This window comes from Sphingomonas sp. P4_G2 (genome assembly GCF_056401155.1).
Map to the genome: position 1 here is coordinate 57672 of NZ_JBFUJY010000007.1, position 57671 is coordinate 115342.

Below are 57671 nucleotides of genomic sequence, written 5' to 3' on the forward strand. Positions count from 1 at the left end.
CCTTAAAGGGAGGGGGTTGGGGGTGGGTGCACGCGTCTGCGCGCCGTAAAGACTCATTGGCCGATCGCTAGAGAGCGCCGGACGAGGCATCGAGCCTCGCCCGACGCTACACCCACCCCTTGATCCCCTCCCTTTCAGGGAGGGGAGAATGTCGTCGCCGAGATCCCTACAACCCCACCTTCTTCTCCAGCCACCGCGCCGCCGCGTCTGGGCTCTCCTTCCCCGCATCGCGATCGACCATGTAATTGGCCTCGCGCATCGCCTCGACCGGCACGCGCCCGATCAGCGGCTTCAGCGCCGCGATCATCCGCGCATCCTTCGCGTGGCGCGGAGCGATGGTCAGGATCGCATCGTAATTGGGGATCGCCCCCTTTGGATCGCTCAGCACGGTCAGCTTGTCAGCGGCGATCCGTCCGTCGGACGAGAAGGCCGAGATGACGTCCGCCTGCCCGCTTTCGAGCGCGCGATACATGAAGGTCGGATTATAGGCATGGGCCGACCCGAACCGGATCGGATAGGCGGCGCGCACCGCCTTCCATTCGGGGCGTTCGAGGAATTCGAGATCGGCGCCGAATTGCAGGTCTGGCGCCTTGGCGACCAGATCGTCGAGACTGGTAATACCCAGCGCCTCGGCGCGATCGCCGCGCATCGCGAAGGCATAGGCGTTTTCGAACCCCATTCGTCCGAGCAGATTGAGACCCTGTTTCGCTTGCCAGCTGCGGATCGCCGCCAGCATCGCATCGCGCGGCGGCGTGTCGGTCCGCTTCATCTCGTTGGTCCAGATCGTGCCGGTATAATCGACCGCGACATCGACATCGCTCGACGTCAGCGCCGCGAACATCACGCCCGATCCCAGCCCTTCCTTGTAGCGCACGCGATAGCCCGCCGCCTCGAGCCGGTGGCCGATCATCCGCGCCAGGATATATTGTTCGGAGAAGCCCTTGGCGCCGATCGTCACCGTCTCCTGCCGCACCGGCAGCGCCGGGAGTAACGCGACCATGACGCCGAGCGCGAGCAGACCGAACGCGATCCACGCGCCGAGCCGCTTGCGCCGTGCGATGCCGTGCTCGATCACGCCGAGCAACCCATCGACCGCGAGCGCCAGTCCCGCCGCCGCGGTGCACCCCGCCAGCACCAACGCCCAATTCTGCGTCTGCAGCCCGGCGAAGATCATATCGCCCAGGCTCGGCTGACCGACCGTGGTCGACAGTGTCGCCGCGCCGATCGTCCACACCGCCGCCGTGCGGATGCCGGCCATCAGCACCGGCGCGACCAATGGCGCCTCCACCAGCCGCAATTTCTGCCACGCGGTCATGCCGACACCATCGGCCGCCTCGATCACCGCCGGATCGATCCCGGCGAGCCCGGTCACGCCGTTCCTGAGGATCGGCAGCAAGGCGTAGAGCGTCAGCGCGAGGAGCGAGGGAAGGAAGCCCAATGCAGGAATTCCGCCGCCGACCAGCGTCGAGAGCGACAACAGGATCGGATAGAACAGAGCGAGCAATGCCAGGCTCGGGATCGTCTGGACCAGGCTCGCGAAGCCGAGCACGATCCGACCGACCGAAGGAACCCGCGCCGACCACACCGCGAGCGGCAGGCTGAGGATGATCCCCAGCACCAATGCGCTCATCGCCAGCAACAGATGCTGGGCGAGGAGATCGGGGACCCGTGCTAGGGCGTCGAGGAAGTCGACCACTAAAACTCCTCCCCGGCACGGGGAGGGGGACCGCCGGGCGCAGCCCGGTGGTGGAGGGGGTAGGCCTCCAGGGATGTAGCCGGTGGCGCCCCCCCTCCACCAGCCTCCGGCTGGTTCCCCTCCCCGCAAGCGGGGAGGATTTGGGGGGAAACCATCACGCGCTCGCCTCCAGCGCGCCGAGCCGTTTCATCTGTTCGCGCGGCACCGCGACCAGCGCCTGCGCCGCTGCGCCGCCTTCACCGGCCAACAGCGCCCGAGGCACCGCATCAGCGACGATCCGACCCTTGTCCATGACCAGCACGCGGTCGGCGAGCAGCAGCGCCTCGGCCATGTCGTGCGTGACCATGATCGTGGTCAGCCCGAGCCGATCATGCAGCGCGCGGATGGCGTTGCCCAATTGATCGCGCGTGACCGGGTCGAGCGCGCCGAACGGCTCGTCCATCAGCAACAATCTGGGTTCGGTCGCTAAGGCGCGCGCGACACCTACGCGCTGGCGCTGCCCGCCTGACAAGGCATCGGGCATGCGCGTCGCGAAGTCCGCCGGCAAATCGACCAGCCCGAGCAGTTCCGCAACGCGGGCGTGCGGGTCCTTCTCTCCCTCCAGCCTGAGCCCGATCGCGACATTCTCGGCGACGGTCAAATGCGGGAACAGCCCGATATTCTGGAAGACATAGCCGATCCGCCGCCGCAGTCGGAACCGGTCCTCGGTATCGATCTGTTGCCCGTCGATCGCGATGCTGCCCGCGCTCGGCTCGATCAGCCGGTTGATCGTTTTGAGCAGAGTCGACTTGCCCGACCCCGAGCTGCCGACCAGCGCGACGAAGCTTCCCCCGGCGATCTCGACCGTCACGTCGTCGACCGCGACGGTGCCGCCGGGGTAGCTCTTGGTCACGCCGGAAAGGGCGACGGATGGGCCTGGCAGACTCACGCGGACGTTGTGCGGAACGATTGCCACAGGGTCAAACGCTCGAATTCGTCACCCCGGGCTTGTCCCGGGATCCACTGTGCCGCAATCCTGGGCCAAGAGGCTCCGTGGATGCCGGGACAAGCCCGGCATGACGACGGTACGAAAAGGGCGGGGAATGACGACCAAAGCAATCTTCATCACCGGCGGCGGATCGGGCATCGGCCGCGCGGTGGCACAGCGGTTCGCGCGGGAGGGCTGGCGGGTCGGCCTCGCCGACGTCAACGCCAAGGGACTGACCGAGACCGCCGCGTTGCTGCCTACGGGGATAAGCGACACCTATATCATGGACGTGCGCGATCGCGATTCGTGGAAGAACGATCTCGACGATTTCACGTCCAAGACCGGCGGCCGGCTCGACGTGCTGTTCAACAATGCCGGGATCGGCACCGGCGGGCGGATCACCGAGATGAGCTTCGAGGATCTCGACCGGGTCGTCCAGATCAACCTGGTCGGCGTGCTCAACGGCGCCAAGATCGGCCATGCCTATCTGGCCAAGACGCCGGGATCGTGCCTGCTCAACACCGCCTCAGCCTCGGCGATCTATGGCACGTCCGGCCTGTCGGTCTATTCGGCGACCAAGTTCGCCGTGCGTTCGCTGACCGAGGCGCTCGATGGCGAATGGTATGGCGACGGCATCAAGGTGCGCGCCCTCATTCCCGCCTTTATCGACACGCCTTTGCTCCAAGTGCCGGTCGACGGCAGCAACCGCAATATCCGCGAATCGGTGACCGCGGCCGGACTCGAATTGAGCAGCGCCGCCGACGTCGCCGATGCCGCGTGGAATGCGGTTCATGGCGACGCCGTCCACACTTATGTCGGCAAGACCGCGTTCCGGATGAAATTCGCCGCCCGCTGGATGCCAGGCCAGCTCAGGAAGATGATGCGGCGCGGGATCGGCAGCAAGGATTAGGTGGATCGACATTCAGACCTCCCCATTCTGTCCGCCGGGAGGGATTGTTGACTCAGTCATGATTCTATAGTGTTGATTCGATCAACATAATGGATTGTTGCGACATGACGGTTCGACACGAGCGGGACGTGGCCGCGCTGCGCGGCTTCAACCGCGTATATACCATGCAGTTGGGACTGCTCGACGCCCATCTCGACGACAGCCCGTTCACCCTGAGTGAAGCGCGGATTCTCTACGAACTGGCCAACCGGACCGATCCAACCGCGGCGGAAATCGCCCGCGTGCTCCGGCTCGACCCGGCGCAGATCAGTCGCACGATCAAGCGGTTCGCCAATCGCGGCCTGGTCACGATGCGTGACGATCCATCGCATGGCCGCCACCAATTGCTGTCGCTCACCGGGCCGGGCCGAGCCGCCTTTGCCGCGCTGGAAGGCAATACGCAGCGCGCGGTCGGCGCGCTGTTGGACGGATTGCCGCCCTTCCGGCGCGCGGCGATGCTCTCCGCGGCGAGGACGATAACCCGGATATTCGAACAGGATACCACGCCCCGGCCCGTGCTGCGCGGACTCAGGCCCGGCGACCTCGGCATGGTGACCGCGCGACAGGCGATCCTCTACGCGGAGGAATATGGCTGGAACGGCGACTATGAAGCGCTGGTCGCGCGCATCCTCGCCGACTTCCATCAGTCCTTCGATCCCGACCGCGACGCGGCCTGGATCGCGGAGATGGACGGGCGGATGGCGGGCTCGATCTTCCTGGTTCATGGCGACGAGCCGGACGTGGGCAAATTGCGCCTGCTTTATGTCGAGCGCGATGCGCGCGGCACGGGGGTCGGCAAGATGCTGGTCGCGGCGTGCATCGACCGTGCGCGGGCGGTCGGATACAAACGGCTCGACCTGTGGACCAACAGCGTCCTGTCCGCCGCGCGCGCGATCTACGAGCGAGCCGGTTTCGTGCTGGTCGACGAAACGCCGCACCATTCCTTCGGCAAGGACCTGGTCGGCCAGACGTGGTCGCTGGCGCTTTGACGACGCACCGGGCGCGGCCTATGGCGCTCGTCGCGAGATCGATTGGTGCGGGATCGGGAACGGGAATCGGCCCGGTGAACATCCCCGACTTCGGTGCGTTCGCTCTTGCTCTGGCCAGGAAGCGGATATTGCGGCACTAGCGAATTTATGCCCGGCGTGACCCAAGAGCGAAGGCCGACGATCAGCCTCATCATCCCCGCTTATAACGAGGAGGAATATCTTCCCGCCTGTCTCGATGCGGTGATGCGCAACGTCGCGGGCAAGGTGACCGAAATCATCGTCGTCGACAACAACAGCACCGACGGCACGCGGCAAGTGATCGAGCGCTATCCCGGCGTCACCTATGTGTTCGAGCCCGAAAAGGGCATCACCCGGGCGCGCCAGCGCGGCTTCCTCGAGGCGACCGGCGATATCCTGGCCTATGTCGATGCCGATACGCACCCGCCGGCGGGCTGGATCGAGCAGATCTGGGAACAGTTCGGCAAGCGCAAGAATCTGGCCTGCCTGTCCGGGCCGTACAGCTTTTACGACCTCAGCGGGCTGCGTAACAAGATTTCGAGCGGATGGTTCGTCGCGGCGCGGCCGTTGTACGGGATTACCGGCTATATGATGGTCGGCGGCAATTTCGCCATTCCGCGCGACGTGCTCGAGCGGATGGGCGGGTTCGACAGCTCGATCGAATTCTATGGCGAGGATGTCGACATCGCCAAGCGCGCCAAGCAACAGGGCAAAGTGCTGTTCTCGCCGCGGTTCGTCATGCCCACCTCGGGACGGCGGATGAAGAAACAGGGCTTCGCCAAGATCGCCGGTATCTATTTCCTCAATTATTTCTCGATCGTCTTCCGCGGCAAGCCCGCCACCAAGGGCTATGAGGACATCCGCTAAGCGGAACGGCCACGCAATGGCGGCGGAATCCCATCGCTAGTCGACTAACAGATCGATCGCCTCCGCCATCGCGATGTCGCGGTGCGACAATCCGCCGGCGTCGTGCGTGGTCAGCGTGATGTCGACGCGGTTCCACACGTTCGACCATTCCGGATGGTGGTCGTGCTTTTCGGCCAACAGCGCGACGCGTGTCATGAACGCGAACGCCTCGCTGAAATCGCCGAAGGTGATGCTGCGGCTGATCGCGTCGCGGCCCTCGTCATAATCCCATTCGTCGAGTTCATCGAGCGCTTCGCCGCGTTCCTCGTCGCTCAGTTGTTCGACCATCGCTTTCTCCCTTGCTTGCCGCCGCGATGGATAACGGCCTATGCCGCTCGTCATGAGCGGGCAAGAGGGCGCACATGTCGCGCCAAGCGCACAGGAGATCGAGGCGATCGCGCGCCGAACGCTCGCGGCGTTGCCCGACGCGTTTCGCCGCCATCTCGGCGAGATCGTGCTGATCGTCGAGGATTTCGCCGATGACGAGACGCTGAAGGCGCTCGATATCGAAAGTCCGTTCGACCTCACGGGCGTCTATCATGGCCGCCCGATCGGCGAGAAATCATCGATGGAGTCGGGCGCGGTACCCGACCGCATCCATCTCTATCGCCGCGCGATCCTCGACGAATGGATCGAGGACGGCGAGGATCTGACGACGCTCGTCCGCCACATCGTGATCCACGAAGTCGGGCATCATTTCGGCCTGAGCGACGACGATATGCACCGGCTCGAGGACGACGCGTGACCCTGATCGCGTTCGACGCCGTCACCTGCATTCGCGGCGGACGGGCACTGTTCCAGCGCCTGTCTTTCACGCTGGAGCAGGGTGGAGCGGCGCTGGTCACCGGCCCGAACGGCATCGGCAAGTCGAGCCTGATCCGTCTCGCCGCCGGGCTGCTCGCCCCCGCCGCCGGTCGCATCACCGGTGACGCGGCGCGTGCCCTCCTGACCGACCAGCCCTCGCTCGACGAGGAATTGCCGCTGGCCCGCGCACTCACTTTTTGGGCGCTGCTCGATCGAGCAGCGGACAATGTCGCGGCCGCACTGGACGCTCTTGCGCTGAGCGATCTCGCCGACATCCCCGTCCGCTTGCTCTCGACTGGCCAGCGCCGCCGGGCCGCGATTGCGCGCGTCATCGCTAGCGGCGCACCGCTCTGGCTGCTCGACGAGCCGGCCAACGGGTTGGATAAGGCCGCGCTCGGTCTGCTCGAAACGGCGCTCGCCAAGCATCGCGCGTCGGGCGGCGCGGTTCTGGTGGCGAGCCACACGCCGATCACGCTGCCTGACGCCCTCGCGATCGATCTTTCGCAGCACCTACCTCAGTTGGAGCCGGCGGCATGAGTTCGGCTCTCGTCCTCCTCATCGCCCGCGACCTGCGCCGCGCCTGGATCGGCGGCGGCGCGTTGCTGCCGGTGGCGTTCTTCCTGCTCGTCGCGATCCTGTTTCCGTTCGCGATCGGCCCCGACGCCAAGCTGCTCGTGCGTGTCGGCGGCGGCGTGTTGTGGGCGGCAGCGCTTCTCGCCGCGCTGATCCCGATCGAACGCCTCGTCGCGCCGGATCTGGCCAGCGGGGTGATCGACCAACTGCTGACGCGCGGCCAATCCGCCGCGACCATCGCCTTCGCCAAGCTGATCGCGCACTGGCTCGCCTTCGCCCCGCCGATCCTGCTCGCCGCGCTCCCCGCGGCGGCCCTGCTCAACCTATCCACCGAGACGCTGCTCCGGGTCGAGATCGGGCTGCTGATCGGCACCCCAGGCCTCGCCGCGCTCGCGCTGGCAACCGGGGCGCTGGTCGCGGGGCTGCGCGGCGCCGGCGCGATCGCCGGGCTGCTACTGCTGCCGCTCGCGGTGCCGTTGCTGATCTTCGGCGCGGGCAGCCTCGACGGCGGCGTCGGCGCGCTCAAGCTGCTGGCGGCGGTCAGCCTTGTGCTGGTCGCGGGAGCGCCGTTCGTCGCCGGTGCGGCGATCCGCGCCGGGCTGGATTGAACAATATTCTCGAATTACCCTCCATCGTGGAGCGGGACCGTCATTGCAAGCGAACGAACTGGCGCCATCTTCGCTGGCCGAGCCGGTACCGAGCCGTTAGCATCCAGGCATGCGCCTCGCTTCCCTCGCTTCAAAGATCGCGATCATGGTCTTTGGCATAGTGGTCGGAGCGGTCACGACATGGGCATTCGTATCCCGTCCCGCCCCGCCTGCATCGATTTCGGTATCGATGTCCGCAGAAACCCCGATACCCGAGCCGACGTCACCGCCGCCAAAGGGCAGCAGCGCCGAACTCGGCGCGAAGCTGTTGCAGCGTGTCGGACGCAACCTGATCGCCGACGACCGGGCCAGGGGCTGGCAGGACGGCCCGATCGAATTCTACGGGGCGCCCAGGCCCTATGGTGACACGCTCTGCAGGGTCGCCGTGTACACTGTCGCGCCGAAGATCATCCGTGGCGCGATTCTCGAGAAGGAAAAGTGGGACGACGATCTCAAGGTCGAAACAAGATACGGGCTGTGGAAGCGGCCATCCGCCGCCGGAGGCGACCGGGACAAAGCCTGCGTGGCATTTCGCGACTTCCGGCATCTGATCACGGAGGGCAGCCTGCTCTCGGTCGGCCGCGCTACATACGCGATGGACACGATCCTCGATCAGGCGAAGTCGGGCAAAGCCGGGTTCAAGATGTCCTGCACCATAATGTCACTGAGCTTGGGCAAACCGGTATCGTGCGATCCGCTGGCTATCCTGCGGGCATTGTCGCTTCAGGATATCTATCATGCCGAAACGACGTCCGAGGCCAAAAATGACCGATCTTCAGTGTTCCGCGATCAGGTTCTGGTCGCAGGCGACAAGATAACGAAGATATTGAAGATGAAGACTTTCATGACGACGATCAACATCGAGGACGAACAGCATTTCGGCAAGCAGAGCGTGGACGAAGCCGATGTGCGATCGGTGGAGATCGTGATCGAGGAGCTGTGCTGAGGGATCCGGCCTAGGTCGCTCGTATCGCGCTGGTCGCGGGCAGCCCAGTCGGCGTCGCGGCGATCCGGCCCCGGGGCTCCGCAGGCGCTCAGAACGACCCGCAATTGCTCGGCGCCCGCCCTCCCGCGAAGCGCGCATCGATCCAGCCGAGCGTCGCTTCCGCCTCGGTACGGGCGACAGTGCCATGCTCGCCGCCCGGCACCGAGATGAAGCGCACCGTCTTGCCCGAGGCGCAGGCGGCGCGCGCGAAATCGCGCACCACGGCCGGGGCGACAATGGTGTCGCCGGTCCCGGTGGCGATCAGCGCCGGCACCTTGATGGCAGCAGCCGACGGACTGTTCTCGCGCATCAACCGTCCCCAGGGCTGTTTCGTGCCGAGGTCGAGATTGCGGATCGCGCGCTGGGCGATGACGATGCCGATGATCGTGCCGAGCTTGGGCTTAGCGTCGAAGTTGACGCAATTGTTGTCGGCCAACCGCGTCATCACGTTCTGGACCGAGCGCGGTCCCAGGATCGACATCGACGCGCCGTAATAGCGCGACCAGCTCGTCGCGGTATAGGCAGTGAGCAGGGCGCGGACACGGGCGTCGCTGCCTTCCTTGAAATTCCGGTGCAGGTCGGTCGGCGGCACGATCGCCGCGATCCCGACGAGTTGCAGATCGGGGGCGTAGCTCGACCATAGTTGTCCGGTCCACAGCGCGGCATGACCGCCTTGCGATTCGCCCCAGACGGCGAAGCGCGATCCGGCTTCGGCTTCGGGAATGCCCCGCGCCGCACGGACCGCGTCGAGCGTCGACTTACCTTCGCTGGTGCCGACCAGCACGGGATGGACCATGTCGGAACCGAGTCCGGGATAATCGGGCGCGACGATGGTATAGCCGCGGCGGACGACGTCATCGAGCGCCGGGATCAGCGTGAAGTTGGTATTGCCCAGGGACGGCGCGCAGCGCTTCGAAATGCCGATCAGGCCATGCGTCCAGGCAATTACCCGTCGCGGGCCGGCACTGGAGCGATCGCGAGGGGCGATGACCATGCCCGTCACCTGGATCGGCTGGTTGCGATCCCCGCTGGTCCAATATTCGATCCGCCAGGCTCGCACATTGGCGGGAGCGTCCTCGACCGGTTGTGCGGCGATGAGCGTGCCGGCGCGCTGGGCGACGGCGGTGCGGGGTAGGACAGCCAATGTCGCTGCCAACAGGATGGTCAAGGTGCTCAGAAACCGATGCATTGGACCGCTCCCCGCAATGTCGGCGGAGAATAGCATGTTCGTCGGGCAGTGGAAAACCGGCCCCTTTCGGCTGTCAAGGCACGGGTGCGACGGATCGCGAAAGCGGGCCGACAGGCGTCTACCAGCTACGGCCGTTCACCGGCTCCAGCGCGCCCAGATCGCGGTCGGCAGTAACAGCCCGCGCGCTTCCTCGCGCACCGCGAGCTCGCCTGCCTCGACCGTGCCGGGCAGACCGGCAAAGGCCTGGCTGACGAGTTCGCCGATCGCCAGTGCCGACATGCGCACGGCATAGACGGTCAGGAACAGGAAGCGCGAGCGGTCGTCGAGCAATTGCCGGCAATCCTGGATCAACCCTGGCAGCCCTTCCTCGAGCCGCCATACCTCGCCTTCGGGGCCGCGACCGAATTTGGGCGGATCGAGCAGGATGCCGTCGTACCGCCGACCACGGCGCACTTCGCGCGCGGCGAACTTGGTCGCGTCGTCGACCATCCAGCGCACCGGTTTGTCGTCGAGTCCCGCCAGCCGCGCGTTCGATCGCGCGCCTTCGACCGATTTCTTGGAGGCGTCGACATGGACCATCTTCACGCCCTTGGACGCCAACGCGAGCGTGCCGACGCCGGTATAGCCGAACAGGTTGAGCGCCTCGGCTTCGTCGACTCCCGCGAGCCGCTCGCGCATCCAGCTCCATACCGGCGCCATGTCGGGGAAGAACCCGAGGTGACGGAACGGCGTGGTCTGCGCGGTGAAGCCGACATCGTCCCATTTCATCGGCCAGCCGTCGCATGGCACCTGGCCGCTATATTGCCAGCGCCCGCCGCCTTCCTCGTCCGATCCGGGGATGAACTCGGCGTCGGCCTTCCAGTCGGGGCTTGCTGGCGCCCACATTGCCTGGGCTTCGGGGCGGATGAAGCGGAAGCGGCCATAGCGTTCGAGCTTTCGGCCATGACCGGAGTCGACCAGGCCGTAATCGGCCCAGGGCTCGCCGATCATCGTGTCGAGTTTCATGCGGCAGCGCTCGACGACAGACCCTCACCCTTCCGCGCCTGCGGCGCTCCCTCCCTCTCCCGCATGCGGGAGAGGGAAGGGGCCCGCCCGGCGCAGCCGGGTGGGAAGGGTGAGGGTCTGTTGATCATGCCGCGACCCTAGCGATGTACTCCGTCACCGCCTCGAACGTCGCTGGCAGCGTCTCGTACCGTTCCTCGCGCTCGAACAAATCGCCCACCCGCGCCGGCAGGACCGGGCGTACGCCGGTGGCACGCTCGACCGCATCGCCGAACTTGGCCGGGTGCGCGGTCGCCAAGGTCACGATCGGAGCGTCCACGTCGACCTGCCGCGCCGCGCCGAGACCGATCGCGGTATGCGGGTCGATCACTTGCCCGGCGCGCTCGCACGCCCAGCGCATCGCCAACGCCATGTCGTCGAGGTCGATCCGCGCACTCGACAACAGATCCGCCGCGCCTTCGCGCTGTTGGTTGGTCAGCCGCATCGCCTTCGACGCCTCGAACCCCGCCATCTGCGCCGCCATCGCCGCGCCGTCGCGTCCGCCAACGTCGAACAGCAGCCGCTCGAAATTCGAGCTCACCTGAATATCCATCGACGGGGTCGGCGTCGCCACCACCCCGGCGGCCGAATAGTCGCCACTCGACAGCGCGCGGTGGAGGATGTCGTTGACGTTGGTCGCGACGATCAACTTCGCGACCGGCAGCCCCATCTTAGCCGCGACATAGCCGGCGAACACGTCGCCGAAATTGCCGGTCGGCACCGAAAAGGCGATTGCGCGCTCGGGTGCGCCGAGCCGCACACCCGCATAGAAATAATAGACCACCTGCGCCATCAGCCGCGCCCAGTTGATCGAATTGACCGCCGACAGGGTCAGATGCCCGAGCGGGCCAGTCCCGGCGGCATTGGCGTTGAACATCGCCTTCACCATCGCCTGGGCGTCGTCGAAGCTGCCCTCGATCGCGATATTGTGGACGTTGGGCGCGAACACCGTAGTCATCTGGCGGCGCTGGACGTCGGACACCCGCCCTTTCGGGTGGAGCATGAAGATTTCGACCCCGGTCCGCCCGGCGACCGCGTCGATCGCCGCCGATCCGGTATCGCCGCTGGTCGCGCCGACGATCGTCAGTTTCTGGTCGGTCCCCTGGAGGAAGCGCTCGAACAGCAGGCCGAGCAATTGCAGCGCGACGTCCTTGAACGCCAGGGTCGGCCCATGAAACAGTTCGAGCAGCCAGTGGCGGTGATCGAGCTGGACCAGCGGCGTCACCGCGTCGTGCGAGAAACGGCCGTAAGCCTGGGCGCACAGATCGCGCAGCTCGTTCTCGCTCAGCGCGTCGCCGACGAACGGCGCCATCACCCGGACCGCGGTCTCGACATAGGATAGACCAGCCAGCCCGGCGATCTCATCGCGGCTCAGCGTCGGCCACGCCTCGGGAAGGTACAATCCGCCGTCATTCGCCAGTCCGGCCAGCGTGACCTCACGAAAACCGAGCGCAGGCGCTGCCCCACGCGTACTCACATATTGCATGCTTACCCCTTACGAGCGCGGCGGCGCAGCGCCAGCAGATAGATGATCACCGCGATCCCGGCGAACAGGAACCATTGCACCGCATAGGCGAGATGGTTGTTGGGGATCGACTCGATGCTGGGCATCTCGTTCGCCGCCAGTCCCGGCGCCGGCGTATTGGCCACCAACAGCAATTCCTTGGGCGCGGCCCTGCCGAACAATGTCGCGATCAGCGGGGTGCTCGACGGCGCGTGGCTGATCATTCCGTCGACCTTGCCGCCGGTCCATTTGGGCTTGAACTCGGGATTGTGCGTCGTGCCGAGCTGGACCGAAAAGCCCGGCCCTTCGGCCCCCGTGGCGCATCGCGCGATGACACGGAACCCGGCCTTGCCCGCGCCGTCGAGCGCGAAGCTGACCGGTTTCAGGCAGAAGGTGCCGGCGCGGCGGAACAGCAAATCGTCGCCGATCGCCGGGATCGGGAAGGCGATCGGCGGCTTCGACGGGTTGGCGGCGAGCACGGCCAATTCGGCGAGCTTCTGCCCGCGCCGCTGCAATTGCCAGAACCCCAGCGCAATCATCGCGGTCACGGCCAAGGCCACCAGCACGGTCGCCACAATCGGGAAGCGCTTCATCGCGGGCCCTCGCTGCGGAATTCGCGCGCCTTGTTGCGATATTCGAGCGCGAGCAATCCTGCCTTCGACACTCGTAACGCCAGCAGCACGGCGGCCGCGCTCAGCGGAATCCAGAGCAGCACATGAACCCAGAAGGGTGGCGACAGCGACAATTCGAGCGTGATTGCCGCGGCGACGATCGCCCCGCCCAGGATCAGGATCAGGAACGCCGCCGGACCGTCGCCGACATTGAATGCCGAGATGTCGAGCGCGCAGGCAGAACAGCGATCGGCAAAGCGCACCCAACCGGAGAACAAGGTCGGCGCGCCGCAGCGCGGGCAAAGTCCACGCAGCGCGACCTGGACCGGCGCGACCGCGGCGGGCGCAGAGCCCCCGTCGGGTCGCGCCTCAGTCATCAGCCGGCGTGGACGGGCGCGCCCCAGCCACCCCAGACGTAGATCGTGATGAACAGAAACAGCCACACCACGTCGACGAAATGCCAGTACCAAGCGGCGGCCTCGAAGCCGAAATGCTGCTTCGGGGTGAAGTCGCCCTTGTACGCGCGGATCAGGTTGATGGTCAGGAAGATCGTGCCGATTAGCACGTGGAAGCCGTGGAAGCCCGTCGCCATGAAGAACGACGCGCCATAGTTGAGACCCTTGAACGGGAACGGCGCTTCCGAATACTCATACGCCTGGATCGAGCTGAACAGCACGCCGAGCACGATCGTCAGCCACAGGCCCTTCTTGACGCCGTCATTCTCGCCGACGCCCAGCAGACCCCATAGGCCCTTCATCGCGCCGCCGCGCTGATTGTGGATCAGCGCATGGTGCGCCCAGGTCACCGTCGTGCCCGACAGCAGCAGAATGATCGTGTTGAGCAACGGGAATTGGAAGGCGTTGATGACCTCGATGCCCTTGGGCGGCCAGACCGAGGCGGCGGCGATATTCTCGGTCGCCAGGCTCGCCGTCTTGCTCGCGGCGTCCCACACGACCGGCGCGGGGAACAGCGAAAAATCGAAGAACGCCCAGAACCAGCCGACGAAGAACATCACTTCGGAGGCGATGAACAGCACCATGCCGTAGCGCAGGTGGAGCTGCACGACCGGGGTGTGATCGCCCTGATGCGCTTCCTTGATGACGTTGGACCACCAGGAGAACATCGTGAACAGCACGCAAATCAGGCCGAAGCCGAACAACAGCGAACCGTAATGCGCGCCCTTCATCCACATGATACCGCCCGACGCCAGCGCCAGCGCGGACATCGCGCCGATCAGCGGCCAGGGATCGGGTTGCAGGATATGGTAATCGTGGTTCTTGGCGCCGGCCATGTCGGTCCCCGTTAGACTGGTTTGATTAAGCCTCTAGCTTGGCGTTTTCGCGGAATCTACCGGGTAAAACGTATAGCTGAGCGTGATGGTCTGGATATCGCGCGCGTCCGGGTCCTTGAGGATCGCCGGATCGACGAAGAAGATCACCGGCATGCGCTGGGTCTCGCCGGGCTTGAGCGTCTGCTGGGTGAAGCAGAAGCACTGGATTTTCTTGAAATATATCCCCGCCTGCGCCGGGGTGACGTTGAAAGTCGCGGTACCGGTCAGCGTCTGGCTGGACGTGTTGGTCGCATCGAAGAACGCCATGTCGCGCGCGCCGATATCGATCGTTTCCGACTCGTTCTCGGGCTTGAAATTCCATTTGAAGCCGGGCGCGACATTGGTGTCGAACGCGACCGTGACCTTGCCATCGACCGCGCCGGGAGCGCGCAGCGCCCGTCCGGTGGTGCCGTTGAGCCCCGTCGCCTGGCAGAACATGCGATAGAGCGGCACGCTGGCCCAGGCGAGGCCGGTCGAGCAGCATACGCCGATCACGGCCAGAAGCGCTGTACGTGTGGTCCGCTGCATCGCCATCACTCGTGCGACCAACCCAGCCCGATCTTGGCGATGGCGAGCGCGAAGATCAGGATCACCAGCACGCCGAGCACCAGCGCCAGCGCGCGCGCATTGCGGCGTTGCGCCGCGAGTCTCTGTTGGTCGGGAGTCATGCCAGCCACCGATCGGCGACAACCGCGCCAAACAGGATGAAGAGATAGGCGATCGAATAAGCGAACAGGCGCTTTTCCGGGCGCATGCGATCCTCGGCACCGGTCGTACGGAATGTGATCTGCGCCGCGAGCAGTGCGAACCAGGCTGTTGCCGCTACCGCGACCCAGCCATAGATCGCGCCGGTCAGCCCAAGCGGCCAGGGCGCCACCGCGGCAACCGCCATCGGGATGGTGTAGAGCCCGATCTGCGTCCGCGTGGCGCGCTCGCCCGCGACTACCGGCAGCATCGGGATGCCGGCATTGGCGTAATCGGTCTTCACGAACAAAGCGAGCGCCCAGAAATGCGGCGGGGTCCACAGGAATACCAGCGCGAAGAGCAGCAGCGGCAAGGGCGCGAGGCTGCCGGTCGCCGCCGCCCAGCCGATCAGCGGCGGGAAGGCACCGGCGGCACCGCCAATGACGATATTCTGCGGCGTGCGCGGCTTGAGCCAGATCGTGTAGATGAAGACGTAGAACAGGATCGACGCCGTCAGGATGCCCGCCGCGAGCAAATTGGTCGCGAGGCCCATCAGCAGCACCGAAAAGACGCCGAGCCCGACACCGAATTGCAGCGCCGAGTCGCGGCTCATCCGCCCAGCCGGCAGCGGCCGCCCACGCGTGCGCTTCATCTTGGCGTCGATATCGGCTTCATACCATTGATTGAGCGCCCCCGCCGCGCCCGCGCCGAGCGCGATGCACAGGATCGCGGTGAAGCCGATCACCGGGTGGATCGCGACCGGAGCCGCGAGCATGCCGCACAGACCGGTAAAGACGACAAGCGTCATCACCCGGGGCTTGGTCAGCGCCAGGAAATCGCGCCAGTCGGCAGGAAGGGCGATGGTCTCAGTGGTCATGGGTTGAGGGGCCTATAAGCGGCTCGCGGCGGCATGCAAAGCGGTTGCGCCGAAACGAAAACGCCCCGGAAAACTTCCGGGGCGCTTCGTTGCCGGATCAGTACCGATCAATGATGATGGGAATCACCCCCGTCTATGACGGGCAACGTCTCGAACTGGTGGAACGGCGGCGGGCTCGACAAGGTCCACTCGAGCGTCGTCGCACCTTCGCCCCAGGGATTGTCGGGCGCCTTCTTGCCCGCGAACAGCGACCAGATCAGGTTGATGAAGAAGATGGCCATGCCCGCGGCCATGATCATATAGCCGATCGTCGCGAATTTGTTGAAATATTCGAACGCGTTGGGATAGTCCGGATAGCGCCGCGGCATGCCCTGCAGGCCCAGGAAGTGCATCGGGAAGAACAGCACGTTCACGCCGATGAAGAACACCCAGAAGTGCACATGGCCGAGCAGCTCGTTGTACATCCGGCCGGACATTTTCGGGAACCAGTAATAGAAGCCCGCGAACAGCGAGAACACCGCGCCGAGGCTGAGCACGTAGTGGAAGTGCGCCACCACGTAGTACGTGTCCTGCATGTAGTCGTCGACGCCGCCATTGGCGAGCACGACGCCGGTCACGCCGCCGACGGTGAACATGAAGATGAAGCCCATCGCCCAGACCATCGGGGTCTTGAAGCTGAGCGAGCCGCCCCACATCGTCGCGATCCACGAGAAGATCTTGATGCCGGTCGGCACCGCGATCACCATCGTCGCGGCGGTGAAGTACATCTTGGTGTTCACGCTGAGGCCGGTGGTGAACATGTGGTGCGCCCACACGATGAATCCGACCACGCCGATCGCGACCATCGCGTACGCCATGCCCAGGTACCCGAACACAGGTTTCTTCGAGAAGGTGGCGATGATCTGGCTGATCATGCCGAAGCCCGGCAGGATCATGATGTACACTTCGGGGTGGCCGAAGAACCAGAACAGATGCTGGTAGAGGATCGGGTCACCGCCGCCTTCGGCCTGGAAGAAGGTCGTGCCGAAATTGCGGTCGGTCAGCAGCATGGTGATCGCCGCGGCGAGCACCGGCAGCGCCAGCAGCAGCAGGAACGCGGTGACCAGCACCGACCACACGAACAGCGGCATCTTGTGCAGGGTCATGCCCGGCGCGCGCATGTTGAAGATGGTAGTGATGAAGTTGATCGCGCCCAGGATCGAGCTCGCGCCCGCCAGGTGCAACGACAGGATCGCCATGTCGACCGATGGCCCCGCCTCCTGCGTCGATAGCGGCGCATAGACCGTCCAGCCGGTGCCCGCGCCGCCATCCGCGCCACCGAAGAAGGGCGAGGCGAGCAGCAGGGTGAAGCTGGGGATCAGCAGCCAGAACGAGATGTTGTTCATGCGCGGGAACGCCATGTCCGGCGCGCCGATCATCAGCGGCACGAACCAGTTGCCGAACCCGCCGATCATCGCCGGCATGACCATGAAGAACACCATGATCAGACCATGGGCCGTCACCAGCACGTTCCATAGATGGCGCGCCTGGTCCATGTTGACGTCGCCGCCGCCACGGATGTGGTTGAGCGTATTGGCCCATTCGCCGAGGAACTGGATGCCCGGATGCATCAATTCGGCACGCATCAGGCCCGAAATCGCACCGCCGATGATCCCCGCGGTGATCGCGAAGATCAGGTACAGCGTCCCGATATCCTTGTGGTTGGTCGACATGAACCAGCGGGCGAAGAAGCCCGGTTTGTGATCCGCGTCATGATGATGCTCGTGGCCGCCGTGATGCGCCTCGAAGGCGTTGGGCGTGAGGGCGATATCGCTCATTGTCTTACTGTCCAGTCGAATTGCCGGCAGCGGCATTGTCGGAGGCGGTCATATTGTCCGCGGGTGCGGCGGTGTTGGCATCCGCCGGAGCCGACGCATTGGCAGCAGCCGGCGCCGCGCCGGGTTCGGCCGCACCGGCGACCTTGCCGCCCTTGGCGACAACCCATTTGTTGTAGACGTCGAGCGGAACCGCTTCGACCGCGATCGGCATGTACGCATGCTTGGGACCGCACAATTCCGAGCACTGGCCGAAATAGAGGCCCTGCTTCTCGATCGTGAAGCTGGTCTCGTTGAGGCGGCCGGGGACGGCGTCGAGCTTGATCCAGAATGCCGGCATTGCCCAGCTGTGGATGACGTCGGCCGAGGTGGTGATCAGGCGGATCGGCACGCCGACCGGCAGCACGACGCGATTGTCGACCGCCAGCAGGCGGGGACCGTCGTCGTCGGTGCGCGCGCGCTCGCCCGGGCCGACCTCGTCCTTTTCCTTGAGCAGGTTGGCGGTGATTTCGAACCCGCCATTGTCCGGATAGCTATAGGTCCAATACCATTGGTTGCCGGTGACCTTGAGCGTGATGGCATTCTTCGGCGGCGGCGCGAATTGCGCCTGGAGCAGGCCGATCGACGGGATCGCCAGCAGCACGAGGATGACCACCGGGAGCAAGGTCCACACGACCTCGATCATCGTGTTGTGCGCGGTCTTCGACGGCACCGGGTTGGACCGGCGGTTATAGCGGAAGATCACCCAGAGCAGCAGGAGCAGCACGAACACCGAGATGATCGTGATCGTCCAGAGCAGCGGGCCGTTGTGGAACCAGGCGGCACGCTCGCCATTCTTGGTCACCTGCGGCTGGAGACCGATCTCACCATCGACCGGCTGGCCGATCCCTGCGACGGGCTTCATCGGTGGCGCGCCGTCCATCGACAGCAACGGATCGTTAGCCGCGGGCGCCGCCTTGGCATCCGGCGTCCCTTTGGGCACCGCCGTGACAACGATGGCCCCGGCAGGAGCGGCAGTCGTCGCCGCCGGAGTCGCGGCGGTGGCGGGCGGCGGCGCCGTGGGCGCCTGTGGCGCGGCCTGGCCGGCGCCGGCGAGCATCAGCCCCGCCGCCAGCATCGCTGTTTTCACAACCGTAAAGCGCATATTGTCGCGTCACCCTGTTCAAGCATTTGAGCCGCGGCAGCGGCCCCATAAGTCGCGGATTTGGCCCGTCTGGCCCGGGCCTATACGCCGCCCGCGTCGCAATCTTCAAGCGCGGGAGTCGATTTTCGCAGAGACATGACGTTGCGCGCCTCGAACCGGGCCCGTATCTGGGGCGTCAGATGAGCGGCTCCCCTTCCGAACGCCTGCGCCTGGGCGTCAATATCGACCATGTCGCGACCGTCCGCAACGCGCGCGGCTCCGGCTATCCCGATCCCGTGCGCGCCGCCTTGCTCGCGGCCGAGGCGGGTGCCGACGGGATCACCGCGCATCTGCGCGAGGACCGCCGCCACATCACCGACCACGATATCGCGCGGCTGTCGGCCGAGCTCCCGATCCCGCTCAACCTCGAAATGGCGGCGACCGACGAGATGCTCGAGATCGCGCTGCGTCATCGACCGCACGCGGCGTGCATCGTTCCCGAAAAGCGCGAGGAGCGCACCACCGAAGGCGGCCTCGACGCCGCGGGCCAGCACAATCACCTGGCGCCGATGGTCCGCGCGCTGGGCGCGGCCAATATCCGCGTCTCCTTGTTCATCGAGCCCGACCCGCGCCAGATCGAGGCGGCGCTGAGCCTCGGCGCGCCGGTGGTCGAGATCCATACCGGCCGCTATTGCGAGCTGGACGGTGAAGACCGCGCCGTCGAACTCCGCCGAATCGCCGATGCCGCAGCGCTCGCCGCCAAGAACGGGATCGAAGCGCATGCCGGCCACGGCCTGACCTTCGACAATGTCGTACCGATCGCGGCGATCGCGCAGATCCGCGAACTCAATATCGGGCATTTCCTGATTGGGGAGGCGATCTTCGACGGCTTGGCGCCGGTGGTGCGGCGGATGCGTGCTCTGATGGATGAGGCTAGGTGAGCCTAGCTCGATCCCGTCATCCCAGCGAAAGCTGGGATCTCAGGCCTTCGGAGCGCGCGCTTGCGGCACGAGACCCCAGCTTTCGCTGGGGCGACGGCCTGATGGGCGCGCTGATGTGCGTAGAGGCGCGCGGTGCCGGGCCGCGCGCCCACCCGGCCGCCCAGTCATGGTATCTTATGGGCGGCCGGATGGGGGTGCGGGCCGGCACCGCTTCCGCGGCAGCGGACAAAGAGTCGTGATCATCGGTCTCGGCTCAGACCTGTGCAATATCGAGCGGATCCAGAATTCGCTCGACCGTTTTGGCGAGCGATTCGAGACTCGCGTGTTCACCGAGGTCGAGCGTGCCAAGGCGAATCGCCGCCCGTTCACCAAGGCCGGCACGCTGGCCAAGCGCTTCGCCGCCAAGGAAGCCTTTTCCAAGGCGGTCGGCACCGGGTTCAAGGCCGGCGTCTTCATGCGCGATATCGGTGTGGTCAATGCGCGATCGGGCGCGCCGACCCTGGCGCTGACCGGCGGCGCGAAAGCACGGCTCGACGCGATCACACCGGCTGGCCACGTGTCTTATATACATGTAACACTAACCGACGATCATCCCTGGGCGCAGGCCTTCGTGGTGATCGAGGCGCGGCCGGCCCCGGATGATGCTATCGGGTCGAGACATGGTATCGGGAATGACGAATGAGTGACGAGTTGGCGTTGAACGACGGAAAATTCGACCCCGTGGCACCGGCCGAAACCGCCAAGCCCGCGCCCGCGGACAAGTGGCGTGCGGGCGCACACGCCGTCTGGAAAGAGATTGCCGGCATCTTCTGGCTGATCCTCGCCGTGCTCGGCTTTCACAGCTTCATCGCCAAGCCATTCTACATCCCGTCCGAATCGATGCTGCCGGGGCTCGAGGTCGGCGACCAGTTGGTCGTCGCCAAATATGCTTATGGCTGGTCGTTCATCTCGCCCACCTTGCCCAACCCCATCGCGATGTGGCGCGATCTCGTCCAGCACAAGCCGCAGGAAAGCTGGGGCGTGCAATTGCCCTTCATCCACGGCCGACTGTTCGGCCGCCTGCCCGAGCGCGGCGATGTCGTCATCGTCACGCCTCCCGGGCGCAACACCGATTACATCAAGCGCGTGATCGGGCTGCCGGGCGACCGAATCGAGGTGCGCAACGGCGTCGTGTTCATCAACAATGTACCGGTGAAGCGCGGCCCGGTTCACTATGTCGACCTGCCCGATTATGGCGGCGTGGCGCTGACAGGTGAGGAATATGGCACGACCTGCGACATCCCCGGTGGCCTGCAGGGTCCGGCGAACAAGCATTTTTGCCGGTTGCCGCTGGTCCGCGAGACCTTGCCCAACGGGCGCAGCTTCGAAACGGTCGATCTCAGCCGCGGTACGCCGGACAGCGGTCCGAGCTATTACGAAGGCGACAATTACGGCCCGCGCGTGGTGCCGCCCGACCATGTCTTCCTGATGGGCGACAACCGAGAGCGCTCGGCGGACAGCCGCATCGCGCTCGACCAGGGCGGGCTGGGCGGCCCGGTGCCGTGGGAATATATCGGCGGCCGCGCCGAGTTCGTCACCTTTTCCAAGAACGGCAGGGCGACCTGGAACCCGCTGACCTGGTGGGGCGGGCTGCGCGGCGGCCGCGCGGGTACCTCGCTCCACCCGGCACGGGATAAATAAATGGCCGACGACACCTCAGCGCTGGTCGCCGAGCCCAGCCCCAACGAAATGCGCGATCCCGAGATGCGCCGCGAGCTGAAGCGCGCGGCCGTCTGGCTGGGGCTCGCCGCGACGATGGCGCTGGTGGTGATCCTGATCCAGCCGATCCTCATCATTCTGGCGGGTCTGGTATTCGCCTCGATGCTCGACGGCGGCGTGCGGCTGTTGGGCCGCGCTTTGCCGATCGCGCGCAGCTGGCGGTTGCTGATCGTCGTCATCCTGACGATCGCCTTCATCGGAATCGTCTTTTACAAGACGGGCGCGGGCGTGGTGATCCAGTTCCAACAGCTCCAGGCCACGCTCGAAATCCAGGCCGACCGCATGTCGCAATGGGCGGCAGCGCAGGGCATCCTGCCCGGAGCCGAAGATCTCAAGGGCCTCGCGCAACAGGCGTTGGGATCGGTCGGCAAGCTCACCAGCTGGATCGGTACTGCGCTCGGTGCGGTCACGACCTTGTTCATGATCATGGTCATCGGGCTGTTCGTCGCGATGGAACCCCGCATCTATGACCGCGGGCTGCAGTGGATGGTGCCGAGCGACTATCGCGCCGAATTCTCGATCACGCTCGGGCGGATGGCATCCCAGCTCCGGCGGCTGCTGGCCGGCCGCCTGGCGGGAATGGCGTTCGAAGGCGTGCTGATGTGGATCGCACTCAGCATCGCCGGGATTCCGATGGCGCTGGTGCTCGGCATCATCACCGGCATGCTGGCGTTCATCCCCAATGTCGGCGCCTTCGTCAGCGGTGTGTTGATGGTCTCGGTCGGGTTCAGCGCGGGCGTCGACAAGGGATTGTGGGCGATCTTCATCTATTTCCTAGTCCAGACCTTCGACGGCTGGGTAGTGATTCCCTTGGTCGCACGACGCACGGTCGACCTGCCCCCGGCGCTGACCCTGTCGATGCAGATCCTCGCCTCGACCCTGTTCGGCGTGCTCGGCCTCGCGCTCGCCGACCCGCTGACCGCGATGATCAAGGTCGCGCTCGAGCGCAATTCGGAACGCACCGCCGAGGAGGATGCCGAAGCGGCGGCTGCCGGCATGGGGATGCTGTGACGATAAGGCTGCACGATTATTGGCGCTCGTCGGCGAGCTATCGTGTCCGCATCGCGCTGGCGATGAAGCAGGTCGACTATGAGCGTCATGACGTCAATCTGCTCAAGCGTGAGCACGTTTCACCGGAAAATCTCGCGGTCAATCCGCAGGGATTGGTGCCGACGCTGGAGATAGACGGCCATATTCTGGGCCAGAGCCTGGCGATCATCGACTATCTCGACGCGCGTTTTCCTAGTCCGCGGCTGATCCCGGCTGATGCGCTCGCCCGCGCCATGACCCTGCAACGCGCGCTGGTGATCGCCGCGGACATCCACCCGGTCGACAATCTGCGCGTCCTGCGCCGGCTGAACGAGATGGGTGTAGATCAGGCGGCGCGCGACGATTGGTACCGCCATTGGATCATCGAGGGCTTCACTGCGCTGGAGACCATGGCTGGCAGCGGCGCCTTCCTGGGCGGGAGATCGCCCGATTTGTCCGATGTCTGCCTGGTGCCCCAAATGTACAATGCGCGACGGCTGGAAACCCAACTTGAGGCCTTTCCCCGCCTGGTGGAGATCGATGCGCGGCTGACCGAGATCGACGCGGTCGCCGCGGCGCACCCCGACCGGTTCAAGCCCGCTGACTGAATAGCCGAGCGATCGGGCGGCGCTTGACCGCGTGCGAAAGCAGCCCGGCCGATCCAGGAACGGATACGCCGGTCAGTCCGCGAACGTCAGTCCGGTTAGCTTCGGCCCCGCTCCATGGTCGACGATGAATTGCGCGATGATCTGCCGCATCGCCTGGTTGGTGATGCTGTTATAGGTCGTGTTGAAATCATGCCCCGAATAGGGAAACAGGATCTGGTGGACCTCAAGACCGGCGGTATTTGCCTTGCGCACGAAATCCGTCCCGGCTTCCGGCGATAACAAGGGATCGGAGGCTCCGCCCAGGATCAGCGTCGGCGGATTGCTGGGGAATTGGAAATGGCGCAAATCGATCGCGGCATAACGATCGGGATAATCGCGCGGCGACCCGCCGATATAGCGCGTCAGGTATGAACGCTGCTCGTCACGCAATTCGCTAGCATAATACCACGACCCGATGACATCGATCAGCGGCGCTTTGGCGACCACGACCGCGATGTGCGGAATGGCGGGGCCGCATTCCGGGTCGGTGCGCTTGGCATTGGCCAGATATCCGGCGGCCATCGCCAGGCTGCCTCCAGCGGACCCGCCGGTCAGCGTCACGCGATCGAGGTCGATGTGCAGCGCGCCCGCATTGGCGACAGTCCAGGCGAGCGCGCATTGCACGTCGCGCGTGGCCAGATTCCAGGTCGGCCGATCGTCTCTGGCCAGCCGATAGTCGATGCTGACCACGGTCCAGCCATGGTCGGCGAACCAGCGCTGGTTCGCGGCGCCGAACGATCGGCTGCCCTGGAAGAAGCCTCCGCCATGCACCGCGATCAGCACCGGACTCAAGGTGCCGGCTGGGTTTGGCGCGGGGTGGTAGATATCGAGCCACAGGTCTTCGCCGCCCGACCGCGAATAGATTCGGCTTTCGTCGGGGCGCGCGCCGTCCCGCACTTCGCGCAAGTCGAGCGCCCGGACGACGTTGATCCGCGCGCCGTTGACCTGCGCGATATAGAGCAAGTGGAGCATCACCCAGGTTGTCGCGAGAATGGTGACGACGGCGGTCACGACGAGGGCGATCGCGGCCCGGGATTTGAACAGCGAATTCGCCAGCAACCCGATCAACAGCGCGACGATCCCCCACAGGAACAGCCACGACGTGTGGTTGGGTACGACGCCCAACGCATAGATACGAAACCACGGGATGATCGGCACGACCGCGCCGATCAGGATGAGCAGGCACGGCAACACCATGATCCAGGCGATGGTCATCATGCCCGTGCGGCACAGTCTGAACGCCGTGCTCATACCGCGCCCTCGGGTGATGCGGCATCGGGCATTCCGATCGCTGCGGCGGGAGCCGGCGAGGCGACCGGCCGCACGCCCAGCACACCTGACAAATTGGGCAAGCGCGCGATCGCCACCCAAGTCGCCAATGTCGTGCCGGCCGCGAGCGCCAGTAGAGGCGCGCCAGAAAATCCCCAGGCGGACCACAAAGCGAACACCAGCGGATGCCAAAGGTAGAAGAACAGGCTGTCCCGGCCGATCGCACTGATCAGCGGAATGTCGAACGTTATCCGCCGCAACCAGGGAAACAGGGCGATCAGCGGAACGCACAGCAGCAGTTCGGCGGCTGCCTCGGCCGGAGTTGAGGGATGATCGTACAGACGCGACCACCACAGCAGCCCGACAAACGCGACTAGCAGCAGCGGATATTCGCGCGTCGGCGCGGGGCGGCGCGCGACCCACATCCCCAGCGTGAAATAGATCGGATAGATGAAATAGCGCCGGTCGGGCGTCCAGGCGCCGAATTGCCAGACATCGTGCCCGACGCCGAACACGTACATCGAACCAATGCTCATCGGGATGGCGATCGCCAGCATCGTCGCGGGACCGAGGCGACACAGCTTCGCCGCGAACATGAAGGCCAGGATGACCGGCACGAACCACAAATGATAAGGCGGGCGGATCACCGCATAGAATGGAGAGAACCACGCGATCGAGCCGGTGATCACCACCGCCACCGCACAGGCGGCGAGCCAGGGAAGCACCATGCGGTCATAATATTTCCGCAGCAGTCCCGCCGACGACAGGCTGCGCGCCAGTTCGAGGTTGAACAGATAACCGGTCAGGCCGATGAACAGCGGCATCCGGAAGCCGATGCCGAACCAGGTCAGGAAATGGTGGCGTTGGCTCAGTTCGGCGAAATGGCCGAGGATGACCAGGACGACCAGCGCGCCGCGAAACAGATCGATGCCCGAAACGCGCGGCTTGTCGACGCGCGGCGGGGGTGATGTCCACGCGACATCGCGGTTCTGAAGGCCCTCCCCCATAAGCAGGATATTGCCCGGGACGCGTTTCGATCCGTTGAGCGACGATGGTTAACGCGGCCTTCACTACTCGGCCTCTCTTAACCGCTCTTCGCCGAGCAGCGGGCACGAGAGGGTTGCCGCCGCTTTAAACGTTTCAAAACGACTGATCGGTTAAGCGCGAGCCTATGGCTAGTCAGCACAACGCATCGCTCCATTCGTCGCAGGGCGGCGAATCCCCGGCAACCCGCGCCGCCGCTTTCGTCGCGCCGCCCTTCTCGACGCCGCATGTCGTCGCGGAGATCGCCAAGCGCCATCCCGATTCCACCGCGCTGGTCGCACCCTGCGGCGTGCTCAGCTATGCCGAGCTCGACGCCCAAGCGAGCCGCGTCGCCGCCTGGCTGGCGTCGCAGGGCGTCGGTCGCGAATCGCTGGTCGGCGTGTGCCTCGAGCGCTCGTTCGACCAACTCGTCGTCGTGCTCGGCGCATGGAAAGCGGGTGCCGCCTATCTGCCACTCGATCCGAGCTGGCCCGACGGCCGCCTCCAGACGATCGTCGAGGAAGCCGCTTGTGCGCTCGTCGTCGGCCGCGGAGACACTGCCGCGCGCGTGCCCAATAGCCCGACCCCGGTCGTCACGCTCGACTGGCAGGCCCCGGAGCTCGCTACCGCCGAGCCGCTCGCCGCGGCGCCCAACGATCCCGATGCGCTCGCTTATGTCATCTATACCTCGGGCACGACCGGCAAGCCCAAAGGCGTCGAGGTCACCCACGCCAATCTCTCCTGGCTGATCGGCTGGCATAACGAGGCGTTCGGCGTCACCGCCGACGATCGCGGCAGCCACCTTGCCGGTCTCGGCTTCGACGCTTCGGTCTGGGAAGTCTGGCCGTATCTGTGCGCCGGCGCCTCGGTGGTGCTGGCGACCGACGACGTCCGCACCTCGGACGAGCGGTTGCGCGCGTGGCTGATCGTCCAGGGCGTCACCGTCGCTTTCGTTCCCACCGCGCTTGCGCAGGACCTGGTCCGCGACGATTGGGCGATGGGCACCAAGCTCCGCTACATCCTGACCGGCGCCGATCGGCTGCTCGGTCGTCCGCGTCCGGGTCTGCCCTTCGCGTTGGTCAACAATTACGGCCCGACCGAATGCACCGTCGTCGCCACGTCGGCGATCGTGCCGCCGGGCAATGAGGAAACCGGGCTTCCCGCGATCGGCTATCCGATCAAGGGCACGACGATCCGCATCCTCGACGGCGAGCGCAAGGCCGTTGCCGATGGCGAACAGGGCGAAATCTATATCGGCGGTCCGCAAGTCGCGCGCGGCTATCGCCATCAGCCCGAGCTCTCCGCCGCCGCCTTCATCATGATCGACGGCGAGCGCTTCTACCGCACCGGCGACCGCGCCGCGTGGCGCCCCGATGGCCAGCTCACGTTCCACGGCCGCGTCGACGACCAGGCCAAGGTGCGCGGCCATCGCGTCGAGCCCGAGGAAACCGCGAGCGTCCTGCGCACCCATCCCGGCGTCCGCTCGGGCGCGGTGATCGCGGCGCCCTCGCCCGATGGCGGCGACATGCTCGTCGCCTATGTCGTCGAGAAGGACCCGCTGTCGGCCGAAGAACTGCGCGAATTCCTCGGCAAGACCCTGCCCGAATATATGATCCCCGGCGCGTTCGTCCGGATCGACGCGCTGCCGCTGACGCCCAACGGCAAGCTCGACAAGCGCGCTCTGCCCGAACCGAGCGACGCCAACGCCCTCGCCTCGGCCGGGTTCGCCGCGCCCGAGACGCCGGCCGAAGCAAAGCTCGCCGAGATCCTCGAAGGCGTGCTTGGCCGCGGCAATGTCGGGGTCGACGACAATTTCTTCCTGCTCGGCGGTCACTCGCTGCTCGGCACCCAGGTGGTGCTGCGCGCGGGCGAGGCGTTCGGCATCGATCTGACGCTGCGAGACCTGTTCCAGGCGCCGACCATCCGCCAGCTCGCCGCGCGGATCGAGGAGATCGTGTTCGCGATGATCGAGGCGATGGACGACGACGAAGCCGCCACGCGCGCCCAGCAATAACGGCCCAACGGAGAGCCGAGAGATATGACCGAGCATTCGCCCATCGCCGCGGCCCAGCCGTTCGACCCGAGCCTCAGCCTGTTCCAGCTGCTCGACCCGGCAGTGCATGCCGATCCCTTCCCGTTCTACCGCCGACTCCGCGAGGAAGCGCCGGTGATGTGGGATCCGTTCATGCACACCTGGGTCGTCACTCGGTACGAGGACGTGCATTTCGTGCTGAAGGAATTCAGCGCGGACCGCACGCCCGATCCCAAGAAGATGGAGGCGCTCGGCCTGCCCTCGCTCGGCCCCGTCGCCGATCTGATGGCGCGGCAGATGCTGTTCCTCGACGCGCCGGACCACACCCGCCTGCGCAAATTGTGCATGAGCGCGTTCACCCCGCGCCGGGTCGATGCGATGGAGGACAAGGTCCGCGAGATCGCGCACGACCTGATCGACCAGGCGGTGCAAGGCGGCGAGTGCGAGCTGATCGCCGATTTCGCCGAGCCCTTCCCGGCGATCGTCACGGCCGGCCTGCTCGGCGTGCCGCTCGAGGACCATCGCCAGCTCAAGGCCTGGTCGGCGACCTTCGCCGAGATGCTCGGCAATTTCCAGCACAACCCCGACCGCGTCCGCGACGTCCTCAAGTGCGTCGCCGACATGACCGGCTATTTCCGCGATGCGGTTCGCGAGCAGGAGCGCAACCCGCATGACGGGCTGATCCGCTCGCTGATGGATGCCGAGGTCGACGGCCAGCGCCTGTCCGAGGACGAGGTCATCGCCAACACCATCGTGACGATGGTCGGCGGTCAGGAGACCACGACCAACCTGATCGGCAACGGGATCCTGACGCTCACGCGCCAGCCCGACAAGATGGCGCAATTGCGCGCGCATCCCGAAATCATCGAAAGCGCGGTCGAGGAATTGCTGCGCTATGAGACGCCGAGCCAGCACACCGCGCGTATCGTCAAGCAGGACACTGAGATCGGCGGCAAGCTGATGAAAAAGGGTGAAGCGGTGATGGCGGTGATGGCTGCCGGCAACCGCGATCCCGAACGCTTCCCCAATCCCGACGAGCTCGATCTGACCCGCACCGACAACCGTCACCTCGCCTTTGGCTGGGCGGCGCATTTCTGCTTCGGCGCGGCGCTGGCGCGGATGGAAGCGCGGATCTCGTACCTCGCCTTGCTCGCACGCATGGAGGACATTCGCGTCGCGGTGCCCGAGAGCACGCTCGAATGGCGCACCAATTCGGGTCTGCGCGGGTTGAGCGCCCTCCCGCTCGCCTTCCGCCCCGTGGAGGCCTGAACACCCATGAATGCGCATGTCGATCTGTCCGCGTCGAAGCGGGCACTGCTCGAAAAGATGATGCGGGGCGGCGGCGTGGCCGTCGCCAAGCCGCAGCAGATCGAGAAGCGCACACCGGACGCGGAGATCCCGCTGTCGGCCGACCAGCGTCAGGTGTGGCTCCACGCCATCATGGCGCCGGACGTGCCGCTCTATAACGAGTCGATCACGATCCACCGCTTCGGCAGTTTCGACCGCGGCGCGATGGAGCGCAGCGTCAACGAAATCCTGCGTCGGCACGAAGCCTGGCGCACCGCGTTCGTCGAGGAAGGCGGCGTGCTGGTGCAGCGCGTCCGCGAGCATCGCGACATCGTGCTGCCCTATGACGATGTCAGCCATCTGCCCGAAGCCGAGCGCGACGCCGCCGCGCTGGCGATCGGCCAGGAGGATGCGCGCCGCGCGATCGACCTGAACGACGCGCCGCTGTTCCGCGCGCGCATCGTCAAGCTCGCCGACGACAATCACCGGCTCTATTTCACGCTCCACCACATCATCTTCGACGGCGTCGCGATCTATCGCGTGATCGTGCCCGAGCTGGCCAAACTCTACGACGCTTTCTCGCGCGGCGCGCCCTCGCCGCTGCCGATGCCCGCGCTGCAATATGGCGATTACACGATCTGGCAGCAGGAGCATCTCAAGAGCGCGCCGATCCAGAAGCAGATCGACTATTGGCGCCGCACGTTGGCCGATGCGCCGCCCAAGCTCGAACTGGTCGGCGACCGCACCAAGCCGGCGCGCCCGACCCATGCCGGGTCGATGGAAGTGTTCGAGATTCCGAACGACCTGATCGAAAACTTGAAGCTGGTCGGACAACGCCACGGCGTCACGCTCTACATGACCCTGCTCGCCGCCTATCACGCGCAGCTCCACCTCTATTCGGGCGACGAGGATATCATCGTCGGCGGGGTTACTGACCTGCGCCGCCGCCCCGAACTCGAAAATGTCGTCGGCTATTTCCTCAACACGATCGCGCTGAGGGCTAAGCCCAAAGGCGAGACACGGTTCAGCGATTTCCTGACCGAAGTGCGCGACTCCGTGCTCGGCGCGCTCGCCGCGAGCGAAGCGCCCTTCGACGAGGTGGTCCGCGCGCTCGACGTCAAGCGCCGGCCGGGCACGCATCCCCTGTTCAATTGCCTGTTCTCGATCGAACCGCCGGTCGATCCCTTCCCCAACGGCTGGGACCTGACCCAGATGGACGTCGTGGTCGGGGGCGCCAAATTCGACCTCTATCTCGAACTCGACGAGCGCCAGAATGAGGGGATGCACGGCCGCTTCCTCTATTCGACCGAATTGTTCGACCCGTCGACGGTGCGGCGGATGATCGGTCATTATCTGACGATCCTCGAAGGCGTGGTTGCGGATGCGACCCGGCCGCTCAAGGACCTGCCGCTGCTCGGCGAGCGCGAGCGGCAGCAATTGCTGGTCGACTGGAATGACACTGCCACGCCGCTGTCTTCGGCGATGCTGCCCGAGGCGTTCCGTGCGCAAGTCGCGGCGAGGCCCGATGCCATCGCGATCCGCTTCGGCGATCAGGCGGTCAGCTATGCCGCGCTCGACGCGCGCGCCGACGCCATTGCGGGCACCTTGCATGCAGCCGGGCTCAGGCCAGGCGATCTGGTCGGCATCTGCCTCGACCGCTCGCCCGACATGGTCGCCGCCTTGTTCGCGGTGCACCGGATCGGCGCGGCGTACCTGCCGCTCGATCCCGATTTCCCCGTCGCGCGGCTCGATTATATCGCGACCGATGCGGGCGCTGCCGCGCTGCTGACCGAGCGGCGCCTGAGCCACGTCCTGCCAAAATGCCCGCTCAAGCGCATCCTGATCGAGGACGTCGCGCCGGCCGGGACCACACGTCCATCGGTCTCCGTCCAGCCGACCGACCTCGCCTATGTCCTCTACACGTCGGGTTCGACCGGCAATCCCAAGGGTGTCGAGATCGGCCATCAAGCGCTGATCAACCTGCTGACCTCGTTCCGCGCCAACCCCGGCTTCACGTCCGAGGATTCGCTGCTCGCGGTCACCACCTTGTCGTTCGACATTGCCGCGCTCGAACTGTTCCTGCCGCTGATCAGCGGCGGCGAGCTGATCGTTGCGCCCAAGAGCGTCACCGCCGACCCGCGCCAGTTGAACGAGCTATTCGTCGGCGCCAAACCGAGCGTCATGCAGGCGACCCCCGCGACCTGGCGTGCGCTGATCGAGGCGAACTGGCAAGGATCGCCGACCCTGCGCATCCTGTGCGGCGGCGAAGCGCTGCCGCGCGACCTCGCCGAAAGCCTGGTCCAACGCTCGGGCGAGCTATGGAACGTCTACGGCCCGACCGAGACCACGATCTGGTCGACCGTCGCGCGCGTCACGTCCGGCGACGGCCCGGTGCCGATCGGCCGCCCGATCGCCAACACGACGATCCATATCCTCGACCGCTATGGCAACACCGCGCCGATCGGCGTGGTCGGCGAATTGTTCATCGGCGGCGCCGGCCTCGCGCACGGCTATCGCCACCGCGCCGACCTCACCACCGAGCGCTTCGTCGAGATCCGTGGCGAGCGCCTCTACCGCACCGGCGACCTCGCCCGCTATCGGCCCGACGGCACGATCCTGTGCCTCGGCCGCGTCGACAATGACGAGAAGATCCGCGGCTATCGCGTCGCGGTCGAGGAGATCGAAGGCGCGCTCGCCGAGCATCCCGACATCGCCGCCGCCGCCGTGCGCAGCTGGCCCGACGCCTCGGGCGAACGCGCACTCGCGGCCTATATCGTCACCCGCGGCGACACGCCGCCGAGCCGCGCCGAGCTGCGCGAGCATCTCGCCCGGACGCTGCCCGATTACATGATCCCCTCGCATTTCGAGCATCTGCCGGCCTTGCCGATGACGCCAAATGCGAAAGTCGACCGCAAGGCGCTGCCGCAGCCTGGTGGCGCGGGTGCGCGCGAGATCGAACCGCCGCAGGGCGAGACCGAGGAGAAGCTCGCCGCGATCTGGTGCGACCTGCTGCGTATCGGCCAGGTCAGCCGCGACGACAGCTTCTTCGAACTCGGCGGGCATTCGCTGCTCGTCGCGCGGCTGCTCGTCCGCATCGAACAGCAATGGGGCCGCCGCATCGGCATGGCCGAATTCTTCCAGGCGCCGACGCTCGAAAAGCTCGCCGAGCGGATCGAGGGCAATGTCATTGCCGATCTCGGCGAGTGGGTGCCGCTCCAGCCGCTCGGCGACGAATTGCCGCTATTGTGGCTCGACGGCGGCCCGACCTTCATGGCGCTGGCGGAAGCGATGGGCACCGACCGCCCGTTCCTCGGGCTGCCGCTCGGCCCGATCCTCGAGCGCACCTTGCAGCCGGGCATGACGTTCGAGCAGATGGCGTCGGAGATCGTCACGGTGATCCGCGAGAGCCGCCCGAATGGCCCGTATCTGATCGGCGGCTGGTGCACCAACGGCATCATGGCGTTCGAGGTCGCGCGGCAATTGCGCGCCGCGGGCGAAGACGTGCCGCTGCTCGCGCTCGGCCATACGATGAACCCGGTCGCGTTCCAGAAGATCACCTCGGCGCAGATGCGGATGAGCAAGGCGCGCTACCATCTCGGCGTGTGGAGCAATCTGCCGATCGGCAAGCGGCTGGATTACGCCTTCGACCGCGCGCGGGGCCTGATGGAAGATGTCGGCGTCGCCGAGATCGCCGAGCGCGAGGGTCGCTACCGCGTGTTCGCCGCGCAGATGGAACAGGCCGCGTACGGCTATTTCCCCGGCGATTATGACGGCGTGGTCGCCTTGTTCCAGCCGGCCGAACGGCTGGCGGTGCTCGACAGCCGCCCGGGTTGGTCGGAAGTCGTACGGGGCTCGCTCGAATCGTTCGACGTTCCCGGCACGCACGGCACGATGGCCGAGCCGCCAAACGTCGCGACCTTCGCGCAGCGGCTGAACGAAGCGCTCGATCGGGCCTGCCGGCCGGGCCGCCGCCTGAGGCCCTGATCATGGACATGGCCGCGATCGACCGCGCCGCGCCGGGCATTGCGACCCTGACGTTGCTCGACCTCGACCTGCCGCGCGCGGAACTCGACGAATATCGTTGCTGGCTCGACGCGGACGAATGTCGGCGGGCGGCGGCTTTCCGTCGTCCGGTCGACCGCGACCGATTTGTCGCTCGGCGCGGACTGATGCGCGCGCATCTCGGTCAGGAGTTGGGTATCGCGCCGCAGATGGTGTGCATCGCCACGGACGAGCACGGCAAGCCGTTTCTGCGCGACGATCCCGATCTCGCCTTCAACCTCTCGCATTCGAACGGGCTGGCGCTGCTGGCGACGATGCGCGGCGGGGCGATCGGCTGCGACATCGAATGGCGCAACCCCGAACTGGCCTGCCCGCGCGTCGCCCAACGGCTGTTCGCGGCCGAAGAATATGCGACGCTGACCGCGCTCCCGAGCGAGCAATGGATCGCCGGCTTCTATAATTGCTGGACGCGCAAGGAAGCGTACGTGAAAGCGCTCGGCCTCGGCCTCTCGCACCCGCTCGACGCCTTCACCGTGTCGGTGGCCCCCGGCGAGCCCGCGCGCTTCACCAGCGACGAGCCGGGCTGGGCCTTGGCCTCGTTCGAGCCGGCGCCCGGCTATCAGGCGGCGCTGGTGACCTGGGCCGGCCCCTCGCCCGCGCGATAATAAGGCTTGCCGCGCACCATCGAGATCGCCTCGAGCACAGTGTCTTTCGAGAACAGCCACAGCCAGCCGAGATAGACGACACCCCCCGCCGCGACCAGGATCGCGAGCCGGAGCTGCACCGCCATGATAGGCAAGATGTGGTCGATTCCCACGACCAGCGCGCCCATTGCCAGTGCCGGCGTCACAGTCGGCGCGATCGCCCTCGCCAGCGCCATCGCCGACAGGCCGAGCACCGGCAGCACGCGCCAAGCGGTGATCGCGAGATAGAGGATATAGGCAAAGAACCAGGAAGCGGCGAGCCCGGTCACGCCCCAGCGCAGCCCGACCACGAACGCCAGCGGCAACAGTACCGCACCGATCATGCCGGTATGCACGTTGATCCCAGGCCGTCCCATCGCGCTGCACGCCGGGCTGAACAATACCTGGAGAGTCATCGCCGGCATCGCCACCGCGAGCAATCGCACGAGCGGCGCGGCCTCGACCCATTTGGGCCCGAGCACGGTCGCCACCAGCGGCCCGGCGGTCACCGCCAACCCGACATAGAAAGGCATCGCGACCAGCATCACCATCCGCGACGAACGCGCGAAGCCGTCGGCGACCGCCGCGCGATCGTCCTGCATCCGCGCATAGATCGAAAAGGCGACATCGTTGATCGCCGGCACGAACTTGGACACCAGAATCTGCGTCAGGAACAGCCCGGTCGTGTAGAGCCCGAGCGTCGCGGGATTGAGCACGCGACCGGCGATGAACACGTCGGCCTGGCTCTGCAGCACCCAGAAGAACTGCCCCGCCGCCATCAGTCCGCCGAATTTGGCGAGCTCGCCCGCGCCGCGGAAGTCGAACAGCGGGCGGTAACGATGCCCCGATACCTTGGTCATCCCGATCGCGCGGGTGGTGTAGAGCACGGCCGGCGCCAGGATCAGCGTCCACACGCCCAGGCCGGCATAAGCACCCGCCAGCGCCGCCACCGCACCGGTGATCGACGACAGGAAATAGACCTTGGCCTGTTGCTTGAAATCGATCGCGCGCGCCAGCAGTGCATAGGGAAACGCCACGAACGGCGTCGTGACGTAGAGGAACGCCTGCACGCGCAGCAGATCGGCGACGATCGGCTGGTGGAAATAGGCCGCGACCAAGGGCGCCATCAGGAACTGCACCGCGCCGAGCCCGAAATTGAGCACGATCAGCATGCCATAGAGCTGGCGGATCGTCCGCTCGTCAGCATCGGGCTTCTGGATCAGCCCGCTCGCCAGCCCCGCGCCGTTGAGCATATTGAGCACCGCCAGCACAACCTGGGTCATCGCGAACAGGCCGTAGTCATGCGGATCGAGGATGCGGATGACCAGGAAGGTCGCGCCCCAGGTGATGATCTGCCCGACGATCTGCGCGCCCGAGCGCCAGATCACCGCCGACCGCGCCTGCGCAAACAGCGAAGGCGACGGCGATTCCTCTTCCGGCTTGGACACGGGTGCATGCAGCATCACCGCTTCATGCACCCGACACGATTAAGTGCGCGTAAACCGCGTCGTCGCGCACTTAAGATGCCCGGCATAAGACGAAAACCGTCGCCCGTGCGCGGCACCGATGAAATGCGGCAATCCGATTCTTATCTGTGCCGTGACCGCACAGGAAAGGATGCCGAATGCCCCGGCCAATCAAGATCGATTTCGTCTCCGACATCGCCTGCCCGTGGTGCGCGGTCGGCCTCAATGGGCTGGAGGAAGCGCTGGCGCGCGCCGGCGACCTGGTCGATGCGCAGATCACCTTCCAGCCGTTCGAACTCAATCCCGACATGCCGCCCGAAGGCGAGGATTCAGTCGAGCATATCAAGCGCAAATACGGCATCAGCGCCGAGCAAGCCGCCGCCAATCGCGACACGATCCGCGACCGCGCGGCGGCGGTTGGGTTCGACATGGCAATGTTGGGCGAGCGGCGGCTGCACAATACGTTCGACGCGCACCGCCTGCTCCATTGGGCCGAGTTCGAAGGGCGTCAGCTCGCGCTCAAACATGCCTTGCTCGCGGCCAACTTCACTCGAGGCCTCGACGTGTCGGATCACGACACTCTGGTCTCGATCGCCGAGCAGGCCGGGCTCGACGGCGCCACCGCACGTGAAGTCTTGTCCTCGGGCCGCTACGCGCAAGAGGTCCGCGACGCCGAACGTCTGTGGCAGTCGCGCGGCATCAACTCGGTGCCGGCGGTCGTCATCGACGGCCGCTACCTGATCTCGGGCGGCCAGCCGCCGGAAGCGTTCGAGCGCGCGCTGCGCCAGATCGTCGCCGAAGCCGCCTGAAACCGGGCAACAAGATTCCGCTTTTGTCGGCCGCCCTAGTCTGACAACACACCGCGCGAGCGATCATCGAGCGGGGAGTTTCGTCATGGCGATCAAGCGGGTTGCTGCGCTGTTGCTGCTGGGCATGTCGGGGCTGGCCGTTGCCCAGACCGCGCCCAAGCCGAAATACGGCCCGTGGGGAGTCGATTACACCTCGATGGACAAGGCGACCAAGCCCGGCGACGATTTCTTCCGATACGCCGAGGGCAGCTGGCTCAAGACCGCGCCGATCGCCCCGGACAAGGCGCGCGCCGGCTATAATTACGACATGCCCGACGAAAGCGAGGCGGAAGTCCGCAAGCTGGTCGAGGATGCCGGCGCCAACCCGGCCGACCCCAAGATGCGCCGGATCACCAATTTCTACGGCGCCTGGATGGACCAGGCCGGGATCGAGGCGCGCGGCACCGCGCCGCTCAAGCCCTGGCTCGCGCGGATCGCCACGGTCAGCAATACCAACCAGCTCGTCGCGCTGATGGCCGAGCCCGGTTTTGCCGCGCCGATCAACATCGGGGTCAGCCCCAATTCCAAGGATCCGACCCATTATACGGTCGACACCGGCCAGGCCCGGCTCGGCCTGCCGACGCGCGATTACTATCTGCTGCCCGACGCCAAATACGTCGGCTATCGCAAGGCCTATCGCGATTATATCATCCATATCCAGGAGCTGGCCGGAATCCCCGACGCAGCGGCCAAGGCCGATGCGATCATCGCGCTCGAAACCAAGCTGGCACAGGACCAATGGACGCCCGAAGCGCGGCGCGACCCGGTCAAGACCTATAACCCGATGGACCGCGCCGGCCTCAACAAGCTCGCGCCGCAATTCGACTGGACCCCGGTGCTGGCCAAGATCGGCCTGGGCAAGATGCCGATCGTGGTCGTCGCCGAACCCAGCGCGGTGACCGCGGCGGGCAAGGCGATCGAGACGACGCCGCTCGCCACCTGGAAGGACTGGATGACCTTCCGCTTCATCAGCGACCATGCGCAATATCTGCCCAAGGCGTTCGACGACACGCGGTTCGGTTTCTACAGCCGGACGATGCAGGACGTGCAAAGCCAGCCCGAGCGCTGGAAGCGCGGCGTGCGCCTGCTCAACGACTATCTCGGCGAGGCGGTGGGCGAGCTCTACGCCCAGCATCACTGGACCGCCGATACCGACAAGCAGATGACCGAGCTGATCGGCGATTTGCGCGCCGCGTATAAGGAAAAGATCGACAACGCGGCATGGATGGACGAGCCGACGCGCAAGGAAGCGCTCGCCAAGCTCGCCTCGTTCGATCCGCGGATCGGGCATCCGGCCAAATATATCGATTATTCGGCGATGCCGGTGTCGCGGACCGATCCGCTCGGCAACGCGATCGCGGCCGAGGATTTCCAGTGGAAGCTCGAATTGTCGCGGCTGCCCAAGCCGGTCGATCGCGGGCTGTGGGACATGAACGTCCAGGAAGTGAACGCTTATTACAACCCGCTGATGAACCAGGTGACGTTCCCGGCGGCGATCCTGCAACCGCCGTTCTTCGATCCCGCCGCCGATCCCGCGGTCAATTACGGCGAGACGGGTGCCACGATCGGCCACGAAATGGGCCATGGTTTCGACGACGAAGGCCGCCAGTTCGACGCGCAGGGCAAATTGCGCGACTGGTGGACCAAGGAATCCGCCGACCGCTACACCGCGCACGCGCAAAAGCTGGTCGCGCAGTTCAACGGCTATGAGCCGATCCCCGGCGTCCACATCAAGGGCGAACTGACCCTGGGCGAGAATCTCGGCGATCTCGGCGGGCTCGAAGCCGCATACGCTGCGTATCGGCGCTATGTCGCGCGCCATGGCGAGCCGGCGGTGATCGACGGCTATACCGGCGACCAGCGCTTCTTCATCGCCTATGCGCAGAGCTGGCAAGGCAAGGCACGCGAAGGCGCGTTACGCGCGCAACTTCTGTCCAACCCGCACAGCCCGGAGGAATATCGCGTCAACGGCATCGTCCGGAACATGGACGCCTGGTACGCCGCGTTCGGCGTCAAGCCGGGCGACAAATTGTACCTGGCGCCCGAGGATCGCGTCCACGTTTGGTAGCGGCGGCAAGGTCTCGAGCATTGGCGAGCAGGTCGGGATCGGCCTCCGCGCGCTCCACTAACGTCGCCACCGCTGCTAGGGGACGCTGATGCGTTCGTCCCCGCGCCTCCGGCTTCGGCACTTCAAGGCGGATTCGGGCGCCACCAGTCACAGCGCCTGGGTCGAGCGGCCGTGGCCGAGCATCGGCACGCTCTATCGCACGACGCCGCACGAGCCGTTCGCCGCTTCGGCGGTGTCGCTCCTGCTCGGCGATCTGATCGTGCATCGCGCCGATTTCACGGCCCAGCGCTGGGTTCGGGATGCCCAATTGATCGCCGCGAACGATCCCGGGACGTTGAATATCGCCATCACGCTGGCCGGGCGCGCGGCAGGCGTTATGGGCGACCGCCCGTTTCGCACCGGCCCGGGCAGCGTGCATTTCGTCGACCTGTCGCAGACCTCGCGCCACGATTCGAGCGCGAGCCGGACGATCCTGGTGGCCGTTGCTCGACCGCTGGCGACCAGCAACGGCCTCGACGTCGCGGCCTTGCATGGCGTGGTCGTCCGCTCCGCCGCCGGCGCCGCGCTGATCGCCTATCTCGACCGGCTGTTGCAGACCGCCGACGCCTATTGCGAGGAAGACATTCCGCTGCTGTCGCGGACGATCATCGACCTGCTGGTATTGACCGAGCGCTCGGCGGAGCCCGAAAGCGCACAGGCAGTGCGTCGCGCTGCCGCTGCGCACGCCGCCCGGGCACTGATCGACGCACACCTCGGATCGGCCGGCCTGACCATCGCGCGCTTGTGCCGTGACCTTGGTCTGTCGCGGACCAGCCTGCATCGGTTGTTCGACGACGATGGCGGCGTCCAGGCCTATATCCGAAACCGTCGGCTCGAAGCGGTCCACCAGCTTTTGAGCCAGCCCGGCAGCGACGAGCCGCTACAGGCGCTTGCCGACCTTTACGGGTTCAGCGACGCGGCGCACCTGTCGCGCTCGTTCCGCGCGCGCTACGGCGTCGCGCCCAGCACCTACCGGCGGCAATTGATTGGCCTGACATCGATCTGACGGTGGTTACGCACACGGAACGTGCATTCAAATGCGGTATTTCTTGGCGTGCGAATCGCGCGATGGCACCCACCGGAGCAGCCCTGAAGGTAGAGGAATTCGAGCGATATATCCGCCGAACCGGTCGAGATCTGGCCGACGAAGATCATTAACGCCGCTATCTGAAACACTCGTTCAAGTAAGCGGGCTCCGCATTCAAAGGCGATGACGCGGAATTGCGCTAATGATCCACTCGGTGGCGCTGCGACCGGGGAACGCTGGCCAATCCGCAAGGATGAGGCCGCACCCCAGCATTTCCGGGGGGGGATGTGTCGGCGCCACCGCACTCCGACAGATCGAACCGTTGTCAGGTTCCTCGGTAGTTCCCCGGCACGATCCCGTATTTCGCCATCTTGTCGTAGAGTGTCTTGCGCGGCAGGCCGAGCGCGCTCAGCACCGGCTGGATCCGTCCCCGGCTGACTTCCAGCGCGGCACGGATTTCGCTCGCCTCATAGTCGGCAACCCGCTCCGGCAGCGACCGTTCGACGGCGCGACCCGGCAGATCGTCGGGCGCAATGCCCATCACCGTCTCGACCGCGAAATTGCGCAGCTCGCGGACATTGCCGGGCCAGTCGTGGTGACGCAGCCGCCCACGCGTTGCGGCATCCATCCGCCAGTCGGACTGACCGAACTGCTCGCCCGCTTCGTGCGCGAACAAGGCGAACAGCGTCAGCACGTCCTCCCCGCGTTCGCGTAACGGCGGTACGCGGATGCGCGCGGTGCTCAACCGATAGAGCAGATCGGCGCGGAATTGTCCGGCCCGCACTGCTTCGGCCAGATCGATCTTGCTGGTCGCGACGACGCGCAAATCGACCGGTTCGGGGCGCTCGGCGCCGATCGGATGGACTTCTCGCTCCTCGAGCACGCGGAGCAGCCGCGCCTGCATCGCCATCGGCATGCTGTCGATCTCGTCGAGTAGCAAGGTGCCGCCGCTCGACGCCGCGATCTGGCCGACGCGCGACAGCCGGGTGTGCGGCACGCTGTCCGAGGCATGGCCGAACAACTCGATCTCGGCGAGGCCTTCGGGCAACGCGCCGCAATTGACCGCCATCAGCGGGCGCGCACGCCGCCGTCCCCAACGGTGCAGCAAGGTGGCGACCAGTTCCTTGCCGGTCCCGGTCTCGCCTTCGACCAGCACGTCGATATCGGCCTCGGCGAGTTGACGGACGATGTGGCGCAGGCGCTGCATCGGCGGGCTGTCGCCGATCAGCGGATCGTCGGCGGGCTGCTCGGCCAGCAAGCGCAATCGGCGATTGTCCATCACCAGCGCGCGATGGTCGAGCGAGCGGCGGACCGCGGCGACCAGATGGTCGGTCGCGAACGGTTTGGTCAGGAAATCGGCCGCGCCATCGCGCATCGCTCCCACCGCCATCGCGATATCGCCGTGACCGGTGATCAGGATGACCGGGATCTCGCGGTCGATCGCTGCCACCGCCGCCAGGAATTCGAGCCCGTCCATATGCGGCATGCGGATGTCGCTGACGATCGCGCCGGGAAAGTCGCGAGTGATCGCCGCGACGGCGTGATCGGCGCGCGCGAAGGGCTTTACTTCTATCCCGGCAAGTTCGAGCGCCTGTCCCGTCGCCAGCCGCAATGCGTCGTCATCCTCGACGAAGATCACCGGGCCGGTCATGCGGTCTTCAATCGCGCGACGAAAGTGGCGCCCGCCGGACCGGGGCTGTGCGTGATGTCGCCGCCGAATTCGCGCGCGATGTCGCGGGCGATCGCCAGCCCGAGTCCAAGCCCTTCGGGTTTGGCCGACGCGAACGGCGTGAACAGGCTCGCCGCGATCGCCGGGTCCAGCCCTGGCCCGGTGTCGGCGACGGTCAGCTCGATCGCCCCGTCGACCGGTGCCGCGGTCAGTATCACGCTGCCGTCGGCGCGCCCGTCGACCGCCTCGATCGCGTTCTGGACGAGATTGATGACAACCTGTTCGAGCCGGGTGCGATCGCCGACCAATGGCGAGGCGAGCAGCCGATCGTCGATCGCGACCCGCACCACGCCCCGCGCGCGTTCGCCGAGCAGGAGCAATACGCCGTCGAGCACCGGCCCCAGCGCTGCGGTGCCGCTCGCGCCCGCGCGGCGCCGCGCGAAGGCACGCAATTCGCCGGTGATCGTGCCGATCCGCGCGGTCAGGTCGACGATCCGCACCAGATTCTCACGCGCATTGCCGGGGGCATTGCGGTCGATGAAAGTCGTGCCGTTCTCGGCAAAGGTGCGGATCGCCGCGACCGGCTGGTTGATCTCATGCGCGACCCCGGCGGTGATCTGGCCGAGCGAGGCGAGCCGGTTGGCCTGAGCGAGTTCCTCGCGCGATTCGCGATAGCGCCGGTCGGCCTCGATCCGTTCCTCGGACTCGACCACCAGCCGCGCATTGGCGTCGCTCAATTCGGCGGTGCGGCGCTTCACTTCTTCCTCGAGCGCCGCGCGCGCCGCCGCCTGCAACCGCCGCGTCTCGGCCGATCGGATCAGCAAGCCGGCGCCGACCGCGACCACCAGCAGCAGCCCCAGCCCGAGCAGCAAAGCCTGGCTGCGCGCCGCCGCCAGCGGCGGATCGAGCGGCGACAAATGGTACAACCGCCCGCCACCCAGCGGCGCGGGTTCGGTCGCGACGCGATAGCGGGTCTTGCCGCCGACCAGCGCTCCGGCACCGTCGAACGCGACAGGCGCGGGTGCCGGTGGAGCATTGCCGAATTGCAGCGTGCGCCTGAGGTCGGCGATGGTCGCCGCATCGATCGGCCGGATCGCATGGAAGCGCCAGTCGGGCACCCCCGTCACCAGGATGACGCCATGCGCATCGACGACGAAGCTCATGCCCGTGTTGCGGGTCCATGCCGCTTCGACGCCGTCGAATTCGACCTTCACCACCACCACGCCGAGCGCGCGGCCATCGCGGTCGACGCGGCGGGCAAGATACAGGCCGGGGCGGCCGCTGACCGTTCCCAAGGCGAAGAATTCGGACGCCCCGTTCGCCATCGCGTCGCGGAAATAGGGCCGGAAGCCGTAATTCTGGCCGACAAAGCTGGCGGGGCTGTTCCAGTTGCTCGCCGCACGCGTCGTGCCCGCGGCGTCGACGACATAGATCGCCGCCGCGTCGGTGCGCTGCGCGAGCTGTTCGAGCGTGCGGTCGAGCCGTGCCTGCGCGGCGCCGCTTCTGTCGCCCAGTGTCGCCGCCATGTCGGGATATTCGACCAGCACCAGCGGCAGCAGACGGAATTTTTGAAGCTCGCTCGAAAGCAAGGCGACGTGGGTGCGTGCGGTCTGGCGCGCGGTGGCGTCGGCCACCGCCTCCGCCTGCGCCAGCGACCAGCGCGCGCCCACCCAGACCAACAGCGCGGCCAGCGCCAGCAGCACGAGCCCGATCAGCCAGACCCGGCGCCAAGCCGCGCGGACCGAAGGGGCGAAAATCCGCACTATATCGCCAATAATGTGCGGAAATCCACACATTTTGCAGGCAGGCATCGACTGGAGTAATTGATAAACACCATGTTTCTCAGTCTATTAGATCGAAATGGCAAGTCGCTGGCCCGCCTCTCTCCTTGCTGCAAGAATGCACGACCAAGGCCCGGTGACAAGGACCACGCGGCTTGCCGCCGCCACAGAGAGGAAGAATGATCGCCCAACCTGTCGAGGTTCCCGCCGCTCGCGCGCGCGCGCCTTTCTACCGTCATCTCTATGCGCAGGTGCTGGCGGCAATCGTGCTCGGCGCGCTGCTCGGCCATGTCTGGCCGGCTGGCGGCGAGGCGCTCAAGCCGCTCGGCGACGGGTTCATCAAATTGGTCAAGATGATCATCGCGCCGGTCATCTTCCTGACCGTGGTCGGCGGCATCGCCGGGATGCGCGAGCTCGGCTCGGTCGGCCGCGTCGCGATCAAGGCGTTCGGTTATTTCCTGGTCTTCTCGACGCTGGCGCTGATCATCGGCCTGGTCGTCGCCAATGTCGTCCAGCCCGGCGCGGGGATGAACGTCGACCCCGCGACGCTCGATATGAAGGCGGTCGCCGGCTATGCCCACGACGCGCACGAGACCAGCGTCACCGGCTTCCTGATGGCGATCATCCCGACCACGATGGTCTCGGCACTGACCGAAGGGTCGATCCTCCAGACCTTGTTCGTCGCGATCCTGTTCGGCATTTCGCTGTCGCTGGTCGGCCGCCCCGCCGAGCCCGTGCTCGAACTGGTCGAGCGGCTCGGCCTCGTCGTGTTCAAGCTCACCAGCATCCTGATGAAAGCCGCCCCGATCGGCGCGTTCGGCGCGATCGCCTTCACCATCGGCAAATATGGCGTCGGCAGCCTGGTCAATCTCGGCGCCTTGGTCGCGACCTTCTATCTAACGTCGTTGCTGTTCGTGCTGGTCGTGCTCGGCGCGGTCGCGCGCGTGCACGGTTTCTCGATCCTCAAGCTGCTGGCCTATCTCAAAGCCGAATTGCTGCTCGTGCTCGGCACCTCGTCGTCCGAAGCTGCGCTCCCCAATCTCATCGCCAAATTGGAAGCGGCGGGCTGCGATCGCGGCGTGGTCGGACTGGTCGTGCCGACCGGCTATTCGTTCAACCTCGACGGCACCAACATCTACATGACGCTGGCCGCGCTGTTCATCGCACAGGCGACGGGCGTTCACCTATCGCTCGGCGACCAGTTGCTGCTGATGGCCGTCGCGATGCTGAGCTCGAAGGGCGCGGCCGGGGTCACCGGCGCCGGCTTCGTCACGCTGGCTGCGACCTTGTCGATCGTGCCGTCGGTGCCGGTCGCCGGCATGGCGCTGATCCTGGGCGTCGATCGCTTCATGAGCGAGTGCCGGAGTCTGACCAATTTCATCGGCAACGCGGTCGCCGCGATCGTCGTCGCGCGCTGGGAAGGGAAACTAGACCGCACCGCGCTCGACCGCGCGCTCAACCAACGCCCGCTCATCGAAGAGAATCTCGAAGCGGCCGTCGAGCCGCAGATCATCGCATAATAACAATCGCATAATAAAATAAGGGAGAGTGACATGAACCGATCGATCGGGCGGCGCGCCTTGGCTGCCGGCACCGCGCTCGCGGCGCTGACCGCGGCAAGCGCGGCAGTCGCGCAGGACAAGCCTGCCACGCCGCAGGATCAACCCGCACCGCAAGACCAGGCTGCACCGCAGGACAACGTCCCGGGCCTCAGCGACTCGCAGAGCAACGACAGCCGGGCGAACGGCCAGTCCGGATCCGAAAAGGATATCGTCGTCGTCGGCACGCAGATCCGCGGCGCGAAGACCACTGCCGCGCTGCCCGTCACTGTGATCGGCAGCGACCAGATCGACGCGATGGGCGCGGCGTCGGGCGACGATCTGTTCCGCTCGATCCCCCAGGCGGGCGACGTCACCTTCAACGAAGGCAATAATCCGCAGACCAGCAACGCGGCGCGCGGCGACGTCAATTCGATCAACCTGCGCAACCTCGGCATCGGCTATACGCTCGTGCTGCTCAACGGCCGCCGCCTCGTCTCGCACCCGACCAGCCAGGCGGGCGAAGGCAATGTCCCGGTGCTCGGCTACAACGCCAATTCGCTGCCGGTTGCGGGGCTCGAGCGTGTCGAGATTCTGCGCGACGGCGCCGCCGCCATCTACGGCTCGGATGCGGTCGCCGGCGTGGTCAACACGGTGACCAAGACCGACCTCAACGGCGGCAGCTTCGACTTCCGCTATGGTGGGCCCGAGGGCACCAGCCGCCGTGACTACGAACTGACCGGCACCTACGGCAAGAATTTCGGCGGCGGCCGCGGCAACGTGTCGCTCTACCTCGATTACACCCGACACACCGCGCAGCTCGCCTCGGACCAGCCCTATACCGCAACCGATAATCTGCTCTCGCTGTTCGCGGATAATCCCGCCTTCGCCGGCAACCTGAGCGCGGACGGCCGCGCCACTCAGTCGCCCTGGGCCAACCTCGCCGTGGTCGGCGGCCCGGGCACAATCCGCATGAGCCCGGGCAACAAGGCGCTGACCTCCTCGGCCGGCGCGTTCCACACCCAGTCGGTGCTCAACCCGGGCTGCGTGTTCGTGATCAGCGCCGACACCTGCCTCGGCACCGGCACCCGCGCGACCGCGACGACCTTGCGCTCGGAGCGGTTCGATACGCGTCCGGGCACCTCGGTCACGCCGTCGCTCAATCGTTACAACAGCTTCCTGACCGCGCATTACGACGTGTCCGACCGCGTCACGCTCTATACCGAGCTCGGCTATTACCGCGCCGATACGCAGCGCATCCAGCCGCCGACGATCAACCTCAACGCCATCACCATCCCGGCGTCGAATTACTGGAACCCGTTCGGCCCGGTGAAGTTCGCCAACGGCCAGACCAACCCCAACCGCATTCCGGGCCTGACCAATGTCCCCGCCGCCGGCCTGCCGGTGACCTTGAGCACCTATCGCTTCCTCGATGCCGGTCATCAGGTCGTCAACACGGTCAATTGGCAGGACCGCTTCCTGATCGGTGCCAAGGGCAAGATCGGCAGCTTCGATTTCGATACCGCGCTGCTCTATTCGGAAGCGCAGGCGACCGACAGTTCGAACGCGATCGACATGACCAAGCTGCAGAAGAATTTGGCCCTGTCGACGCCCGATGCCTATAACCCGTTCAGCGGCGGGTGCGCGGCGTCGCCCAGCCTGGGCGACTGCTCGCCCGCCAGCCAATCGACGATCGACCAGTTCAAGGTCAATCTGCGCCGCCAATCCAAAACCACGCTAGGCCTCGCCGATTTCAAGCTGTCCAAACCGGACCTGATTAGCCTGCCCGCCGGCGGCCTGGGTATCGCGCTCGGGATCGAAGGCCGGCGCGAAACGCAGCGCGACGATCGCGACCCGAACCTCAACGGTACCGTGACCTTCACCGATGCGGTGACCGGCGCGACCAACCTGTCGAACATCGCCGCGGTCAGTCCGACGTTCAGCACCCATGGCGAGCGTACCGTCTTTTCGGCGTTCGGCGAACTCGCAGTGCCGGTCATCTCGCCCGACATGAACGTGCCGCTGATCCGCCGCCTCGATGTCCAGCTCGCCGGCCGCTACGAACATTACAGCGACTTCGGATCAGTGGCGAAGCCCAAGATCGCTGCCGCCTGGGACCTGATCGACGGCATCCGCCTGCGCGGGTCCTATTCGAAGGGCTTCCGCGCGCCGAACCTGGAGCAGACCAACGCGGTCGCTTTTTCGCGGCTCAACACCAACGGCGCCGCGTCGACCGATTATTATCGCTGTGAAGCGGATGTTCGCGCCGGGCGACTGGCGGCCAACAACTTCCCCGGCTGCTCGCGCACGATCGGCTATTCGATTTCGGTCAGCGGCAATCCCGACCTCAAGCCAGAGAACAGCACCAACTGGACCGCGGGCGTCGTCCTCGAACCCAAGTTCATCCCGAGTGAGTATGGCAAGCTGACCTTCACCGCCGATTACTGGTCGATCAAGCAGACCGGAATCGTCGGCCAGTTCGGCGCGCAGAACGCGCTGGTACTCGATTACTTGCTGCGCCTGCAAGGCTCGAGCAATCCCAATGTGATCCGCGCCGCACCGACTAGCGACGATACGCCGGTCTTCGCCGGCACCGGGCTTGCCCCGGCGGGCGCGGTGACGCTGATCAAAGACCAGTTCGTCAACCTGCTGCCGCAGACGGTGCGCGGCTACGATCTGACCATGCTCTACACGGTCAAGACCGGGTTCGGGCGCTTCAACCTCAACGTCAACGTCGCGCGGCTGACCAAGTATAGCCGTCAAACGCCGCCCGCGGTGCAGGCGCTGTTCGACGCGCGCGCCGCCGGCACCATCAATCCGGCTACCCCGCTGACCGATGCCAGCAGCCTGCTCCAGGTCAACGGCAAGCCCAAATGGCGCTGGTCGGGATCGCTGACCTGGACATTGGGCGGGGTCCAGCTCGGCGGCTACGCCAATTATATCGGCACGGTGTACGACACCAACTTCCTCGATGGCGCGGGCAACCCGTTCGTCGTGGACGGCCAGACCCAGTTCAACCTCTATGTGCAATACCGCTTCCGGAAAGGCCCGATGGACGGCACAAGCTTCAGGGTCGGCGCGCGCAACATCTTCGACAAGCAGCCGCCAGTCACTGAGTCGGGCTATCTCGGCTCGCTCTACGTGCCTTATGGACGCTATTGGTACATGCAGATCGGAAAGAAGTTCTGACGATGAAGCGACTTGCCCTGTTTGGCGCCGCGCTCGGTTTCACACTTGCCACTATCGCCGCCATCCCGGCGGCGGCGCAGGTGGCCCCGCCGCCACCGGCTACGACCGCGGCGCCCCAGGCGACGGCTGCTCGGCCGCGCTCGATCCTGTTCATCGGCAACAGCTTCACCCAAGGGGCGCATTCGGCGGTCAAACGCTATCGCAACAACACCGTGATCGATCTGAACGGCGACGGCTATGGCGGCGTGCCGGCATTGTTCAAATTGTTCGCCGCCGAATCGGGGCTCAATTATACGGTGGCGCTGGAGACCGATGGCGGCAAGACGCTTGGCTTCCACTGGAACCAGCGCCGTCAGTTGGTCTCCCGGCAATGGGATGTCGTCGTCCTTCAGGAACTGAGCACGCTCGATCGCGATCGCCCGGGCGATGCGACCGACTACCGCACCTATGCCCCGCAATTCGCCGCGATGTTCGCGCGCAACAATCCGCGGGTCGACGTCTATCTGATGGCGACGTGGAGCCGCGCCGATCTGGTCTATCTGCCGGGCAGCCCCTGGTCGGGCAAGCCGATCACGGCAATGGCGCAGGATTTGCGTCGCGCGGCCGACGGGGTTCGCGCGCTGTCGCCTGCGTTCCGCGGCGTCCTCCCCGTCGGCGAGGCATGGAACCGCGCGATCGCGAGCGGAATCGCCGACCCCGATCCCTATAACGGCGTCGCGTTCGGCCAGGTCGATCTGTGGACCTACGACCATTACCACGCCAGTATCTTCGGCTATTATCTGGAGGCGTTGGTCGTGTTCGGCCGCGTCACCGGGGTCGACCCGACCAGGCTGGGCGCCAATGAGCGCGCCGCCGACGATCTCGGCATCGATCCCCGGGTCGCGGTCCAGCTGCAACAGGTCGCCAAGGCGCAGCTCGCGCTACCTTGAGTTATGAAGCGCGCGAGAGGGCCGTCGGACCTGGCGGTCGGGCAGCTGCGTCATTGCGCAATCGCAGGCTCTCCACCCTTCGGTGCGGCCGATGCCTTCGCCACGTCCACACCACAGGCCTTCTTCGCCGGCATCGCCGTCTTGCCCGATTGGTGGTGCCCAGCGGTCGGGGTACATGCCGGACGGTCGCGCATGCGATAGGTGGCCGCGGGGGTCTTGCCGGCCGGGTGCCAGACCAGTTCGTGCGTTTCATTGAGCGATTGCGCGGCGGCGGGCAGCGGCAGGACAAGCGCGGCGGCCACGGCGATCAGGACGGATTTCACATTGGACTCCTTTTTGAAGAGCCCGCTTCCTGCCATTCGGTCCGTCGCGCCGCCTTGCCGCTCCGTAACAAATCATTGCCGGCCCGAGGCGGCAACCTTGAGGGCGGAGCGTCGCGCGACTAGGTCCAGCGCATGACACCGATAGAGGCCGTCCGATGACCGCCCCCAACATCGTCCTGGTCGAGGACGACCCGCCGCTCCGCACGCTCACTACCCGCGCGCTACAGGAGAATGGCTATAATGTCCGGCCCGCCGCGACCGCGCCCGAAATGTGGCGCGCGTTCGAACAAGGCCCGGTCGATCTTGTCCTGCTCGACATCATGCTGCCCGGCACCAGCGGCATCGATTTGTGCCGCGAGCTTCGCCGCACCAGCGACGTCCCGATCATCTTCATCTCGGCCAAGAGCAGCGAGACCGATCGCGTCGTGGGGCTCGAACTCGGTGCCGACGATTATCTCGCCAAGCCATTCGGCACGCGCGAGCTGGTCGCCCGCATACGCGCCGTGTTGCGCCGCCATGCGATCGAGCGCGGCCCCGCCGATCGCGAGAAAGGCGAGCTCAGCTTCGAGGGCTGGACGGTCAATCTGCCGCGCCGCGAATTGCTGTCGCCGACCGGCGCCGCGGTCGAACTGACCGGCGCCGAGTTCGACCTGCTCGTCGCCTTGTGTGACAACGCCCAGCGCGTGATCGCGCGCGAACGCCTGATCGAGCTGTCGCGCACCAGACTCGGCGACAGTTCGGACCGCAGCGTCGACGTGCTGATCAGCCGGTTACGCCGCAAATTGTCGAGCGCGGGCAAGCCCGCCCCGATCATCACCGTGCGCGGCGTCGGCTATATGCTCAACGTCGCGGTGGAGCGGCGTTGACGCGCCTGCCCCATCTCACTCTGGGGCTGATCGGCCGCGTCTTCGCGATCCTGCTGCTCGCGGTGCTGGTCGAATATGGCGCGAGCACCTTCCTGTACGAGCGCGCCAGCCAATTCTCGGTGCGCCAGGACGAAGCGCACCGGCTCGCCGAGCACCTCGTCATCGCCAGCAAGCTGATCGAGGAAGCACCGATCGGCGAGCGCAACACGATGGCGTCCGAACTCACCACCTCGCGCTATGCGGTCGCGTGGCGCGCGGTACTGCCCAAATCGCCCGCGGTCGCACCGTCGCTCGACAAATTGACCGAGCAAGTGCTCGCCTGGGAACCCAATCTCGATGGGCGCGACCTCCGCCTCAGCCTGACCTCGCCGGGGCGCGACGGCTTCATCACCGGCGCGTTTCGGCTCGACGATGCCAGCTGGGTCACGTTTCGCACACGCCAACCGGTGCGTGCGCTCGACATGGCGGTCAGCCGCATCCTGCTCGCTTTGACCCCGGCGGTCGCCCTGATCCTGATCGGCGGATTGCTGGTGCGCCAGATGCTGCGCCCGATGCGCGATCTCGCCCGCGCCGCCGACCGCGTTGGCCATGGCGAAGTCGAAGCGGTGCCCGAGCGCGGTCCGAGCGAAGTGCGCGATGTGATCGTCGCGTTCAACGCGATGCAGGCGCGCATCCACACATTGATCGCCGACCGAACCCAGGCGCTCGCCGCGGTCGGCCACGATTTCCGCACCCCGCTCGCTCGCCTCCATCTGCGCGCCGACGCGATCGACGAGGAGGAGTTGCGCAACGCAATCCAGCACGACGTGGTCGAGATGGACCAGATGGTCGCGTCGTTGCTTGCCTATCTATCAGGCGAGGACGAAGCCGACGGGGAAGCGCCCAGCGCGACCGACCTCGCGGTGATGTGCGCGACTCTCGCCGATGACGCCGTCGATCGTGGCGGCAAGGCCAAATATCACGGCCCCGATCATTGCGAACTGATCGTCCGCCGCGTCGCGCTGAAGCGTGCGGTCACCAACCTGGTCGAGAATGCGCTTCATTACGGCAAGCGCGTCGACATTCGGCTCGATGCCACTCCCGATCGAGTGACGATCGCGGTCGAGGACAATGGCCCCGGTATCGCGCCAGAGGATCGTGCCCGCGCGCTCGAACCGTTCGTCCGCCTCGACGACGCGCGCGGCCGCGATACGCAGGGGTTCGGCCTCGGCCTCGCCATCGTCCAGCGCGCGGTGGCGGCGCATGGCGGCGAGTTCGCGCTCGATAGTGCGCCGTCGGGCGGCCTCAGCGCGCGGATCACGCTGCCACGCGCGGCGGCGGTCGTCGCGTAGTGCGGCGGACTGCCCAGTGGTCGACGAAACTGATATGAATCGACCATGGACCCCGATCCGATCAAGAAATCCGTGCTGAAGAGCACGTATATCGGGATCATCCTGGCGCCGTTCTTATCGGCGTTCATCATCGCCGCCATACTGGCAGCCGGGCCGGCCGAGGTGTTCAAGGCGCTGCGCGGAAAAAAACGGGACGGTTGAGTCCGACCGATGATATTCGTGCAATCGGCTCATTGAGCGGGGCCGACGCCAGGGAGGGCAATTGAGCGACATCGCGATCCGATTAGACGGCCTGTTGCTCGGGCTGGTCCTCGTCGCAGGCGGCGGGATATTCATCGTTGCCGCGCTCTTATCGGCGATCCGGACATTGCTGACCAAACCCGCGGACAAGCGTTCCTGGACAATCACTTCCGATAGCCTGTGGCTGGTCCTGGCGCACGCTGTCGCGCTGGTGCTGCTGGCCGCCTATACCGACAGCCAGACCAGTGCGCCGACCGGCCCGGACTGGATCGACTGGCTGGCGGTGCCGTGGCTTTGTTTCGTCCTGGCAGGGCTAGTCCTGCTCGTTCGTCGGCTACGGCGCGAAAACAAGCCGGACGTCAGCTGAATCTGTACCCACGCCGCAAAGGCGTCTACCGTCCCCGAATGGGGTTCATCACCCGCCACCGACCCTCTCGCGCCGCGATCGCCGCGCTGGCCGGTCTGTCACTCTCCGCCGTCGCGATCCCCTCTTCCGGCCTAGCCGGACAAACCGCGCCGGCGAACTCCTCGCAATTGGTCGGAACCTATGATGGCCACCAGATGGAAATGGCGGTCGGTCTGAAACTGCAAGCTGACGGGCGGTTCGACTACGGCTTATCCTATGGCGCGCTGGACGAAAGTGCGACCGGCACCTGGAGTGTGGACGGCAATGTTGTCCTTCTGACGAGCGATCCGGTCACACCACCGAAATTCGTGTTGCTGGAGCAAAGACCCGCATCCGACGGAAAGACGCATCTCGTGCTCGATTTGCCGAAGGGCTGGACGCGACAATATTTCGATGCCGAAATTGGCTTGGCCGACGGTCGCGTCGTCGGCGGCCAATTGTCCGACGACAGCGACGCGTTTCCGCTGGCGCCCGGCGATAGGCCGGTATCGCTGCGTCTGGCATTGGGCGTGTACGACCTCCGCAGCGACGCCTTTCGTCTCGACGGCACGGCGGCCTCGCGCATCCACGTTCGGTTCGAGCCGCACGACCTCGGCAAGGTTGCGTTCGCCAAGACGCCGCTGCGGATCGATAACGGCAACCTGCTGCTCGAACGCTATGGCAGGTCAATCGTCTTCAAACGGGTGAACACGAGTACCGAAGCGAACTGACCGTCGCCTCTGCCGGCGACCGAGCCGGGCGCACCGTCGGCAACATTTCCTTACGCCCGCGCTGCACTGCGGCAAATTCAAGGCCCTAGCTCTTCCCGGCAACCAGCCAAGAGGAGCATCTGCCGTGAACGATCTGATCGGACGCGTCTTCGATTTCGAAAAGCGCGTTTTTCCCAGCAACGACCTCTATGCCAAGCTCGCGGTAGACGGGCAGAGCCCCAAGGCGCTGATCATCTCGTGCGCCGACAGCCGCGTGGTGCCCGAGCTGATCATGCAGGCCGAGCCCGGCGACCTGTTCGTCTGCCGCAATGCGGGCAACATCGTCCCCCCGTTCGCGACACAGAATGGCGGCGTGTCGTCGACCGTCGAATATGCCGTGCTCGCGCTCGGCGTGCGCGATATCATCGTCTGCGGCCATTCCGACTGCGGCGCGATGAAGGCGCTGATGAACCCCGAATTGCTCGAGGGCATGCCTAACGTCGCCGCCTGGCTGCGCCACAGCCATGCCGCCGAAAGCGTCGTGCGCGCCGGCTATGGCCCGCTCACCAACAACGAGCGCGTTCGCGCCGCCAGCCTGGAGAATGTCGTCGTCCAGCTCGCGCACCTTCGCACGCACCCGGCAGTCGCGGCGGGGATCGCGCGTGGCGAAATCTCGCTCCACGGCTGGTTCGTCGATATCCATGAGGGCGTGATGCTCGGGCTCGACGGCGATACCGGGCGCTTCCTGCCGATCCGCGACGATCGCCCGCTTCCCGTGGCGCTGGCCGCCGCGCAGCGCCTGGCGATGGACGAGGATTTCGCGGAGGCGGCGGAATGAGCCTGGCCAAGCCGGCAAGCGGATTCCTCGTCCGCGACTTCACTGCCTCGATCGTCGTTTTCCTCGTCGCGATGCCGCTGTGCATGGGCATCGCCATCGCCTCGGGCGTGCCGCCCGAAAAAGGACTGATCACCGGCATCATCGGCGGCCTCGTCGTCGGCATGCTGGCGGGATCGCCGCTCCAGGTCAGCGGCCCTGCCGCCGGCCTGGCGGTGATCGTGTTCGAGCTTATCCGCGATCAGGGCCTGTCCGCGCTCGGTCCGATCCTGATCCTCGCCGGGCTGATCCAGGTCGTCGCGGGCATTTTCAAACTCGGCGGCTGGTTCCGCGCGATCTCGCCTGCCGTGGTCCATGGCATGCTCGCCGGAATCGGCGTGCTGATCGTGGTCGGTCAGTTCCACGTCTTGTTCGACGCCAAGCCACTGTCGAGCGGGCTCGAGAATCTCGCCGCCATGCCCGGCCGCCTGCTCGGCCTTGACCCAGCCAATGCCAAAGCCACTGAGCTCGCGCTGCTCATCGCGCTGCTGACGATCGGGGTGATGATCAGCTGGGAGAAATTGCGCCCAACCGCTTTGCGCCTCGTCCCCGGCGCGTTGCTCGGGGTGATTGCCGGCACGCTGGCTGCCTATCTGTTCGGGCTCGACGTCACCCGGGTCGACGTGCCGCAATCGATCGCCGCCGCGGTGTCGCTGCCCGACGCGTCCGTGTTCGCCACCTGGCTCAAGCCGTCGACGCTGGCCGCCGCGCTGGCCATTGCCTTCATCGCCAGCGCGGAAACGCTGCTGTCGGCAGCTGCGGTCGACAAGATGCACAACGGCGTCCGCACCGATTACAACAAGGAATTGCGCGCGCAGGGTATCGGCAACCTGCTGTGCGGGGCGGCCGGCGCCTTGCCGATGACCGGCGTCATCGTGCGCAGCTCGGCCAACGTTCAGGCAGGCGCGGTGACGCGGCTGTCGGCGATCCTGCATGGCGTCTGGATCCTGGGTTTCGTCGCCCTTCTGCCCTGGCTGCTGCGCGAGATTCCGATGGCTACGCTGGGCGCGGTGCTGGTCGTCACCGGCTGGAAACTGGTCAACGTGAAGCATGTTCGTGAGCTGTTCCGCCATCACGGCGTGCTGCCCGCGGTGATCTGGGCAGCCACCCTGGTGATCGTCGTCGCCGAGGATCTATTGACCGGCGTGCTGGTCGGCATCGCACTGTCGCTGATCGAAGTGATCCCGCACATCAAGCGCCTCAAGCTCGGCGTCGATCACCAGGAAGTGGACGAGCATGCCGCGATCAGCCTGTCGGGCACCGCGACCTTCGTCCAACTGCCGCGACTGAGCGACGCGCTCGACAAGGCGCCTGCCGACAAACCGCTGACGATCGACGTCCGCAGGCTGGCGGCGGTCGATCACAGTTGCGCGGAACTGTTCCGCGAGTGGCTGGCACGGCGCCGCGCGAGCGGGGCCAGTGTCACCCTGCTCGGCGCCGACGGACGGCTCGCTCGCCTCGCTGCGTAGGATTGCTCCAGCAATCTTTCGTTACGACCGGGACATGCGGCGCCGACCTCCCGCCGTTATCCCGGTTGTATCGGAACCGCCCACCCCAGCTTCCCTTTTGCATCGCAAGGGTGGGCGGTTCCGACCCCCAGATTGTTTGCCGGCAGTCTGAATACCCTAGTCCAGAGCCGAGCCTCCCTTTAGCATCGGCTTCCTTAGAGCGGGACATGGCGTTATCCGACGCCATGTCCCCTTTTTCTTCCGCCAGCGATCTGGTCGCCCGCGCCCGCGCCGCGTTTCAGTCCGGGCGCCATGCGGAGGCGGAAAAGCTGGCGGCCGAAGCGCGGTCGCAGGATCGAGCATCGCTCGATGCGATCGAAATTCTCGCTTTGACCCATAGCGGGCGCGGCGACGTGGCCGGTGCCGAACGGCTGTTGCGCGAAGCGATCGCGATCGACTCCCGCCCGCGCTGGCCGCATGACGACCTTGCCATGATGTTGTTCGACAGCGGACGCGTGGTCGCGGCGGAGGCAGCCTGCCGTGCCGCCATCGCCGCGGATCCCGGCAATCCGCAACCCGAAATGATGCTCGGCAATATCCTGTCCGAACGGGAGGAGCTGGTCGCCGGCGCCACCCATCTGCGCCGGGCGATCGCGCTGGCCGGCGAGCATCCGCAATTGCTCGCCAATCTCGGCCGCAATCTGCAGCGGCAGGGAGCGCTGTCGGACGCCGAGCCGCTGCTGCGCCGCGCCGTCGCCGCGATGCCCGACGCGTTGCCGCCGCTCGCCTGGCTGGCCGAGTTGCTCGAACAGGCCCGGCGGTTCGACGAGGCGGCGGCGATGCTCGACCGCGCCGAGCGGCTGGCACGAGCACAAGGCAGCGACGTTACCTTGCAGCGCGCAGCATTGCTGTCGCGCACCGAGGATTGGCGCGACGGGCTGGCGCTGCTCGATGCGGAGCCCGGCCTGTCGGGTGCCGCCCTGCTCCAGCGCGGGCGCATGCGCGATCGCGCCGGCCGCCACGCCGAGGCCTGGCGCGACTTCACCGACGGCAAGGCCGCGCTTTCCGCTGCGTCAGCCCGCCGCTATGCGCGCGCCGAGGTCGAGCGCCTGATCGCCGATCTCACCTCGTTTTTCCGGCCCGAGCGGTTTGCCGCACTGGCCCCCGCATCGGTCCGCGACGATGTACCGCAACCGATCTTCATCCTCGGCTTCCCGCGCTCGGGCACCACGCTGACCGAACAAGTGCTGGCGAGCCATTCCGGCGTCCGCGCTGGCGGCGAGCTGCCCTTCGCCGCCGAATTGGCGGCGATGGCGACGGAACGGACCCGCGGCGCCTTTCCCACGCATGTCAACGACCTCGACGCCGCAACCCGCGCCACATTGGCGATCGATCTGCGCGACCATTATGTTGCCCGCGCCGAAGCGTTCGGGCTGCTCGCACCCGGAACATCGTTCTTCACCGACAAGATGCCGCTCAACGAACTGTATCTGCCGCTGCTACGCCTCGCTTTTCCCGCAGCGCCTTTGGTCGCCGTCGGGCGTCATCCGCTCGACGTGATGGTGTCGGCGATGAGCCGCGATTTCACCCATGGCTTCAATTGCGGCTATCGGCTCGAGGATGCCGCGCGCCATTATGCGCTGATCGACACGCTGATGGCCGAGTGGCGGAAACTGCCGGGGATTGCGCCGCATCAGCTCCGCTACGAGAATTTCGTCGCTGCGCAGATGGGCGAAACCGAAGCGCTGATGGCGCATATCGGTCTGCCGATGGAGCCTGGTCAGCTCGCTTTCCACGAAAGCCAGCGCTTCGCCCCGACCCCGAGCTATGCGCAGGTCCAGGAACCGCTCAACGATCGTTCGATCGGGCGCTGGCGGCATTATGCGCGCGAACTCGAGCCGGCACGCGCCATCCTGGCCGAGGCAATTGCCAGGGGCGGCTACGCCGCCTGAAGCCCCGCCGCGACCGACGCGGCATCGGCGCCCAAAATCAGGTGCAGCGCATTGGCCGAGGGCCGTGCGATCATCCGCACGCCGAGTTGCCGCAGCGCCGCCTCGTCGGCGCGCGCCGGATCGGCGAGATCGACCCACAATCGGCTCGATGCCGCGCCAGATGCGGAAATATTGCCGCGTCCGCCCAACGCAGCGAGCCACGGCGCCGGATCGGCGGCCGTCACTGTCGGCCGGCTTTCGGCCACCGCTACGGCAGCGGATAACGGCCCCGCCGCCGCGCGCATCTCCATGGCCACCGAATCGGCGATCGGACCGAGCACCACCTGCAGTCCCTGCGCGCTCGGGCGGATGAAGCCCCTGGCGCCGAGCTTCTTGAGCCGCGCTTCACTGACCTTCGCCTGATCGTTGACCACCAGGCGGAGCCGCGTCGTGCAGGCATCGATACTGGCGAGATTGCCCGCCCCGCCCAGTGCCTCGACGAACGCCAGTCCACGTTCGGCCGGCAGCGGGGCGGCACCTTCTTCCTCCGCCTCCTCGGGCTCGCGGCCTGGCGTCTTGAGGTCGAACTTCACGATCGCCCAGCGGAAGGTGCCGTAATAGATCGCGAAATAGGCCAGCCCGACCGGGAGCAACAGCAACGGCCGCGTCGACTTGGAGAAATTGAGCACGTAATCGAAGAACCCGGCCGAAAAGCCGAACCCCAGATGCACGCCCAGAATGTGCATCAGCGCCATCGCCACGCCGGTCAGGATCGTGTGCATGAAATAGAGCAACGGCGCGAGGAACATGAAGGTGAACTCGATCGGCTCGGTCACCCCGGTCAGGAAGGCCGTCAGTGCCATCGAGGTCAGCATGCCACCCACCGCCTGGCGCCGCTCGGGCAAGGCGGAGCGGTACATCGCCAGGCAGGCGGCGGGCAGGCCGAACATCATCACCGGGAAGAATCCCGACATGAACCCGCCCGCGCTGGGATCGCCGGCGAAGAAGCGGTTGAGGTCGCCGGTCTTGCCGTGGAAATCGCCGATGATGAACCAGGCGACGTTGTTGAGCACATGGTGCAGGCCGGTCACGATCAGCAGCCGGTTGAGCACGCCATAGACGAACAGCCCGATCGTTCCCGACTGGACGACGCCATAGCTCAGCCCGTCCACGCCCGCGTCAATCGGCGCGAAGCCGAAGCCGACGAAGGCCGCGAGCGCCAGCCCGGCGAACCCCGCCAGGATCGGCACGAACCGCCGGCCGCCGAAGAACGACAGATAATCCGGCAGTCTGATGGTCGAATAGCGATTGTAGAACGCCCCCGCGATCAGCCCGGAGGCGATCCCGATCGGCACCGCCAGTTTGGAGATCGCCTTGTCGCGCCACGCCGCCTCGGCCAGCGCGGCGATATCCTTGCCCATATTGGCAGTGATGTCGGGTGGCACATGAAGCAGTGTCATCGCCCCGCGCGTCGCGACCAGAAAGCAGACCAGGCCGGCCAGCCCCGCCGCACCATTATTGTCCTTGGCGATGCCGACCCCGATGCCGAGGGCGAACAGCAGGCCGAGATTGTCGAAGATCGCCCCCCCCGCCGCGGCGACGAACGGGATGTCGAGCAGATCGGGCTGGCC

The 57671-nt window shown here is 66.1% G+C and carries 51 protein-coding genes (1 of these 51 only partly in view); 30 read left to right on the plus strand and 21 right to left on the minus strand.

The window, feature by feature from the left end:
- Window positions 1-166 precede the first annotated feature (166 nt).
- On the minus strand, window positions 167-1630 hold the full coding sequence (locus AC1DRD_RS18500) for an ABC transporter permease/substrate-binding protein (protein WP_478042662.1): 1464 nt from the start codon (window positions 1628-1630) through the stop codon (window positions 167-169).
- A 220-nt stretch (window positions 1631-1850) separates the two neighbouring features.
- Window positions 1851-2651 carry an ATP-binding cassette domain-containing protein gene (locus AC1DRD_RS18505; RefSeq protein WP_478042543.1) on the minus strand — a complete coding sequence of 267 codons (801 nt, stop codon included), beginning with the start codon at window positions 2649-2651 and terminating at the stop codon, window positions 1851-1853.
- Window positions 2652-2778: 127 nt separating this feature from the next.
- Here AC1DRD_RS18505 and AC1DRD_RS18510 point away from each other — a divergent pair, with 127 nt between their 5' ends.
- From AC1DRD_RS18510 to AC1DRD_RS18520, 3 genes are all read left to right on the plus strand, one after another.
- Entirely contained in the window at window positions 2779-3573 is a 795-nt protein-coding gene (locus AC1DRD_RS18510; RefSeq protein ID WP_478042544.1) for an SDR family oxidoreductase, read from the plus strand.
- Between the two features lie 104 nt (window positions 3574-3677).
- Window positions 3678-4601: a bifunctional helix-turn-helix transcriptional regulator/GNAT family N-acetyltransferase gene (locus AC1DRD_RS18515; RefSeq protein WP_478030820.1), complete on the plus strand. Its 924-nt coding sequence runs from the start codon at window positions 3678-3680 to the stop codon at window positions 4599-4601.
- Window positions 4602-4757: 156 nt separating this feature from the next.
- Window positions 4758-5486, plus strand: a complete 729-nt coding sequence (locus tag AC1DRD_RS18520; protein ID WP_478030821.1) for a glycosyltransferase family 2 protein — start codon at window positions 4758-4760, stop codon at window positions 5484-5486.
- Between the two features lie 36 nt (window positions 5487-5522).
- Here the strand turns inward: AC1DRD_RS18520 and AC1DRD_RS18525 are convergent, their stop codons facing one another.
- Window positions 5523-5813, minus strand: coding sequence for a 4a-hydroxytetrahydrobiopterin dehydratase (locus AC1DRD_RS18525; protein WP_478030823.1), 291 nt, complete (start codon window positions 5811-5813; stop codon window positions 5523-5525).
- Window positions 5814-5853: 40 nt separating this feature from the next.
- On the opposite strand from AC1DRD_RS18525, the gene AC1DRD_RS18530 reads away from it, so the two are divergent.
- The 4 genes from AC1DRD_RS18530 to AC1DRD_RS18545 all read left to right on the plus strand — a co-directional run bounded on the left by AC1DRD_RS18530 (window position 5854) and on the right by AC1DRD_RS18545 (window position 8495).
- Window positions 5854-6270, plus strand: coding sequence for a metallopeptidase family protein (locus AC1DRD_RS18530; protein ID WP_478030824.1), 417 nt, complete (start codon window positions 5854-5856; stop codon window positions 6268-6270).
- Window positions 6267-6866 (plus strand): heme ABC exporter ATP-binding protein CcmA, encoded by a 600-nt coding sequence (ccmA, locus tag AC1DRD_RS18535; protein WP_478042545.1) that lies wholly within the window; start codon window positions 6267-6269, stop codon window positions 6864-6866. Before AC1DRD_RS18530 ends, ccmA begins: the two co-directional genes overlap by 4 nt.
- Window positions 6863-7510: a heme exporter protein CcmB gene (locus tag AC1DRD_RS18540; RefSeq protein WP_478042546.1), complete on the plus strand. Its 648-nt coding sequence runs from the start codon at window positions 6863-6865 to the stop codon at window positions 7508-7510. Before ccmA ends, AC1DRD_RS18540 begins: the two co-directional genes overlap by 4 nt.
- Before the next feature lie 109 nt (window positions 7511-7619).
- Complete coding sequence (locus AC1DRD_RS18545) at window positions 7620-8495, plus strand: hypothetical protein (protein ID WP_478042548.1); 876 nt, start codon at window positions 7620-7622, stop codon at window positions 8493-8495.
- Window positions 8496-8583: 88 nt separating this feature from the next.
- On the opposite strand, the gene AC1DRD_RS18550 is transcribed toward AC1DRD_RS18545, so the two are convergent.
- The 11 genes from AC1DRD_RS18550 to coxB all read right to left on the minus strand — a co-directional run bounded on the left by AC1DRD_RS18550 (window position 8584) and on the right by coxB (window position 18728).
- Window positions 8584-9723 (minus strand): lipase family protein, encoded by a 1140-nt coding sequence (locus AC1DRD_RS18550; protein WP_478042549.1) that lies wholly within the window; start codon window positions 9721-9723, stop codon window positions 8584-8586.
- Window positions 9724-9858: 135 nt separating this feature from the next.
- A complete protein-coding gene (locus tag AC1DRD_RS18555; RefSeq protein WP_478042550.1) occupies window positions 9859-10728 on the minus strand; it encodes a class I SAM-dependent methyltransferase in 870 nt (289 codons plus the stop codon).
- Between the two features lie 124 nt (window positions 10729-10852).
- A complete protein-coding gene (thrC, locus tag AC1DRD_RS18560) occupies window positions 10853-12250 on the minus strand; it encodes a threonine synthase (RefSeq protein WP_478042551.1) in 1398 nt (465 codons plus the stop codon).
- A 2-nt stretch (window positions 12251-12252) separates the two neighbouring features.
- Window positions 12253-12861, minus strand: a complete 609-nt coding sequence (locus tag AC1DRD_RS18565) for an SURF1 family protein (RefSeq protein WP_478030835.1) — start codon at window positions 12859-12861, stop codon at window positions 12253-12255.
- Entirely contained in the window at window positions 12858-13256 is a 399-nt protein-coding gene (locus AC1DRD_RS18570) for a DUF983 domain-containing protein (RefSeq protein ID WP_478042553.1), read from the minus strand. Before AC1DRD_RS18570 ends, AC1DRD_RS18565 begins: the two co-directional genes overlap by 4 nt.
- Window positions 13256-14170 carry a cytochrome c oxidase subunit 3 gene (locus AC1DRD_RS18575; RefSeq protein ID WP_478030839.1) on the minus strand — a complete coding sequence of 305 codons (915 nt, stop codon included), beginning with the start codon at window positions 14168-14170 and terminating at the stop codon, window positions 13256-13258. The genes AC1DRD_RS18570 and AC1DRD_RS18575 overlap by 1 nt, the downstream gene beginning before the upstream one ends.
- Before the next feature lie 33 nt (window positions 14171-14203).
- Window positions 14204-14743 carry a cytochrome c oxidase assembly protein gene (locus AC1DRD_RS18580; protein WP_478030841.1) on the minus strand — a complete coding sequence of 180 codons (540 nt, stop codon included), beginning with the start codon at window positions 14741-14743 and terminating at the stop codon, window positions 14204-14206.
- Window positions 14743-14877 carry a hypothetical protein gene (locus tag AC1DRD_RS18585; protein ID WP_478042554.1) on the minus strand — a complete coding sequence of 45 codons (135 nt, stop codon included), beginning with the start codon at window positions 14875-14877 and terminating at the stop codon, window positions 14743-14745. Before AC1DRD_RS18585 ends, AC1DRD_RS18580 begins: the two co-directional genes overlap by 1 nt.
- Entirely contained in the window at window positions 14874-15770 is an 897-nt protein-coding gene (locus AC1DRD_RS18590) for a heme o synthase (protein ID WP_478042555.1), read from the minus strand. The genes AC1DRD_RS18585 and AC1DRD_RS18590 overlap by 4 nt, the downstream gene beginning before the upstream one ends.
- Window positions 15771-15877: 107 nt before the next feature.
- The gene (gene ctaD / locus AC1DRD_RS18595; RefSeq protein WP_478042557.1) at window positions 15878-17587 is read right to left on the minus strand and encodes a cytochrome c oxidase subunit I; all 1710 of its coding nucleotides are present in this window, start codon (window positions 17585-17587) and stop codon (window positions 15878-15880) included.
- Between the two features lie 4 nt (window positions 17588-17591).
- Window positions 17592-18728 (minus strand): cytochrome c oxidase subunit II, encoded by a 1137-nt coding sequence (coxB, locus tag AC1DRD_RS18600; RefSeq protein WP_478042558.1) that lies wholly within the window; start codon window positions 18726-18728, stop codon window positions 17592-17594.
- Window positions 18729-18907: 179 nt separating this feature from the next.
- Between coxB and AC1DRD_RS18605 the strand changes: the two genes are divergently transcribed.
- From AC1DRD_RS18605 to maiA, 5 genes are all read left to right on the plus strand, one after another.
- Window positions 18908-19648: a pyridoxine 5'-phosphate synthase gene (locus tag AC1DRD_RS18605; RefSeq protein ID WP_478030851.1), complete on the plus strand. Its 741-nt coding sequence runs from the start codon at window positions 18908-18910 to the stop codon at window positions 19646-19648.
- Between the two features lie 235 nt (window positions 19649-19883).
- Window positions 19884-20330: a holo-ACP synthase gene (acpS, locus tag AC1DRD_RS18610; RefSeq protein ID WP_478042559.1), complete on the plus strand. Its 447-nt coding sequence runs from the start codon at window positions 19884-19886 to the stop codon at window positions 20328-20330.
- Entirely contained in the window at window positions 20327-21328 is a 1002-nt protein-coding gene (gene lepB / locus AC1DRD_RS18615; protein WP_478030853.1) for a signal peptidase I, read from the plus strand. The genes acpS and lepB overlap by 4 nt, the downstream gene beginning before the upstream one ends.
- Complete coding sequence (locus tag AC1DRD_RS18620; RefSeq protein ID WP_478042560.1) at window positions 21329-22417, plus strand: AI-2E family transporter; 1089 nt, start codon at window positions 21329-21331, stop codon at window positions 22415-22417. It abuts the gene before it with no gap.
- On the plus strand, window positions 22414-23043 hold the full coding sequence (gene maiA / locus AC1DRD_RS18625; protein WP_478030856.1) for a maleylacetoacetate isomerase: 630 nt from the start codon (window positions 22414-22416) through the stop codon (window positions 23041-23043). The genes AC1DRD_RS18620 and maiA overlap by 4 nt, the downstream gene beginning before the upstream one ends.
- Window positions 23044-23115: 72 nt before the next feature.
- On the opposite strand, the gene AC1DRD_RS18630 is transcribed toward maiA, so the two are convergent.
- On the minus strand, window positions 23116-24333 hold the full coding sequence (locus AC1DRD_RS18630; RefSeq protein ID WP_478042562.1) for an alpha/beta hydrolase fold domain-containing protein: 1218 nt from the start codon (window positions 24331-24333) through the stop codon (window positions 23116-23118).
- Window positions 24330-25358: an acyltransferase family protein gene (locus tag AC1DRD_RS18635; RefSeq protein ID WP_478042564.1), complete on the minus strand. Its 1029-nt coding sequence runs from the start codon at window positions 25356-25358 to the stop codon at window positions 24330-24332. Before AC1DRD_RS18635 ends, AC1DRD_RS18630 begins: the two co-directional genes overlap by 4 nt.
- Window positions 25359-25522: 164 nt before the next feature.
- On the opposite strand from AC1DRD_RS18635, the gene AC1DRD_RS18640 reads away from it, so the two are divergent.
- Genes AC1DRD_RS18640 through AC1DRD_RS18655 form a run of 4 tightly spaced genes read left to right on the plus strand, consistent with a single transcriptional unit; the run spans window position 25523 to window position 33360 of the window.
- A complete protein-coding gene (locus tag AC1DRD_RS18640) occupies window positions 25523-27388 on the plus strand; it encodes a non-ribosomal peptide synthetase (protein WP_478030860.1) in 1866 nt (621 codons plus the stop codon).
- Window positions 27389-27412: 24 nt separating this feature from the next.
- Window positions 27413-28675 (plus strand): cytochrome P450, encoded by a 1263-nt coding sequence (locus tag AC1DRD_RS18645; protein ID WP_478030861.1) that lies wholly within the window; start codon window positions 27413-27415, stop codon window positions 28673-28675.
- Window positions 28676-28681: 6 nt separating this feature from the next.
- Window positions 28682-32677 carry a non-ribosomal peptide synthetase gene (locus AC1DRD_RS18650; protein ID WP_478042565.1) on the plus strand — a complete coding sequence of 1332 codons (3996 nt, stop codon included), beginning with the start codon at window positions 28682-28684 and terminating at the stop codon, window positions 32675-32677.
- A gap of 2 nt (window positions 32678-32679) precedes the next feature.
- Window positions 32680-33360, plus strand: a complete 681-nt coding sequence (locus AC1DRD_RS18655; RefSeq protein WP_478042566.1) for a 4'-phosphopantetheinyl transferase family protein — start codon at window positions 32680-32682, stop codon at window positions 33358-33360.
- Here AC1DRD_RS18655 and AC1DRD_RS18660 read toward each other — a convergent pair.
- Window positions 33315-34841 carry a lipopolysaccharide biosynthesis protein gene (locus AC1DRD_RS18660; RefSeq protein WP_478042568.1) on the minus strand — a complete coding sequence of 509 codons (1527 nt, stop codon included), beginning with the start codon at window positions 34839-34841 and terminating at the stop codon, window positions 33315-33317. The genes AC1DRD_RS18655 and AC1DRD_RS18660 overlap by 46 nt on opposite strands.
- Window positions 34842-35002: 161 nt before the next feature.
- Here AC1DRD_RS18660 and AC1DRD_RS18665 point away from each other — a divergent pair, with 161 nt between their 5' ends.
- The 3 genes from AC1DRD_RS18665 (at window position 35003) to AC1DRD_RS18675 (ending at window position 38805) form a co-directional block, all read left to right on the plus strand.
- On the plus strand, window positions 35003-35653 hold the full coding sequence (locus AC1DRD_RS18665) for a DsbA family oxidoreductase (RefSeq protein ID WP_478042569.1): 651 nt from the start codon (window positions 35003-35005) through the stop codon (window positions 35651-35653).
- An 85-nt stretch (window positions 35654-35738) separates the two neighbouring features.
- Window positions 35739-37760 carry a M13 family metallopeptidase gene (locus tag AC1DRD_RS18670; protein ID WP_478042571.1) on the plus strand — a complete coding sequence of 674 codons (2022 nt, stop codon included), beginning with the start codon at window positions 35739-35741 and terminating at the stop codon, window positions 37758-37760.
- An 88-nt stretch (window positions 37761-37848) separates the two neighbouring features.
- On the plus strand, window positions 37849-38805 hold the full coding sequence (locus tag AC1DRD_RS18675) for a helix-turn-helix domain-containing protein (RefSeq protein WP_478030871.1): 957 nt from the start codon (window positions 37849-37851) through the stop codon (window positions 38803-38805).
- Window positions 38806-39151: 346 nt separating this feature from the next.
- Here the strand turns inward: AC1DRD_RS18675 and AC1DRD_RS18680 are convergent, their stop codons facing one another.
- A complete protein-coding gene (locus AC1DRD_RS18680; RefSeq protein ID WP_478042572.1) occupies window positions 39152-40477 on the minus strand; it encodes a sigma-54-dependent transcriptional regulator in 1326 nt (441 codons plus the stop codon).
- Entirely contained in the window at window positions 40474-42258 is a 1785-nt protein-coding gene (locus AC1DRD_RS18685; RefSeq protein WP_478030875.1) for a sensor histidine kinase, read from the minus strand. Before AC1DRD_RS18685 ends, AC1DRD_RS18680 begins: the two co-directional genes overlap by 4 nt.
- Window positions 42259-42455: 197 nt before the next feature.
- On the opposite strand from AC1DRD_RS18685, the gene AC1DRD_RS18690 reads away from it, so the two are divergent.
- Genes AC1DRD_RS18690 through AC1DRD_RS18700 form a run of 3 tightly spaced genes read left to right on the plus strand, consistent with a single transcriptional unit; the run spans window position 42456 to window position 47932 of the window.
- Window positions 42456-43796 (plus strand): dicarboxylate/amino acid:cation symporter, encoded by a 1341-nt coding sequence (locus AC1DRD_RS18690; protein WP_478030877.1) that lies wholly within the window; start codon window positions 42456-42458, stop codon window positions 43794-43796.
- A gap of 33 nt (window positions 43797-43829) precedes the next feature.
- Window positions 43830-47003 carry a TonB-dependent receptor domain-containing protein gene (locus tag AC1DRD_RS18695; protein ID WP_478042573.1) on the plus strand — a complete coding sequence of 1058 codons (3174 nt, stop codon included), beginning with the start codon at window positions 43830-43832 and terminating at the stop codon, window positions 47001-47003.
- Between the two features lie 2 nt (window positions 47004-47005).
- Window positions 47006-47932 carry a PEP-CTERM sorting domain-containing protein gene (locus AC1DRD_RS18700; protein ID WP_478042574.1) on the plus strand — a complete coding sequence of 309 codons (927 nt, stop codon included), beginning with the start codon at window positions 47006-47008 and terminating at the stop codon, window positions 47930-47932.
- 50 nt (window positions 47933-47982) lie between these two features.
- Here the strand turns inward: AC1DRD_RS18700 and AC1DRD_RS18705 are convergent, their stop codons facing one another.
- Window positions 47983-48255, minus strand: coding sequence for a hypothetical protein (locus tag AC1DRD_RS18705; RefSeq protein WP_478042575.1), 273 nt, complete (start codon window positions 48253-48255; stop codon window positions 47983-47985).
- A gap of 155 nt (window positions 48256-48410) precedes the next feature.
- Here AC1DRD_RS18705 and AC1DRD_RS18710 point away from each other — a divergent pair, with 155 nt between their 5' ends.
- The 8 genes from AC1DRD_RS18710 (at window position 48411) to AC1DRD_RS18745 (ending at window position 56061) form a co-directional block, all read left to right on the plus strand.
- Complete coding sequence (locus AC1DRD_RS18710; protein WP_478042576.1) at window positions 48411-49121, plus strand: response regulator; 711 nt, start codon at window positions 48411-48413, stop codon at window positions 49119-49121.
- Window positions 49118-50452, plus strand: a complete 1335-nt coding sequence (locus AC1DRD_RS18715; RefSeq protein ID WP_478042577.1) for an ATP-binding protein — start codon at window positions 49118-49120, stop codon at window positions 50450-50452. Before AC1DRD_RS18710 ends, AC1DRD_RS18715 begins: the two co-directional genes overlap by 4 nt.
- 45 nt (window positions 50453-50497) lie before the next feature.
- Window positions 50498-50653, plus strand: coding sequence for a hypothetical protein (locus AC1DRD_RS18720; protein ID WP_478042578.1), 156 nt, complete (start codon window positions 50498-50500; stop codon window positions 50651-50653).
- Between the two features lie 61 nt (window positions 50654-50714).
- A complete protein-coding gene (locus AC1DRD_RS18725) occupies window positions 50715-51059 on the plus strand; it encodes a hypothetical protein (protein ID WP_478042579.1) in 345 nt (114 codons plus the stop codon).
- Between the two features lie 38 nt (window positions 51060-51097).
- Complete coding sequence (locus AC1DRD_RS18730; RefSeq protein WP_478042581.1) at window positions 51098-51808, plus strand: hypothetical protein; 711 nt, start codon at window positions 51098-51100, stop codon at window positions 51806-51808.
- A gap of 124 nt (window positions 51809-51932) precedes the next feature.
- On the plus strand, window positions 51933-52625 hold the full coding sequence (locus tag AC1DRD_RS18735) for a carbonic anhydrase (protein ID WP_478030893.1): 693 nt from the start codon (window positions 51933-51935) through the stop codon (window positions 52623-52625).
- A complete protein-coding gene (locus AC1DRD_RS18740) occupies window positions 52622-54130 on the plus strand; it encodes a SulP family inorganic anion transporter (protein ID WP_478042582.1) in 1509 nt (502 codons plus the stop codon). The genes AC1DRD_RS18735 and AC1DRD_RS18740 overlap by 4 nt, the downstream gene beginning before the upstream one ends.
- Window positions 54131-54336: 206 nt before the next feature.
- Window positions 54337-56061: a sulfotransferase family protein gene (locus AC1DRD_RS18745; RefSeq protein ID WP_478042583.1), complete on the plus strand. Its 1725-nt coding sequence runs from the start codon at window positions 54337-54339 to the stop codon at window positions 56059-56061.
- On the opposite strand, the gene nagE is transcribed toward AC1DRD_RS18745, so the two are convergent.
- A protein-coding gene (nagE, locus tag AC1DRD_RS18750) for an N-acetylglucosamine-specific PTS transporter subunit IIBC (RefSeq protein WP_478030899.1) crosses the window boundary here: on the minus strand, window positions 56049-57671 show its 3' portion. Its footprint extends 93 nt past the window's final position; only the last 1623 of its 1716 coding nucleotides appear in the window; the start codon falls outside the window, past its right edge; it ends in the stop codon at window positions 56049-56051. The genes AC1DRD_RS18745 and nagE overlap by 13 nt on opposite strands.

Excerpts from the sequence above, each read along its gene's own strand:
- AC1DRD_RS18500 (WP_478042662.1), bottom strand. The coding sequence starts at position 1,630 with ATGAGCGCATTGGTGCTGGGGATCATCCTCAGCCTGCCGCTCGCGGTG.
- AC1DRD_RS18510 (WP_478042544.1), top strand. The coding sequence starts at position 2,779 with ATGACGACCAAAGCAATCTTCATCACCGGCGGCGGATCGGGCATCGGC.
- AC1DRD_RS18515 (WP_478030820.1), top strand. The coding sequence starts at position 3,678 with ATGACGGTTCGACACGAGCGGGACGTGGCCGCGCTGCGCGGCTTCAAC.
- AC1DRD_RS18525 (WP_478030823.1), bottom strand. The coding sequence starts at position 5,813 with ATGGTCGAACAACTGAGCGACGAGGAACGCGGCGAAGCGCTCGATGAA.
- AC1DRD_RS18530 (WP_478030824.1), top strand. The coding sequence starts at position 5,854 with ATGCCGCTCGTCATGAGCGGGCAAGAGGGCGCACATGTCGCGCCAAGC.
- AC1DRD_RS18540 (WP_478042546.1), top strand. The coding sequence starts at position 6,863 with ATGAGTTCGGCTCTCGTCCTCCTCATCGCCCGCGACCTGCGCCGCGCC.
- AC1DRD_RS18545 (WP_478042548.1), top strand. The coding sequence starts at position 7,620 with ATGCGCCTCGCTTCCCTCGCTTCAAAGATCGCGATCATGGTCTTTGGC.
- AC1DRD_RS18550 (WP_478042549.1), bottom strand. The coding sequence starts at position 9,723 with ATGCATCGGTTTCTGAGCACCTTGACCATCCTGTTGGCAGCGACATTG.
- AC1DRD_RS18555 (WP_478042550.1), bottom strand. The coding sequence starts at position 10,728 with ATGAAACTCGACACGATGATCGGCGAGCCCTGGGCCGATTACGGCCTG.
- thrC (WP_478042551.1), bottom strand. The coding sequence starts at position 12,250 with ATGCAATATGTGAGTACGCGTGGGGCAGCGCCTGCGCTCGGTTTTCGT.
- AC1DRD_RS18565 (WP_478030835.1), bottom strand. The coding sequence starts at position 12,861 with ATGAAGCGCTTCCCGATTGTGGCGACCGTGCTGGTGGCCTTGGCCGTG.
- AC1DRD_RS18570 (WP_478042553.1), bottom strand. The coding sequence starts at position 13,256 with ATGACTGAGGCGCGACCCGACGGGGGCTCTGCGCCCGCCGCGGTCGCG.
- AC1DRD_RS18575 (WP_478030839.1), bottom strand. The coding sequence starts at position 14,170 with ATGGCCGGCGCCAAGAACCACGATTACCATATCCTGCAACCCGATCCC.
- AC1DRD_RS18580 (WP_478030841.1), bottom strand. The coding sequence starts at position 14,743 with ATGGCGATGCAGCGGACCACACGTACAGCGCTTCTGGCCGTGATCGGC.
- AC1DRD_RS18585 (WP_478042554.1), bottom strand. The coding sequence starts at position 14,877 with ATGACTCCCGACCAACAGAGACTCGCGGCGCAACGCCGCAATGCGCGC.
- AC1DRD_RS18590 (WP_478042555.1), bottom strand. The coding sequence starts at position 15,770 with ATGACCACTGAGACCATCGCCCTTCCTGCCGACTGGCGCGATTTCCTG.
- ctaD (WP_478042557.1), bottom strand. The coding sequence starts at position 17,587 with ATGAGCGATATCGCCCTCACGCCCAACGCCTTCGAGGCGCATCACGGC.
- coxB (WP_478042558.1), bottom strand. The coding sequence starts at position 18,728 with ATGCGCTTTACGGTTGTGAAAACAGCGATGCTGGCGGCGGGGCTGATG.
- AC1DRD_RS18605 (WP_478030851.1), top strand. The coding sequence starts at position 18,908 with ATGAGCGGCTCCCCTTCCGAACGCCTGCGCCTGGGCGTCAATATCGAC.
- lepB (WP_478030853.1), top strand. The coding sequence starts at position 20,327 with ATGAGTGACGAGTTGGCGTTGAACGACGGAAAATTCGACCCCGTGGCA.
- AC1DRD_RS18620 (WP_478042560.1), top strand. The coding sequence starts at position 21,329 with ATGGCCGACGACACCTCAGCGCTGGTCGCCGAGCCCAGCCCCAACGAA.
- AC1DRD_RS18630 (WP_478042562.1), bottom strand. The coding sequence starts at position 24,333 with ATGAGCACGGCGTTCAGACTGTGCCGCACGGGCATGATGACCATCGCC.
- AC1DRD_RS18635 (WP_478042564.1), bottom strand. The coding sequence starts at position 25,358 with ATGGGGGAGGGCCTTCAGAACCGCGATGTCGCGTGGACATCACCCCCG.
- AC1DRD_RS18640 (WP_478030860.1), top strand. The coding sequence starts at position 25,523 with ATGGCTAGTCAGCACAACGCATCGCTCCATTCGTCGCAGGGCGGCGAA.
- AC1DRD_RS18645 (WP_478030861.1), top strand. The coding sequence starts at position 27,413 with ATGACCGAGCATTCGCCCATCGCCGCGGCCCAGCCGTTCGACCCGAGC.
- AC1DRD_RS18650 (WP_478042565.1), top strand. The coding sequence starts at position 28,682 with ATGAATGCGCATGTCGATCTGTCCGCGTCGAAGCGGGCACTGCTCGAA.
- AC1DRD_RS18655 (WP_478042566.1), top strand. The coding sequence starts at position 32,680 with ATGGACATGGCCGCGATCGACCGCGCCGCGCCGGGCATTGCGACCCTG.
- AC1DRD_RS18660 (WP_478042568.1), bottom strand. The coding sequence starts at position 34,841 with ATGCTGCATGCACCCGTGTCCAAGCCGGAAGAGGAATCGCCGTCGCCT.
- AC1DRD_RS18665 (WP_478042569.1), top strand. The coding sequence starts at position 35,003 with ATGCCCCGGCCAATCAAGATCGATTTCGTCTCCGACATCGCCTGCCCG.
- AC1DRD_RS18670 (WP_478042571.1), top strand. The coding sequence starts at position 35,739 with ATGGCGATCAAGCGGGTTGCTGCGCTGTTGCTGCTGGGCATGTCGGGG.
- AC1DRD_RS18675 (WP_478030871.1), top strand. The coding sequence starts at position 37,849 with ATGCGTTCGTCCCCGCGCCTCCGGCTTCGGCACTTCAAGGCGGATTCG.
- AC1DRD_RS18680 (WP_478042572.1), bottom strand. The coding sequence starts at position 40,477 with ATGACCGGCCCGGTGATCTTCGTCGAGGATGACGACGCATTGCGGCTG.
- AC1DRD_RS18690 (WP_478030877.1), top strand. The coding sequence starts at position 42,456 with ATGATCGCCCAACCTGTCGAGGTTCCCGCCGCTCGCGCGCGCGCGCCT.
- AC1DRD_RS18695 (WP_478042573.1), top strand. The coding sequence starts at position 43,830 with ATGAACCGATCGATCGGGCGGCGCGCCTTGGCTGCCGGCACCGCGCTC.
- AC1DRD_RS18700 (WP_478042574.1), top strand. The coding sequence starts at position 47,006 with ATGAAGCGACTTGCCCTGTTTGGCGCCGCGCTCGGTTTCACACTTGCC.
- AC1DRD_RS18710 (WP_478042576.1), top strand. The coding sequence starts at position 48,411 with ATGACCGCCCCCAACATCGTCCTGGTCGAGGACGACCCGCCGCTCCGC.
- AC1DRD_RS18720 (WP_478042578.1), top strand. The coding sequence starts at position 50,498 with ATGGACCCCGATCCGATCAAGAAATCCGTGCTGAAGAGCACGTATATC.
- AC1DRD_RS18730 (WP_478042581.1), top strand. The coding sequence starts at position 51,098 with ATGGGGTTCATCACCCGCCACCGACCCTCTCGCGCCGCGATCGCCGCG.
- AC1DRD_RS18740 (WP_478042582.1), top strand. The coding sequence starts at position 52,622 with ATGAGCCTGGCCAAGCCGGCAAGCGGATTCCTCGTCCGCGACTTCACT.
- AC1DRD_RS18745 (WP_478042583.1), top strand. The coding sequence starts at position 54,337 with ATGGCGTTATCCGACGCCATGTCCCCTTTTTCTTCCGCCAGCGATCTG.